The sequence below is a fragment of the Desulfomonile tiedjei genome (assembly GCA_016212925.1).
Classification (GTDB): domain Bacteria; phylum Desulfobacterota; class Desulfomonilia; order Desulfomonilales; family Desulfomonilaceae; genus JACRDF01.
The window spans coordinates 57,672-115,342 of sequence record JACRDF010000041.1 but is presented as its reverse complement, the minus strand read 5'-3'; the positions used below and the strand labels follow the sequence as shown (position 1 = coordinate 115,342).

Annotated in this window: 51 protein-coding genes (2 of these 51 cut by a window edge); 22 read left to right on the top strand and 29 right to left on the bottom strand. The window is 54.7% G+C overall.

Annotation, left to right across the window (positions count from 1 at the left end; genetic code table 11):
* Window positions 1-1,550, top strand: the 3' portion of a protein-coding gene (locus HY913_17415; GenBank protein MBI4965058.1) for a sigma 54-interacting transcriptional regulator. The gene continues 112 nt to the left of window position 1, outside the view; the window shows 1,550 of its 1,662 coding nt (coding positions 113-1,662); its start codon lies beyond the left edge, outside the window; its stop codon occupies window positions 1,548-1,550.
* 392 nt (window positions 1,551-1,942) lie between these two features.
* On the opposite strand, the gene HY913_17410 is transcribed toward HY913_17415, so the two are convergent.
* The 27 genes from HY913_17410 to fdhF form a co-directional block, all read right to left on the bottom strand.
* Window positions 1,943-2,647 carry an ABC transporter ATP-binding protein gene (locus HY913_17410; protein ID MBI4965057.1) on the bottom strand — a complete coding sequence of 235 codons (705 nt, stop codon included), beginning with the start codon at window positions 2,645-2,647 and terminating at the stop codon, window positions 1,943-1,945.
* Window positions 2,644-3,435 (bottom strand): ABC transporter ATP-binding protein, encoded by a 792-nt coding sequence (locus HY913_17405; protein MBI4965056.1) that lies wholly within the window; start codon window positions 3,433-3,435, stop codon window positions 2,644-2,646. The genes HY913_17410 and HY913_17405 overlap by 4 nt, the downstream gene beginning before the upstream one ends.
* On the bottom strand, window positions 3,423-4,373 hold the full coding sequence (locus HY913_17400) for a branched-chain amino acid ABC transporter permease (GenBank protein MBI4965055.1): 951 nt from the start codon (window positions 4,371-4,373) through the stop codon (window positions 3,423-3,425). The genes HY913_17405 and HY913_17400 overlap by 13 nt, the downstream gene beginning before the upstream one ends.
* 16 nt (window positions 4,374-4,389) lie before the next feature.
* Window positions 4,390-5,250 carry a branched-chain amino acid ABC transporter permease gene (locus tag HY913_17395; GenBank protein ID MBI4965054.1) on the bottom strand — a complete coding sequence of 287 codons (861 nt, stop codon included), beginning with the start codon at window positions 5,248-5,250 and terminating at the stop codon, window positions 4,390-4,392.
* A 253-nt stretch (window positions 5,251-5,503) separates the two neighbouring features.
* Window positions 5,504-7,105 (bottom strand): long-chain-fatty-acid--CoA ligase, encoded by a 1,602-nt coding sequence (locus HY913_17390; protein ID MBI4965053.1) that lies wholly within the window; start codon window positions 7,103-7,105, stop codon window positions 5,504-5,506.
* Window positions 7,106-7,239: 134 nt separating this feature from the next.
* Complete coding sequence (locus tag HY913_17385; protein ID MBI4965052.1) at window positions 7,240-8,397, bottom strand: ABC transporter substrate-binding protein; 1,158 nt, start codon at window positions 8,395-8,397, stop codon at window positions 7,240-7,242.
* Between the two features lie 92 nt (window positions 8,398-8,489).
* Complete coding sequence (locus HY913_17380; protein ID MBI4965051.1) at window positions 8,490-9,683, bottom strand: CoA transferase; 1,194 nt, start codon at window positions 9,681-9,683, stop codon at window positions 8,490-8,492.
* A 49-nt stretch (window positions 9,684-9,732) separates the two neighbouring features.
* Window positions 9,733-11,070 (bottom strand): MmgE/PrpD family protein, encoded by a 1,338-nt coding sequence (locus tag HY913_17375; protein MBI4965050.1) that lies wholly within the window; start codon window positions 11,068-11,070, stop codon window positions 9,733-9,735.
* Between the two features lie 42 nt (window positions 11,071-11,112).
* A complete protein-coding gene (locus HY913_17370) occupies window positions 11,113-12,090 on the bottom strand; it encodes a nitronate monooxygenase (protein MBI4965049.1) in 978 nt (325 codons plus the stop codon).
* A gap of 18 nt (window positions 12,091-12,108) precedes the next feature.
* The gene (locus HY913_17365; protein MBI4965048.1) at window positions 12,109-12,273 is read right to left on the bottom strand and encodes a hypothetical protein; all 165 of its coding nucleotides are present in this window, start codon (window positions 12,271-12,273) and stop codon (window positions 12,109-12,111) included.
* 139 nt (window positions 12,274-12,412) lie between these two features.
* Window positions 12,413-13,207, bottom strand: coding sequence for an enoyl-CoA hydratase/isomerase family protein (locus tag HY913_17360; GenBank protein ID MBI4965047.1), 795 nt, complete (start codon window positions 13,205-13,207; stop codon window positions 12,413-12,415).
* Complete coding sequence (locus tag HY913_17355; protein MBI4965046.1) at window positions 13,204-14,976, bottom strand: acyl--CoA ligase; 1,773 nt, start codon at window positions 14,974-14,976, stop codon at window positions 13,204-13,206. The genes HY913_17360 and HY913_17355 overlap by 4 nt, the downstream gene beginning before the upstream one ends.
* A gap of 94 nt (window positions 14,977-15,070) precedes the next feature.
* Window positions 15,071-16,210, bottom strand: a complete 1,140-nt coding sequence (locus HY913_17350; protein MBI4965045.1) for an acyl-CoA dehydrogenase family protein — start codon at window positions 16,208-16,210, stop codon at window positions 15,071-15,073.
* A gap of 49 nt (window positions 16,211-16,259) precedes the next feature.
* A complete protein-coding gene (locus tag HY913_17345; protein ID MBI4965044.1) occupies window positions 16,260-18,041 on the bottom strand; it encodes an acyl--CoA ligase in 1,782 nt (593 codons plus the stop codon).
* Between the two features lie 43 nt (window positions 18,042-18,084).
* On the bottom strand, window positions 18,085-19,290 hold the full coding sequence (locus HY913_17340; GenBank protein ID MBI4965043.1) for an acetyl-CoA acetyltransferase: 1,206 nt from the start codon (window positions 19,288-19,290) through the stop codon (window positions 18,085-18,087).
* Window positions 19,291-20,748 (bottom strand): 3-hydroxy-3-methylglutaryl CoA synthase, encoded by a 1,458-nt coding sequence (locus HY913_17335; GenBank protein ID MBI4965042.1) that lies wholly within the window; start codon window positions 20,746-20,748, stop codon window positions 19,291-19,293.
* 88 nt (window positions 20,749-20,836) lie between these two features.
* Complete coding sequence (locus tag HY913_17330; protein ID MBI4965041.1) at window positions 20,837-21,673, bottom strand: SDR family oxidoreductase; 837 nt, start codon at window positions 21,671-21,673, stop codon at window positions 20,837-20,839.
* 41 nt (window positions 21,674-21,714) lie between these two features.
* Window positions 21,715-22,131 carry a dehydratase gene (locus HY913_17325; protein MBI4965040.1) on the bottom strand — a complete coding sequence of 139 codons (417 nt, stop codon included), beginning with the start codon at window positions 22,129-22,131 and terminating at the stop codon, window positions 21,715-21,717.
* A 13-nt stretch (window positions 22,132-22,144) separates the two neighbouring features.
* Window positions 22,145-22,591, bottom strand: coding sequence for a MaoC family dehydratase N-terminal domain-containing protein (locus HY913_17320; protein ID MBI4965039.1), 447 nt, complete (start codon window positions 22,589-22,591; stop codon window positions 22,145-22,147).
* A gap of 34 nt (window positions 22,592-22,625) precedes the next feature.
* A complete protein-coding gene (locus tag HY913_17315) occupies window positions 22,626-23,807 on the bottom strand; it encodes a CoA transferase (protein MBI4965038.1) in 1,182 nt (393 codons plus the stop codon).
* Between the two features lie 73 nt (window positions 23,808-23,880).
* Window positions 23,881-25,146, bottom strand: a complete 1,266-nt coding sequence (locus HY913_17310) for a CoA transferase (GenBank protein MBI4965037.1) — start codon at window positions 25,144-25,146, stop codon at window positions 23,881-23,883.
* Window positions 25,147-25,284: 138 nt separating this feature from the next.
* Window positions 25,285-26,142, bottom strand: coding sequence for a 3-hydroxyacyl-CoA dehydrogenase (locus HY913_17305; GenBank protein MBI4965036.1), 858 nt, complete (start codon window positions 26,140-26,142; stop codon window positions 25,285-25,287).
* Between the two features lie 67 nt (window positions 26,143-26,209).
* A complete protein-coding gene (locus HY913_17300; protein ID MBI4965035.1) occupies window positions 26,210-27,361 on the bottom strand; it encodes an acyl-CoA dehydrogenase family protein in 1,152 nt (383 codons plus the stop codon).
* 219 nt (window positions 27,362-27,580) lie between these two features.
* A complete protein-coding gene (locus tag HY913_17295; GenBank protein MBI4965034.1) occupies window positions 27,581-28,231 on the bottom strand; it encodes a succinate dehydrogenase/fumarate reductase iron-sulfur subunit in 651 nt (216 codons plus the stop codon).
* A gap of 1 nt (window position 28,232) precedes the next feature.
* On the bottom strand, window positions 28,233-29,918 hold the full coding sequence (locus HY913_17290) for an FAD-dependent oxidoreductase (GenBank protein MBI4965033.1): 1,686 nt from the start codon (window positions 29,916-29,918) through the stop codon (window positions 28,233-28,235).
* A 144-nt stretch (window positions 29,919-30,062) separates the two neighbouring features.
* Complete coding sequence (locus HY913_17285) at window positions 30,063-30,971, bottom strand: CoA ester lyase (protein MBI4965032.1); 909 nt, start codon at window positions 30,969-30,971, stop codon at window positions 30,063-30,065.
* 464 nt (window positions 30,972-31,435) lie between these two features.
* Window positions 31,436-33,499, bottom strand: coding sequence for a formate dehydrogenase subunit alpha (fdhF, locus tag HY913_17280; protein ID MBI4965031.1), 2,064 nt, complete (start codon window positions 33,497-33,499; stop codon window positions 31,436-31,438).
* A gap of 704 nt (window positions 33,500-34,203) precedes the next feature.
* Here fdhF and HY913_17275 point away from each other — a divergent pair.
* The 20 genes from HY913_17275 (at window position 34,204) to HY913_17180 (ending at window position 53,265) form a co-directional block, all read left to right on the top strand.
* Window positions 34,204-34,881, top strand: a complete 678-nt coding sequence (locus HY913_17275; GenBank protein MBI4965030.1) for a response regulator transcription factor — start codon at window positions 34,204-34,206, stop codon at window positions 34,879-34,881.
* A 762-nt stretch (window positions 34,882-35,643) separates the two neighbouring features.
* A complete protein-coding gene (locus HY913_17270) occupies window positions 35,644-37,788 on the top strand; it encodes a hypothetical protein (GenBank protein MBI4965029.1) in 2,145 nt (714 codons plus the stop codon).
* A gap of 122 nt (window positions 37,789-37,910) precedes the next feature.
* A complete protein-coding gene (locus tag HY913_17265; protein ID MBI4965028.1) occupies window positions 37,911-38,816 on the top strand; it encodes a hypothetical protein in 906 nt (301 codons plus the stop codon).
* Window positions 38,817-38,905: 89 nt separating this feature from the next.
* The gene (locus HY913_17260) at window positions 38,906-39,262 is read left to right on the top strand and encodes a hypothetical protein (protein MBI4965027.1); all 357 of its coding nucleotides are present in this window, start codon (window positions 38,906-38,908) and stop codon (window positions 39,260-39,262) included.
* Window positions 39,263-39,467: 205 nt separating this feature from the next.
* Entirely contained in the window at window positions 39,468-40,157 is a 690-nt protein-coding gene (locus tag HY913_17255; GenBank protein ID MBI4965026.1) for a hypothetical protein, read from the top strand.
* Between the two features lie 516 nt (window positions 40,158-40,673).
* A complete protein-coding gene (locus HY913_17250) occupies window positions 40,674-40,853 on the top strand; it encodes a hypothetical protein (protein ID MBI4965025.1) in 180 nt (59 codons plus the stop codon).
* Between the two features lie 16 nt (window positions 40,854-40,869).
* On the top strand, window positions 40,870-41,610 hold the full coding sequence (locus tag HY913_17245; GenBank protein ID MBI4965024.1) for a hypothetical protein: 741 nt from the start codon (window positions 40,870-40,872) through the stop codon (window positions 41,608-41,610).
* Window positions 41,611-41,917: 307 nt separating this feature from the next.
* Window positions 41,918-42,094 carry a hypothetical protein gene (locus tag HY913_17240; protein ID MBI4965023.1) on the top strand — a complete coding sequence of 59 codons (177 nt, stop codon included), beginning with the start codon at window positions 41,918-41,920 and terminating at the stop codon, window positions 42,092-42,094.
* A gap of 718 nt (window positions 42,095-42,812) precedes the next feature.
* On the top strand, window positions 42,813-44,453 hold the full coding sequence (locus HY913_17235; protein ID MBI4965022.1) for a sulfatase-like hydrolase/transferase: 1,641 nt from the start codon (window positions 42,813-42,815) through the stop codon (window positions 44,451-44,453).
* Window positions 44,454-44,875: 422 nt separating this feature from the next.
* Window positions 44,876-45,112, top strand: a complete 237-nt coding sequence (locus HY913_17230; GenBank protein ID MBI4965021.1) for a hypothetical protein — start codon at window positions 44,876-44,878, stop codon at window positions 45,110-45,112.
* A 4-nt stretch (window positions 45,113-45,116) separates the two neighbouring features.
* Window positions 45,117-45,344, top strand: a complete 228-nt coding sequence (locus tag HY913_17225; GenBank protein MBI4965020.1) for a hypothetical protein — start codon at window positions 45,117-45,119, stop codon at window positions 45,342-45,344.
* Window positions 45,345-45,516: 172 nt separating this feature from the next.
* Window positions 45,517-46,035: a DMP19 family protein gene (locus HY913_17220; protein ID MBI4965019.1), complete on the top strand. Its 519-nt coding sequence runs from the start codon at window positions 45,517-45,519 to the stop codon at window positions 46,033-46,035.
* Window positions 46,036-46,222: 187 nt separating this feature from the next.
* Entirely contained in the window at window positions 46,223-47,026 is an 804-nt protein-coding gene (locus tag HY913_17215) for a TIGR02391 family protein (protein MBI4965018.1), read from the top strand.
* Between the two features lie 114 nt (window positions 47,027-47,140).
* Window positions 47,141-47,560, top strand: a complete 420-nt coding sequence (locus HY913_17210; protein ID MBI4965017.1) for a hypothetical protein — start codon at window positions 47,141-47,143, stop codon at window positions 47,558-47,560.
* Window positions 47,561-47,620: 60 nt separating this feature from the next.
* Window positions 47,621-48,646, top strand: a complete 1,026-nt coding sequence (locus HY913_17205; protein MBI4965016.1) for a 4Fe-4S binding protein — start codon at window positions 47,621-47,623, stop codon at window positions 48,644-48,646.
* Window positions 48,633-48,986, top strand: coding sequence for a hypothetical protein (locus HY913_17200; protein MBI4965015.1), 354 nt, complete (start codon window positions 48,633-48,635; stop codon window positions 48,984-48,986). Before HY913_17205 ends, HY913_17200 begins: the two co-directional genes overlap by 14 nt.
* Window positions 48,983-50,140: a hypothetical protein gene (locus HY913_17195; protein ID MBI4965014.1), complete on the top strand. Its 1,158-nt coding sequence runs from the start codon at window positions 48,983-48,985 to the stop codon at window positions 50,138-50,140. The genes HY913_17200 and HY913_17195 overlap by 4 nt, the downstream gene beginning before the upstream one ends.
* Before the next feature lie 212 nt (window positions 50,141-50,352).
* A complete protein-coding gene (locus tag HY913_17190) occupies window positions 50,353-51,051 on the top strand; it encodes an enoyl-CoA hydratase/isomerase family protein (GenBank protein ID MBI4965013.1) in 699 nt (232 codons plus the stop codon).
* 57 nt (window positions 51,052-51,108) lie between these two features.
* A complete protein-coding gene (locus tag HY913_17185) occupies window positions 51,109-52,071 on the top strand; it encodes an alpha/beta hydrolase (GenBank protein ID MBI4965012.1) in 963 nt (320 codons plus the stop codon).
* Between the two features lie 222 nt (window positions 52,072-52,293).
* Complete coding sequence (locus HY913_17180; GenBank protein MBI4965011.1) at window positions 52,294-53,265, top strand: pyridoxal-phosphate dependent enzyme; 972 nt, start codon at window positions 52,294-52,296, stop codon at window positions 53,263-53,265.
* Window positions 53,266-53,551: 286 nt separating this feature from the next.
* Here the strand turns inward: HY913_17180 and HY913_17175 are convergent, their stop codons facing one another.
* Window positions 53,552-54,610, bottom strand: coding sequence for a tartrate dehydrogenase (locus tag HY913_17175; GenBank protein ID MBI4965010.1), 1,059 nt, complete (start codon window positions 54,608-54,610; stop codon window positions 53,552-53,554).
* A gap of 595 nt (window positions 54,611-55,205) precedes the next feature.
* Complete coding sequence (locus tag HY913_17170; protein MBI4965009.1) at window positions 55,206-56,723, bottom strand: YIP1 family protein; 1,518 nt, start codon at window positions 56,721-56,723, stop codon at window positions 55,206-55,208.
* 565 nt (window positions 56,724-57,288) lie between these two features.
* Between HY913_17170 and HY913_17165 the strand changes: the two genes are divergently transcribed.
* Window positions 57,289-57,671, top strand: partial view of a pentapeptide repeat-containing protein gene (locus HY913_17165; GenBank protein ID MBI4965008.1) — the start only. Its footprint extends 418 nt past the window's final position; only the first 383 of its 801 coding nucleotides appear in the window; the start codon lies at window positions 57,289-57,291; its stop codon lies beyond the right edge, outside the window.

The window sequence follows — 57,671 nt, the reverse complement described above, 5'->3', positions numbered from 1 at the left end:
GGGACGGGAATGATTCGAGCGAGTATCTTCTGAGCAGCTATGAAGGATTTGAGGAGGCGGTAAAGTTACGTCAGCCTCTCCTCGTTCCATCCAAGATGAACAGCGGGGTCTTTAATCTGTTTCTGCCTATTGGAGACTGCTTTCTCATCATAAACAACTCCGGCCATGTCGGGCTTGCAGACAAGCTGAAAATAATCTTTGAAGAAGCCATTCCCCTTATCGCACGGGTTGCGGGCGGGGAGGCTGTGCTCTTCGACCGAAAAGGCATTCGGTTCTTCAGCGTAGGCCCTGATGGCAGAGAGTCGGACAAGGGAGTGGGCCAATATACTTACATGGGCAAACGAGCCATGGAATTGGGGCGCCCGGTAATCGGCCCTTCACTTCTCGAGGATGGGGCGCTTGCCGTGCGCATTCCCATCACCGACAACTTTGGGATGGGTGTCAACAACGTAGTTTCCGTAAAGCAAAAGAAACAACTTGCCGCTATCAGCCAGCAGAATCAAAGGCGTTACACGTTTTCGAATATCATAGGAAAGAGCGATAGCCTGCTCAATTGTCTGCAGCAGGCCAAACAAGTGGCTGAAAAAAGCTCCACCGTGCTGGTATCGGGAGAAACGGGCACCGGCAAAGAACTCCTCGTCCAGTCCATCCATAGCGCCAGTCAGCGGTCCGGCGGACCGTTCGTTGCCTTGAACTGCGGCGCCATTCCCTCAGGCTTAGTGGAAAGCCAACTTTTCGGCTATGAGGCCGGGTCCTTCACCGGGGCTCGCAAAGGGGGCCAACGGGGACTTTTCGAGCAGGCAAACGGCGGAACGCTTTTTTTGGACGAAATAAGCGAAATGAACCTGGAACTTCAGTCAAGGCTGCTGAGAGTGCTTCAGGAGAGGGAACTCGTACGAATCGGTGGCACAAAAGTCATTTCCATAAATGTCAGGGTCATTGCTTCAACCAATAAAGACCTTTGGGGGATGGTGGCAAGCGGCGGATTTCGCCAAGACCTCTACTATCGGCTAAGTGTGATAGAATTACGAATTCCCCCCTTGCGGGATAGGATTGAAGACCTTCCCCTGCTGATCAGGCACTTCATAACCGAATTCAGAGCAAACTTCGGCACATTCGTTGAGGACATTTCGGAAGAAGCCCTTGAGTGCCTGCAATGCCATCCGTGGCCCGGCAATGTACGAGAGCTTCGCAACTGCATCGAACGGATCATGAACCTTAGCACAAACAAGGTGATCGGGATCGAGGACATTCCGGTGATCATACGTAAGCAAGGGGAACAGGAGGCCCTCGAACATAGAGAGGTTCAGCCAAGGCCAATTTCTGCAGAACCGCTGGATGCCGGGCAATCCTTCGATAACAGTCGTTCCTGGCCACTCCCCCAAGGTTCTCTTCTCAAGGGAACCACAGGAGCAGCAGAGCGCTCGGTCATCCTGGAAGCGCTGGAAAAGTCGTTCTACAATCGCCGGAAGGCCGCCCGAATGCTTGGAATCAGCAGCACGACGCTCTGGCGCAAGATGAAGAAATTGGCAATTTCTACAGGTGAATGATCGACAGGCGCATAGTGCCGAGATCCTTTTCCAATTCATAACCCGATCGGCCGTGAAGTTCTGCCGGCCAGTAAACAGCATATTTCCGAGCACAAAAGTAGATTGCCCTAAAACCTTATACGGATTGCCAAAAGTAATGTCCGTTTGCCCACGATATGATCAGTCTGGTTTTCAGACCGCATCGACGGGGCCTACTCTGTCAGAGGCTTATAAAGCCCGTCGTTCCCGCGAAAGCGGGAACCCAGGAAATCCCGCGAGACGCGGGACTGGATTCCTGCTTCCGCAGGAATGACGAAACGGAGTGCCTGCAAATCGGACAAAAATTATGGCAACGTCTATAAAAGCCCTGAGTACGTTTACCATATGATCTTTCGATCATCTCCCTTTCTTCGTCACAGGCCCAGGTAGGCCTTCTTTACCTGTTCGTCCTCCATCAGTTCCCGGCCGGGTCCCTCCTGTATTATGCGGCCGATTTCCAGCACGTATCCCCGCTCTGCCAGTTCCAGGGCCATTCGAGCATTCTGCTCCACCAGAAGGATGGTCCCGCCTTGCTCGCTTATTTCTTGGACGATAGCGGCGATCTCTCCAACCATGAGGGGACTTAAGCCCAGGGTCGGCTCATCAAAAAGGTACAAGGCCGGATTGCTCATCATGGCCCGCCCGATGGCCAACATTTGCCGCTCGCCTCCGCTTAACTGTCCTCCCAGTTGGGCACTTCTACTCTTCAATATGGGAAAGAGATGAAAGACCTTCTCGAACCTTTCTTTAGTGCTTTTGTTGTTGGTTTGCGCCACGGTCCCCAGTTCCAGGTTTTCCAAAACAGTCATCTTCCCGAAGATGCCTCCCCTTTCCGGGACATGGGCAATCCCCCGTCGGGCAATCTCCTCGGGCCTCAGACTCTTCAGCGACCTTCCTTCAAAGATGATCTCTCCGGCGGACCAGGGAATCAATCCTGAGATCGCCTTCAGTACGGTCGTTTTTCCCGCCCCGTTGGCTCCGATCAGGGCCACGATTTCGCCGGGCCGGACAGAAAGCGAGACTCCGTGGAGGGCTTGAGACTTTCCATAAAAAACATCGATGTTTTTCAACTGAATCATTTTTGTGCACACCCTAGATACGCCTCGATTACCTTGGGGTCCTCGGCTACCTCTTGCGGCATTCCTTCAATCAGTTTCACGCCGTAACTCATAACCAAAAGGCGATTACAAATCTGCATCATGACCTTCATATTGTGGTCGATGATGAAAACAGTGACGCCTTGCCCGCGGACCTTGGCGATCAACTCGATCATCTCCATGACCTCGGCGGCGTTCATTCCGGCCACCGGCTCATCCAACAAAATCAGCTTGGGGTTGGTGGCCAAAGCCGTGGCCAGCATCAAACGCTTTTGCTGGGCCCAGGTCAGGCTTGAGGCCAGTTGGCCCTGTAAATCCTCCAAATGCACGAAGGTCAACAAGTCGTTTACCCTTTTCCAACTCTGTTCCTCTTCCCTCCGACAAGAAGGGGTCTTCAGTAAAGCACCGCCAACAGAAGTCGATGTCCGACTGTGCAATCCTGTCATCACATGCTCGCCCACCGGGATTTGGGGGAAGATCGTGGCTGCCTGGAAAACACGCACAATCCCTTTCGAAGTGATCTGATGGGGCTTCAATCCGGAGATGTCGCCTCCGTCGAATTGAATCCTCCCACCATTCAAGGGAACCGTGCCGGTGACGGCATTGAAGACTGTGGTCTTTCCCGCCCCATTAGGGCCGATTAAACCGAATATTTCCCCGGCATAAATCTGAAAATCCAGATCGAGCACAGCCCGCAGGCGGCCGAACGATACGGTTATTTTCTCCCCCGTCAGGAAGGGAGTCTGATCGTCAACTCTCACGGAATCCATTGGGCTATCCTCGGATGAAGGGCCTGCAGTTTACCGGCAATTCCCATGGGCATTAAAAGAATGACCACCAGCAGAATGAATCCATAAAACAACGGCCGATAGACCTGGGCCGCTTCCAAGAACTCAGGCAAAAACCAAAGCAGAAGAGGTCCCACCACCTCTCCGGCTATGGTCCGCGCTCCGCCTACCACAGTCATCACCAGAAGTTGGAAAGACATATGGCCTCCGGCGATTTCCGGCTCGATCGATCCCATGTAGCAAGCATAAAGCCCTCCGGCCACACCCGCCATGGTGCTGGCTATCACAAAGGACAGAAGCTTATATTTGAGCGTATTCACCCCTAAAGCTTCGGCAAGGTCCTCATTTTCACGTATGGATTGAAACGCCCGGCCGACCCGAGACCGGGTCAATCGGCGTGTGAAGAAAATGGCCAGAAACACCACGAAAAAAACCAGATAATAATAGGACCGTTTCGATGAAAGATCGACGGTCCAGCCAGGGAGATGAATCACCGGTGGAAGCGGTATGCCTGATAAACTGACCCCTCCGGTCAGGCTATCCCAATTATGGAGGACGATAGTAACCATGAGCCCCAGGGCCAGTGTTCCCAAAGCAAAGTAGGGACCTCTGATCCGGAGCATGGGCCAGCCCATAACCGCTGAGACGCAACAGGTAAAGACAGTCCCTAAGAGAAGAGCCGGCACGAAGGAAATGCCCAATTTTACCTGCAGAATACCGCAGGCATAGGCCCCGATGCCAAAGAAAGCCCCATGGCCCAGAGAAACCAGACCGGTATATCCATAAAGCAGATCCAGGCTGGTCACCAGGATAATATAAATCCCCACCAGCGTGAGCATATACATCCAGTAATTCGATTCGACAAGAAAGGGGATTGAAAAAACCACAATCCCGAATAAAAGTCCGGTCAGGTATCGCATAGGTTCTCCCTTTTGGTTAACGACGGTACAGGCCCTGGGGCATCAAGAGCAGTACCCCCAAGAAGATCCCGAAGGAGAAGATATCCTTATACATAGAGCTGATGTAGGCAGCCCCCAGATTCTCTCCCAGTCCTAAAACAAGCCCGCCCACAATAGCCCCTGTCACACTGCCCAATCCCCCTAATGCGACCACGATGAAAGATTTGATGATCGGCGTCAGGCCCATGCTTGGACCCACCAGAGCGGTCGGCGCCACCAGAACCCCGCCTATGCCTGTCAGGCCGTAGCCGATGATAAAAGTCAGGACGGACATGCGGTCCGGATTTACCCCTAAAAGGCGGGCCACGTCCTTGTTTTCCGAAAAGGCCCGAATCTGTTTGCCGGTTATGGTCCGAAAGACCAGCAGGTAAGTCCCCAGGGCAAAGAGAAGACAGATCCCGAAAAGAATCAGCCTCTGAAGAGTCAAGGAAACCGGCCCCAGTCCAATGACGATATCATTGTAGGGGGAAACAATACTCCTCCATTCCGAACCAAACCAGACATTCCAGCTCCCTTCCAGAATGGCGTAAAGCCCCAGGGCGCCGATGAAGCCGGCGGCATGGGGGGCATCGTGCAGAGGCCGGAAGACCACCCGTTCAGTGACAATCCCCATAAGACCCGACAGTATGACAACAGGAAACAGGCTGACTAGATAATACCCCGGTCCTAACCACTGGGTGACATAAAAGGCTATGAAAGCCCCCAAAGCATAGATTGCCCCCAGGGCGAAATTGGGGACAGAGAGGATCCCGTAGATCAGGGTCATAGCTAGGGCCAATAGCCCATAGGCACTGCCGGCGATCAAACCATTGACAATGTGCTGCAGAAATTCAGCCATCGAAAACACGCCCTCCTAACCGAACGTACTTTCCCGGAATTCAATGATGCAACAAAAGAAACTCCTGACCTCCGGCATTCGTCTTCCCCTATGGTACCCGCTAGCTTTAAGATTAATGGTAACCGTTCACCGGGACGGTCTTAAGGCCTTAGAATCACGATGGGGGAGGCTTGGAGGGGGAGATGGTCTCCCCCTCCATCCCCACCGGGCGCAGAGCCGCCTCAAGCCCGGTGAACGATTACGATTAATGAATTCATGACCCCACTCCCGTTTGCTTCTGAGCACGCAACTCCCGCTTCAATATCTTTCCCATGGCGCTACGGGGCAGGGCCGGAACGAATTCCACAAACTTCGGCCGCTTAAAACGGGCCATATTCTCCAAGCAAAATTCGATGATTTCTTCTGCCGTTGCCTTCTGACCCTCTTCAAGGACCGCAAAGGCTTTGACCGTTTCTCCCCATTTTGGATCAGGAACCCCGATGACCGCGGCTTCCTTGATTTTCGGGTGAGCGAGGAGCACGGCCTCAACCTCTGCGGAATAGATGTTTTCACCCCCGCTGATGATCATGTCCTTCTTACGATCAACGACATAGATGAAACCTTCCTCATCCCGGCGCACAAGATCGCCGCTGTGAAACCAACCACCCTCGAAGGCCTTTTTCGTTTCTTCAGGATTCTTGAAATACCCTTTGAACATCCCGGGTCCACGATAGACGATCTCGCCCACTTCATTCACAGCCACATCCCTCATCTCATCATCCACCACCCGGACCTCAACATTCGAGATGGGGAGCCCCACCGATCCCTCCTTGCGTAGGGCATCCTGGTGCTTCATGAACACAGCCGTGGCCGCCATTTCGGTCTGCCCAAAGGCTTCCCGCAAGGCGGCATTGGGGAAAGCCTCAAGAATTCGCTCTTTGAGGGAGTTAGGCGTAACATCAGCTCCATAGGCAGCCGATCTTAATGAACTGACATCGTAATTTTTGAAGTCCGGATGATCTATCACCATGAGCCACATGGCCGGGACAAGGAACAGCTCAGTGGCCCTTTCCGATTCGATGGTCCTCAATAACGCCACAGGGTCGAAATCCATTACGACAATTGGAGTCAAGTTGAGCATTGCCTTAGTGATACTCATTAGACCCGCGACGTGAAAGAAGGGGGTCACGGAAATGACTTTAGGTCCTATGCAAGGCAGATCCGCCCTTCGCGGAAGGGAAAAGAGGTTCTCCTGGCTGTTAGCCATAGCATTGACGATCAAATTCTTATGGGTCAGTACAGCCCCTTTGGGTTTGCCCGTAGTTCCCGCGGTGTAAATGATGAAGGCATCAAAGTCGTCCTCGAGTCGGATCTCAGGAGGGATCGAAGAGCCTGAAGTTATGAGGTCTTCATAATTCTTGAAATGGGGATCTCCCCCCTTTTCAATCACGACATAATCTCTAATCAAGGGAAGTTCCCGCCTAATCTTTTCAATCGTCCCAAGGTAGTTTTCCTCCAGAAACAGGATCTTAACCTCGGCATTGTTCAAGATATAGGCTATCTCTTTAGGGGAAAGCCGGAAGTTGATAGGAACATTAACAGCCCCTATTTTGGCCGCGGCAAAATAGATCTCCGGCATCTCCAGCCGGTTTTGCATCAGCAGGCCTACAGCATCCCCCTTTGTTAACCCTTGCAAAAGAAGGGCATTGGCCAAACGGTTAACTCTTTCATCCAGTTCCCAGTATCTGATTCTTTTGTCTCGGAAGACAATGGCCTCAATATCCGGCCCTTTTCGGGCATTACGGGCCAACATTTCTCCCAGCAACAACTGTCGGGCTTGGTGCACTTCGAACCCCAAATCTCCGGAAATTGCCATTTATATACCCTTCCGATCTTAATAAGACCCTTCAGGAAGTCACCGTTTTTCTTTAAAATATCTGTATTTGCCCTTTGAATCCTTTTGATGCTTGGCGGACATCTGGGAACCATGATGGTCCAACACGTTCAAAATCAATTTACAGGCACTGCTTTCCCTTTGTGATACTTCCCAATCTTAATGGAAACCACTCCATCTCCATTATCCTCAAAGCCTGTTAAATTGGTGGTGTTATATTTGTCTTCAATTGGCACCACTGATGGAGCAGCCTGACGGATCTTTAAGGCATCGGTGGTTGTACCGGCCTTTTGCATGGCCTTGACTATAGTGTGGACCATGGCGTAGCAGGTATTGCCGTAGGGGCCTAATGAATCCTTGTAGCCCATGGTCGAATAAAGAGCCCTGTAACGAGCCACACCTGGAGGAGGGGGAGTTTGATTAAGCGATGTAATTTGCCTATAATATCCTTCAATCAAATCCGGTCCCGTCAATTCTTCGCCCTTGGTCTGAAATCCCGGTGAAAGGGCAAAAGGCGTCTTGATCCCAAGCTCATGGGCTTGTTTGATGACCCCGGCAGAGGCCTCATCATGGGCCGTAAGCATGATCACATCCGGATTGGCCGCCTTGATCTTGGTCAGTTGTCCCCGGAAATCTGTCTGGGTCCGCTCGTCCAGCCATTCATTCGCCACCATCTTTACCCCGAGCTTATCAAAGGCCGCCTGGGAAGCCTTGGCCATACTCTTCCCGTAATCGCTCGCATCGGAGATCAGGGCACAGGTCTTGACTTTCAATAGCTTAGAAGTCTCCCGGACCAAATCTTCGCAATCTTTCTCAGAGGTTGTGTGATGACGCAAGATCAACTTGTTTCCCTTCGTGGTGGCTTCAGGGATTTTGAAAAAACCGATTAGGAGGATCCCCATCTTTTCGTTTCTTTCCAGCATACCCATGAGAGGAGCGCTCAGGTTTTGTATAATAACCGGAACATCATATTTGTCCTTTAGGCGTTGCATCCCGGCCACGGCCTTGGCAGCCACCCCTTGATCGTCATAAGTATGGATTTTCACCTTATACTTCTTCCCGGCTACCTCCACTCCTCCTTCGTCATTGATTTCTTTGGCCGCGACCATGGCCCCGTGCATGGTATCGTTCCCGACGTAAGCCGCCCCTCCGGTCAATGGCCCGGTATAGCCGATATTGATCGTATCCTCGCCTACGGCCTTACCTTGAAACAGGAAGAACACTACCGCACACCAGAAGATAACTGTCGTTCCTCTCATGATTCCTTTTCCCATCGTTTCCTCCATTTTGGATGATTGGGATTCATTCCCAGTTTGCGGCTTACATTTCTTAGGCTCTACCTCTTCGAACTTACCGATCTTGTTGTTTATATGGCCTTTTCCTGTTTGAACCGTGACAAATCCTCCGGTTTGTAGCCGAGAAGCCCGCAGTAAATGGATTCATTGTCTTCCCCCAGAAAAGAGGCCCGTTTAGCCACTTTTCCAGGAGTCCTTGAAAGCTTTATATCTACTCCCGGTACAGGCACTTTTCCTGTTCCAGGGTACTCAATCTCCACCAGCATCTCTCTGGAGGCCACCTGGGGCACCTCCAGGGACCGAGGTACGTCATTGACCGGTCCGCAAGCAACCCCGGCCTGTTCAAGCATTTCCCGAGCCTGGGCCACGGTCTTATTTCTAATCCACTCATCCAGAACGGCATCAACGGCAGGATGATTCCGGTAGCGGCTCATATTGTCCTTAAAACGGGGATCAAGGACCAGGTCCTCCCGGTCCATGACCCGGCACATGCGGCGCCACATGCTGTTACCGATAATGTTGATCAACAGATAACCGTCGTTGGCCCGGAAACTGCCACAGTAAGCATAAAAGCCGCCGTTGCCTATCTGCTTTCGAAGCTCCCCCAACAACTTATACTCGGCGGCACATCCGGAAGCAGCAGTTATGGAGAAGGCCACATCGAAGAGGGCGACATCTACAAGCTGGCCCCGGCCGCTTGATTGCCTCTCGAAGAGGGCCAGCATGGTTCCCAAGGCAGCACGGGCGGCCGTATTATGATCAATAAAAGGCAGAGAGGGTCTAAGAGGCGGAGTGCCCGGATATCCGGAAAAACTCATATACCCGGACATGGCCTGGGCAATGGAGTCAAAACAAAGCCGCTCGGCGTAGGGACCGGTCTGGCCGAAGCCGGATACAGCCGTCACAATCAAGGCGGGATTAATACTGCTCAGATGCTCGTACGTCAAGATCCCCGCCTCTTCCGATCCCTTGGGATAATTGTGGACCACCACATCCAGTTTTTGGGCCAGTTCCTCCAACAACGCTTTTCCCCTTTGGGATCTCAAATTCAGTGTAATATCCTTCTTATTGCGTTGTATGGTATATCCGAAAACCAGAGGTTGACCGTCAGATGAAAAGGGGCCCACTTCGCGGTCCACTTTTCCATTGGGTGGTTCCGCCCGAATCACCTCCGCCCCATGATCGGCTAGGATCATGCAGCAGTAGGGGGCAGCGACGTAACTTCCCAGATCGAGAATCTTGATGCCTTCCAGCGCTCCTCCCATAATCCTTAAATCCTTCCCTTTGATGTTTCGGCCCTGGTCCCCCGTGCTGCTAGAACAGAAGGGCCACGTCTTCTACCGTCTCCAGTTCCATCACCGCTTTGACCAGGCTGCCGGCCTTCTCGTCCCCCCACGAATCCGAAGCGAGCCAGCGAAACTTCTCGGTCAGCAGCTCGTCGCTCGCCGGATTTTCGGGGTCCCCAAGAGGAAAGTCCTTCCGGCCCCGAAGCACATCGCCCGACCTCGTGGTTATCTCCATGACAGCGGCCCATTTGCCCGGATAGGCAGAAGTGAGTTCATCGTCGGCAACCAGTTTCACCCGTCGTGACAGTGCGAGGATCTCGGGGTCCCTCAGGTTGTCATCATTGAAGTCTGCCAGACCGCAGCTTTTCTTTGACAGGGCGAGCGCAACGCAGAACGGCAGATTGAATTTTGCGGCGTAGACCGTTTGGGGCTCCGGGGTGTCCGTAATGTCGAGGGCAGTCCTATAAGTTCGCACCTCGATGCCGGTGATGTCCGAGGGCTCCATTTTGTGACTGGAGGCAAGTTCCAGCGCGATATCGACTGCGGGGTGCGTGTGGCGACACGATGAATGAATTTTGAACGAATTATCCTCGATCTTGTACGGGGCCTTACCCAGGGAATCGGTAATCCTGTCGAGGTTGAATTCGGGGGCCATAGCCCTGCAAAAACCTTTCTCACCTTCCAGGATGGAGGTTGCGCCCGTGAATCCACCCGCGGCGAGCAGGGCCGACAGCAGCCCGTTTTGCGCGGCTTTTCCCGGATGCAGATGCTTGGACATAGCGCCGTCGGCCAGGAATTCCCATAGCCCGGCAGCCTGAGTGCCGGCACTACCTAAGGCCCAGATCAACTGCTCTCGATTCAATCCGAGGAGCTTGCCCGCGGCCGCGCAGGCGCCGAAGGTCCCGCATGTGCCCGTATTGTGCCAGAAGTAATAATGGGACGGGGTGACGGCCTCCCCTATCCTGATCGCCACCTCGTAGCCCGCCACGAGCGCCTCGATAAGCTTCCGGCCGCTCGCGCTGGTCATTTCAGCCGCTGCGAGGGCCGCCGGGATAACAGCAGCTCCGCAGTGAATGATGGAGCTGCGGTGCACATCGTCGAGTTCCATAATGTGCGATGCTATGCCGTTGCACAAAGCGGCATTAAGGGCTGAGGTCTTTTCTCCGGAGGGTAAAATGGTGGCTTGAGGTCTACCCCCTTGGTCAATTAGTACCGAAAGGGCTATTCTAGCCGGCTCCTCCTGACTCCCTCTCGCTACAGAGCCCAGCCAGTCGAGCAGCGCGAAGCGAGCCATGCGGACGGTTTGCGGCCCCAGGCCCGAAAAACTCATCGAACGGATGAAGTCGGCCAGTTTCAAACTTAGCATTGAAAGAGTCCTTTCATGCACGAGTCCCAGGTGGTTCGTTAATCAGCCGCCGGCAGGGGTTTCGATCCCCCATTGCCGACGGATGGACTCAGCTTCTTCCATGACGCTCTGGAAGAAATCACGCACGGGCATGATCTTTTTCACCAGTCCCGCTATCTGTCCGCAAGCCCAGATCGCTCCATCAAGTTCTCCGGTCTCGTAGGCTTCGCGCCCGAGTTCACCTTTCATCTTGGGGAGCAATTTCTCCAAGGGCTCGCACCGCACCTCCATTTCAAGCACTTCGCTGGCCACCTTGTTCGTAAACACGCGAACCGGGGCCTTTACAGACATCAGGAGCAGGCATGTCGATGTCACTTCCGCCTCCAACAAGGCTCGCTTGAAATTCGGATGTATCGGGCATTCTTCCGTTGCCATGAGCGCAGTTCCCATGACGATCCCTTCGGCCCCCAGGGAAAGCGCAGCCATAAGCCCTCGCCCGTCACAAAAACCGCCGCCCCCGACCACCGGAATAGTCACAGCTTGGACTGTTCGCGGCAAGAGCACCATGGTGGTTACGCCTTCCGCACTGGGGTGTCCGCCACACTCCGTGCCGACGATCGTGACCAAATCCACTCCCAGGGCTTCGGCCTTCACCGCGTCGTGCTCTCGTGCGCATTTGTGCATGTATATTCGTCCGTTATTTTTGAGACGCTCAACGCACTTCGCAGGATTGTGACCGGAGGTTTCGACTATCTCGACTCCTTCCTCTTCGACTGCGTCCATCATCTCCTCCGCCGACAGAGGCCGCATCGAAGGAAACAAGTTGATATTGACGGCAAAGGGTTTGCCCGTGAGGTCCCGTGTCTTGCGGATTTCTTCCTTCAACTCTTGCTTTGATGAAAAGGTCGCCGAAGTGATGATGCCCAACCCGCCGGCATTGCTTATGGCGGCCACAAACGGGGCCCGGCTGATCCATTGCATCGCGCCCCCGATGATGGGAAGTTGAATTCCCAGGAGTTTTGTCACCCTAGTCACCAACATGGTTTTCTCCTTCAATGTTTACTGGTAACCATTCAGTCTTGCCGGGGTAGAAGGGATTCTGAGCCCTGAAGGGGCGTACCAACGGTAGCCACGGGTGTAACCCGTGGACTGGAAGTGCTGCCCCAGCCCTGAATTACCGACCCTGGAGGGGTCGACCAATCCCGAAGTCCAACTCACATTCATGGTCGACCCCTCCAGGGTCGGTGATCTAAATGATTGTGTGGACCATTTTCCACGGGCTTACGCCCGTGGCTACTTCTGGGCTGCCCCTTCGGGGCATGGGGGACGCTCCCGCACGTACGTGAATGATTACGTTTACCGATCATTTTTGCTTGAATTCCGGTTTTCTCTTTTCCAGGAATGCCTTCGAACCCTCTACGAAATCTTCGGTGCCAAAGCATATGTCTTGCCCAAGGGCTTCGAACTCCAGGATCGTTTCCAGGTCTGAACTCATGCTCAAATTGAGGAGGCGCTTCGTCAGTGCAAGCGCCTTGCCAGCTCCCCGAGCGAGTTCGCCGGCCAGTTCTTCCGCCCTTGGAATCAACTGCTCCGGAGGCACAACCTCGTTGACCAAACCTATGGCAAGCGCTTCTGAAGCGTCAACCCACCTGCCAGTGAACATCAGCTCTTTCGCACGATTTAACCCGACCAGTCGGGGGAGGAAATAGAGAATCCCGCCGTCCGGGATCAATCCAATTTTGCCGAAGGAGACCGAAAATCTTGATTCCTCCGTTGTGATAATGAGATCGCAGGCCATGGCCAGACTGCACCCGGCGCCGGCTGCAACCCCGTTAACTGCCGCAATTACAGGAATCTCCAGGTTAATCAGAGTGTTCAGCCAAATATGGAAATCCTTGAGCCTTTTTCTGCCCGCCAGCTCCGGCATGGGGTACTTCATCGTCCTGATGTCCCCTCCTGCGCAAAATGACTTGCCCGCGCCGGTGAGTATGAGCGCACGGATTTCAGGATCTTCTCGCACCAATCCCAGGACCTCGCGAAGATCCTCCCGCATCTCCATGCCCAGAGCATTTCTTGATTCCGGTCGATTAAAGATTATTTTTGCTACCCTGTCGGACTTCTCAAACAGGAGATACTTATATTCTCTGGTATACGTCATTTTTCCTGCCTCTCCAGCATCTTGGCCAACTCCCTGCGCGCCATCTTTCCGCTTGGCAGGGTGGGAATCTTGTCGATAAACTTAACTCCCCTCAATTTCTTGTAGGGAGCTACCCTCGAGTTCACGTAGTCCATTATCTCTTCACCGGTTGCCTGGCTGCCCGTTTTTGGCGTTATAAAAGCGACGGGGATCTCTCCGCCTATTTCGTCCTTTTTGCCGACCACGGCGCATTCCAACACTGCCGAATGCTGATACAGGATCTCTTCGAGCATTCTCGGAGCAATGTTGTAGCCTTTGTAGATAATCAGCTCCTTCAACCTGCCGGTAATGTAGAAGAACCCGTTCTCATCCATTACAGCGAGATCTCCGGTGTACAGCCAGCCATCCCTGTAGGATTTGCCGGTTTCCTCGGGCTTATTCAAATAGCCCAGAGTCACGGCAGGCCCGTTGTGGATCAGCTCTCCTTCCTCCCCAATAGGCATTTCTTGCTTTCCCGTTTCTATATCCACAACTTTCATATCGATGAAAGGCAAGGGAGTTCCGATTGACCCGTATTTTTTCTTGACCGACCGATTACCGAAATGTTTTGTCGAGCTGATGGTCGCTTCAGTTAAACTGTAGCCTTCCGTGATAACGCCGCTGATGAGACTGGAAAACCTTTCAGCAAGAGCAACGGGAACTGGAGAGCCGCCTGTTGTCCATGCCCTGATAGGGTAGAGCGCGCCTTGATCGGTTTCGGGCCGGGCAAGCAACATTGCCATCATTTGAGGCGCGCCGCCGGCAAACGAAATTTTCCACTTTCTTACCATTTCCAGCATCTTTTCGAGGTTGAAGGCCGGCATGGGATGAATCGTCAGGGCGGCGAGCATGGGGTAGTGCAATTGTCCCAGATAAGCGAGCATATGTGTCCACGGAGGAATCGCAAGCACCGAATCGACTCCGTAACGTATGGGATACTCCCAATCCTTCGTCAAATCCCTTTCGTGATTCTTGCATTTGATGTAGCCATCTTCATCGAACTGCGGAAAGGCTCCGGTATAAGCTGACTGATACATGATGACTGATGATACGACGTTATAATGGGAGATCATCACGCCTTTCGGGTGACCGGTTGTCCCCGACGTGTACATGATGGCGGCAAGGTCGGTTTTAGGATCGATTTCCGGTCTCGTAAAAGGTTCATCGGAAAAGACATCGGAAAAGGCTGTGAATTCAGAATGGTGTTGACGGTCGTTACCGCACAGCAGAGCCGGTTTCAGTTCCCTGTCTCTCTCAAAAATGATGACATTTTGCAGGGGCGTTTTTTTCCCGGCAGTCACTTGCTGTAGAACCGGGACCATGTCATCGGAACTGATTATTAGTTTAACGCCCGCGTCTTGAAGCTGATATTCGAGTTCCTCCCTTATCAGCATGGGATTGCATGCGACATAGACGGCTCCGGATAATTCGATGCCCGAAACTGCAATGACGAACTCCAGGTAGTTCCTGGCGAATATGGCAATCCTGTCGCCTTTCTTCACTTTGAAGTTCTTTTGAAGACCCGATGCAAACTTCTCGGAAAGGAAAAGCAGCTCTCGGTAATTTAATACGAGATTCTCGGGTTCGTAGACTATGGCGGTCGAATTCGGGCAGTATTTCGCAGACGATTCGAGCATCCTGTAGACCGGTAGCTCGGGAAATTTGAACGAATCAATCTGTTGCCTGATCTCTTCCGGATAATGTTTATACCAGGCTCTGGTTTTAAGCTCTTTCAATGGTGTTACGGCCATTATTATCTTTCCGCTTTGCTTGATTGTTCGTCAGCCACGCCGAGTCCTTCGGAGGAATCCGGTGTCGGGCTTTCCGGAAACTCACTTCAGCTTGTTACAGGCCCAGCATCTTCCCCACGACCGTCTTCATCACTTCCGTGGAACCCGCGTAGATAGTATGAACTCTCACATCCCTGGCAAACCTGCAGATGGGATATTCTTCCATGTAACCGTAACCGCCATGGAGTTGGAGGCACTGGTAGGCAACTCGGTTTACCATCTCCGGAATCCACGCCTTAGCCATTGACACCTTCTTCGTGATGTCTATGCCGTCCATATGCTCCCGTATGAGAGTATCGACAAACGTCCTTCCTAGCTCGATCTCTGTTGCCATCTCCGCGATCTTGAAAGTGTTGTGTTGAAATGAGCTGACAGGCTTACCGAAGATCGTTCGCTCCTTGCAATATTTTATCGTCAGATCGAGCATGGCCTCTGCCATGATCTGTGAGCCGATAACCGCAAAAAGCCTCTCTCTTTGGAGCTTCTGCATCATGTAATAGAAGCCTTTTCCTTCTTCACCCAGCAGGTGTGAAACCGGCACACGGCAATCATCGAAGAACAGTTCCGCGGTATCATTGCTATGGATGCCCATTTTGTTCAGTTTTCTTCCCTTGAAGAAACCGGGAGTTCCCTCTTCTACACATATCAGGCTGATTCCCTTGAATCCGGCACTCGGATCGGTTTTTGCCGCGACGACAACCAAATTCGAATTCAAGCCATTGGAGATAAAGGTTTTCTGTCCGTTTATGATGTAGTCGTTTCCGTCCTTTATGGCCTTGGTTCGAATGGCTGCAAGGTCGGAGCCGGCATTTGGCTCCGTCATTGCAATGGCCGTGATAATCTCACCCGTTACACAGCCCGGCAGCCACTTCTGCTTTTGCTCCTCACTGCCGAAACTATCAATATAGGGGACAACGATGTTGGTGTGCAGAGAGGCCATAAATCCTACAAAATCCCTGCGGTTCATTTCTTCGGCCATGATCACGGAATACTCCAAGCCGGCGTCTGAACCACCGTACTTCTCGTCAACCCAGGGGCAGAGAAAACCGTTTGCGCCCATCTTGAGCCAGGCAGACTTCGGCACAATCCTTTCCTGCTCCCATTGGTCGTAATAAGGGGCCACTTCTGCATCCAGGAACTTCTGAAATTGACTTCGAAAGATCGTATGTTCTTCGCTAAACAGGCCTCTTTCCATCTTTCCACACCTTTTCAAATTGTTGCTGTCGCCGGATCGGCACTCTCCGCTATACCGCCTTTTCCTGCCCTAACAGCATCTTGGCCAGTTCCCTGCGGGCCGTCTTTCCGCTGGACAGGGTGGGGATCTTGTCGATGAACTCAACCCCTCTCAGTTTCTTGTACGGGGCTACTCTGGAGTTCACGAAGGCCATTATCTCTTCAGCGGAGGCCTGGCTTCCCACTTTCAGTGCTATAAAAGCGACCGGGATCTCTCCGCCTATTTCGTCCTTCTTGCCGACCACGGCACATTCCAACACCGCCGGATGCTGATACAGGATGTCTTCGAGCATTCTCGGAGCAATATTGTAGCCTTTATAGATGATCAGCTCCTTCAGCCTGCCTGTAATGCGGAAGAACCCGTCCTCATCCATTACAGCAAGATCTCCCGTATACAGCCAGCCGTCCCTGAAGGATTTGCCGGTTTCCTCGGGCTTGTTCAGATAACCCAGAGTGACGGCAGGCCCGTTGTGGATCAACTCTCCTTCCTCGCCGACCGGCATTTCGTGCTCTCCCGTTGCTATATCAACGACTTTCATATCTACGAAAGGCAGGGGGGTCCCGATCGATCCATATCTCTTCTTGGCCGACCGATTACTGAAGTGTTTTGCCGACGTGCCCGCTGCTTCCGTAGAACCATATCCCTCCGTGATAATGCCGCTGCTGATGAGACTGGAAAATTTTTCAGCGAGAGCCGTGGAAACGGGAGCGCCGCCTGCGCCCCATGCCCTGATTGGATACAGAGCGCCTTGATCGGCATCGGACCGGGAAAGCAGCATCGACATCATTTGAGGCGCCCCTCCGGCATAGGAGATTTTCCACTTTCTTACCAATTCCAGCATCTTTTCCGCATTGAAGGCCGGCAGGGGATAAAGCGTCAGGGCGCCGATCATGGAGGCCTGCAATTGACACAGATAGCCCATCACATGTGTCCACGGTGGAATCGCAAGTATCGAATCGACTCCGTAACGAATGGGATACTTCCAATCCTTCGTCAGATCTCTTCCTTGATTTTTGCTCTTGAGGTAGCCGTCTTCATCGAGTTCCGGGAATACTCCGGTAAAGGCAGTTTGGTACATAATGGCTGACGATATGACGTTGTAATGAGAGATCATCACGCCTTTCGGGTGACCGGTTGTCCCGGACGTATACATGATTGCGGCCAGGTCGGCTTTCGGGTCGATTTCCGGTCTCGTAAAAGGCGCATCGGAAAAGAGATCAGAGAAGGCTGTAAATTCGTGATCGTGTTGTCCGCCGTCACCGAGCAAGAGATTTGGTTTGAGTTCTTTGTCCCTCTCAAAGATGATGACATTTTGCAGGGGCGTTCTTTTTCCGGTCATCACTTTCTTGAGAACCGGGACCATGTCATCGGAACTGATTATTAGTCTTGCGCCGGCGTCTTGAAGCTGATATTCGAGTTCCTCTTGTATCAGCATGGGATTGCATGCGACATAGACGGCTCCGGATAATTCAATGCCCGAAACTGCAATGACGAACTCCGGGTAGTTCCTGGCGAATATGGCAATCCTGTCGCCTTTCTTCACATTGAAGTTATTTTGAAGACCCGATGCAAACTTCTCGGAAAGGAAAAGCAGCTCTCGGTAACTCAGTACGAGGTTTTCAGGCTCGTAGACGATCGCGGTCGAATTCGGGAAGTATTTCGCAGATGATTCGAGCATTCTGCAGACCGGCAGCTCGGGAAACTTGAACGAATCGATCTGCTGTTTTACTTCCTCCGGATAATGCTTATACCAGGGCCGCCTCTTGATCTCGTCCAGTGGTGTAACGCCCATACCATCCTCTCGACTTATTTGAATGTTCGTCGCCACTAAATCGCTAATCCCTGCCGATGATTGAAATGGCCGCCACGTTCTTCCACGGATAGCCGCCCAGGTTGTGCGTCAATCCGAGTCGCGGATTTCTTACCTTTCTCTCTTCGGGAACACGGTCCAGGAGCTGCTCGTACACCGCGTAGATCATCCTCAGCCCGGATGCGCCTATGGGATGCCCGAAGCATTTCAACCCGCCGTCAATCTGGCAGGGCACCTCGCCTTTGAGGTCGTAAAACCCGCTCATGATGTCCTCATAGGCCCCTCCTTTCGGAGAGATATGCAGATCTTCCATGGTGACCATCTCGGTGATGGAAAAGCAGTCGTGCACCTCTGTCATGCTTAGCTCCTGCCGGGGATCTTCGATCCCCGCCTCGGAGTAAGCCCTGCTTGCCGCGATCCTGGTCGTTGCGAAATGGGCCCCGTCCCATTCCGTGTACATCTCCTCCTCGCCCGAGCTGCAGACGATCTGGAGTGCTTTCACTTTCACCATGCTCTGATTGGGTTTCAGGCTCCGCGCGATCTCCGGCGTTGTCACGATCGCCGCTGCTGAACCGTCGCTGACGCCGCAGCAGTCAAACAACCCCAGAGGATAGGCGATCATAGGGGACTTCTTGATCTGTTCTTCCGTCACAACGTTGCGCAAGTGAGCGCGGGGGTTCAAAGCCCCGTTTGCGTGGCTCTTCATGGATACGTGCGCTATGGCGTCCTTGATTTTATCCATGGGCACACCCCATTTGGCGCTGTAGGCCGTCGCCAGTTGCGCGAACATCCCAGGCGCGGTCATGTTGGCCTGTTCCATGAATGCCTTCACTCCTCGACCCGCACCGCCGGGAAGACCGCCGTAGCCCGTATCCTTGAGCTTCTCGACTCCCAGGGCCAAAACGATGTCATAGGCTCCCGCGGCCACGGAATAAACCGCGGCACGAAACGCCTCCGTCGCGGTCGCGCAGTAATTGTCTACCCGTGTGACCGGCAGAAACGGCAGCTTCAATGTTATGGCCAAGGAGAGCGCCGCCTTTCCCACATTGACCTCATCGAAATGGGTGCCAAGGTACGCAGCCTGGATTTCCTTCTTTTCGATGCCGGCATCGGCCAGGCATTCCACGAATGCCTCCACCATCAAATCCTCGGCGCTGCAATCCCACCGCTCGCCAAAACGAGTGCACCCCATGCCGATAATCGCCACTTTGTCTCTGATCCCTGTAGCCATTTACTCGACCTCCTTGACCGGCACGGCCTTCCAAAAGTAGCCGGATATTCCACGTCTCTTGTCGAAGTATTTTCGTCGGAAGCTCAAGCCCACCGGCATCCCGGTGCCGAGATCTTCCAGAATGCAATCCGTAAAATCGAAGTAATATTTTCCCCCTCCGTCGAAGGCTACAGCGCCATAAATGGCCGGGGGGTTGTAAGAGGCCGCAAGCATGTCACCCGTGTAGCTCATGATGCGCCCTTTCTTGTCGGAAAACAGGTAATCCTCATATTCGTCGACCGCGCCGCAGGCCGGGTTCGTGCAGACCCGCTGGGCGGGAAACTGAGGGGTCGAGCACTTGGTGCACCTGTTCCCCCACAGTCCAAGGACCTCTCTTCGGCTCCGCCACAGGGCGCTCCAACGGGTCCAGAGATCTTCCTCGCTCCTCATTCCAAGGTCCGCGGGCAGGATATCCCTCCAGACCAGGTATTTTTCATAGGAATCGAGATCCGCGCGTTTGGCGAGGCAACCCGAAATGCCGCAGCAGTCTTTCTTCATGTCGATCTGCTCGGTTACCTCGAAAAAGAGGGCGTCACAGCCGCTGCCAAAGCTGACCACCAAAAGCTTGTCGCCCGGCTTGGCCCGTTCGAGCGCCGCAGAAAGCATGACAAGACTCTGAGCCGCCCCGCTCTGGCCGATCTCCGCCTGAAAGTTGCTCTGCACGTTATCCGGCGCGATGCCCAGGATCTTGTTGAGCTTCGAGCGTGCCGCCGCGTAGTGGCAGTCATAGATCACGGTGGTAAAATCCGATATCTTGAGCCCGTATTTGCTCAACAGACCGTTCACCGCCAAGGGAACAAACTTCTCGTAGCCCAGGTCCCGGATCCAGCGGTCCTCCCATTTGCGGTCAAACTTGGCAAACTCACCCCGGTAGTGGTCGCCGAAATCATAGGTGATCGAGTAACTGCCCTTGTATTCCGCGATCACGTCCTCCCCGCCCAGAACAAAGGCCGCGGCTGCATCCCCAAAGATCATTTCCTCTGCTGAGGCCGGTCGGCCCAACCGGCAATCGGCCGCGGAGACCATGATGTTTCGGGCTCCTCCGGACTGAACGCCCTCCAGTGCCGCCAGCAGCGCCGTTGTCCCGGCTTTCAGTCCTCCACTGAAATCAGCCGACCGGACTTCGTCTCTCAACCCCAGGGCCGCGGTCAGAATGCCCGCGTTAAGGCGCTCCTTGTACGGCATGGTGGTCGAGGCAAAATAGAGGCCTTCGACCTTCGAGCGATCCATCCCCCGGAGGCAGTCCAGACCCGCGGCAACCCCAATCGTGATACTGTCTTCATCGAAATTTGCGACCGCCTTCTCGCCCCGAGCGTTTGCCCCCGTCGAAGGGTCCATCCATCCCATAGCTCCATATATCTTCCGGCGATCGAGCCGATAGCGAGGTACGTAGCCACCGTGTTTTACGATTCCAACCATGCTTCAGGTCCTCCAGCTTTCAACTTGTTTGCGCATCACAGAGGCTCGGAATCCGTTCAAATCCGGGCCCGGCTTCCGTCACAGACGATCAAAAACCGCCATAACCGCCGCCGCAGATCAGGGTCTGGCCCGACACGTAATCGGATAGCGGGGATGCAAAGAACAGGATGACTCTCGCGGCCTCGTCCGCCGTCCCCGCACGTCCAAGGGGAATGACCGTCTTCCATCTTTCGCGGCCTTCTTCCGGGACCCCGATGGGGATCTTCTGTCCATCCCGCTCAATGAACGCTTCCTCTCCTTTCTTCTTTGCTTGTACCAGTCTGGTTTCTATCGCTCCATAGGCGACGCAGTTGACATTGACGTTGTACCTGCCCCATTCCTTTGCAAGGGTCTTGGTCATCCCAACGACCCCCATCTTCGCCGCGGAATAGTTCAGTTGGCCTGGGTTGCCCTGCGTTCCGGATACGGAGGAGATATTGATGATCTTTCGCATGACCGTCTTCCCGGCCTCGGCTTCGTTCTTGGCCCTGTCCCGAATGATGGGCGCGGCCGCCCGGATGATCTTGAAGGGCGCTGTCAGATGGATCTTCAACATGGCTTCCCACTGCTGATCGGTCATTTTCTGAACCAGCGCATCCCAGGTGAACCCGGCCGCATTGACAATGACGTCAAGGCCATCGAAGGTATCGACTGCCGACTGCACGATCTTTTCCGGCACCCCCTCGGCGGTAATGTCCCCGACGACCGCCACAGCTTCGCCATTCATTTCCTTGATCGCAGCCACAGTCTCTTGGGCGGGATCCTGATCCAGATCACAGACAATGACCTTTCCGCCTTCCCGGGCGAACCAAAGCGCTGTCTCCTTCGCTATGCCTCGACCCGCCCCTGTGACAATGCACACCTTTCCATCAACCATTTTCTCCACGTAAACCCTCCGCACAAATACCAGTAAGATTCGAACATGTATTATCTGCCGGGCAACTCCGCCTCGAACGAGCCGACGACGAGAAGCGCCCCGTTTTGGTTTTTCGCTTCCAGATCACAAACGATCCGGTTTCCTGTCTTCTCCTTGACTACCCCGGTGACCGTCACCACATCTCCGAGCCGGGTCATTCCGGCAAACCGGACGCCGAATTTCCTTATGTATTTCTTAGGCACCCAATTGGTCATGGCCTGACCGACAAAACCCGCGATCAGCATGCCTTGGGCAATCACGCCTCCAATGCCGACGGCCTTCCCAAACTCCGGATCGAAGTGTAGGGGATTGAAATCGCCGGAGGCCCCGGCGTACTTCACTAGTTGGACCTGATCGATCGGCGCTTTCACGAGGACCGGCATGATATCGTCCACATGGATCTCATCCGAGTAGATCGCTTGCGGCATCTTTTGAGCTACCTCATTTTCTTTCGATCGCTATGGTTATCGACTTCAGCACAAGTTCGTTTCGCTGGTTCGTATACACGCACTCCCGCGTAACGATATCCATATCACCGGACTTTCCGGATTTGGTTTTGATATCGATTATTTTGGACCTGCCGGTAAGCACGTCTCCAGGATAAATCTCGCCGTAGTACTCGTAGCTTTCCTCCCCATGAAGGACCCTGGAAAAATCAATCTTCAAAGCCTTGACGGCTTCCATCCCTATGCCGGTCCAGAGCGTCGGAACGGTTGGAAACGTCGGTGGAGCAACAACATCCGCATAACCTTCTTCCATCGCCGCGTCTTTGTCCGAGTAAATCGGATTGGGATCGCCGATCGCCTTGACAAGCTCACGGATCTTGCCTCTCTCCACTTCCCAAGTGAAAGCGGGTAATTCCTTGCCGATTGCCGACTTGTCCGCCATTGCTAATACTCCTCGAAAATACTTGGGGACTGACTTAACTGAAGGCTCCTGCAGCCTCCATGCTCTTGTACTCATCCTCGGTATAACCCAGCCCGAGGACGACCATCTTCGTGTGGGAGCCTCCCGGCGCCCCCGCGAAGGAGTACTCCTGTTTGCTTCGTGAGAACTTGATAGGATTTGCAACTTGCCTGATGCTTCCGCCATCTGCGAATTTGATGTCTATGACCATTTCGCGGGCTTTCGCATGGCCGCCGTTCAAGGCTTCCGAAAGATGCACGACAGGCTCGACACAGGCATCGACATCTCGAAAGGTTTCCACCCATTCGTCTCTAGTCCTTGATTTAAAGACAACTCGTATTTCTTCCTTCACTCGATCCACATCCACAGGATGGATACCTCCGGCAGTCAGGTCCGTACGACCGATCTTTTCACAGAACGCCTTGAAGAACTGCGGCTCTAAGGCCCCGAGACTCATGTATTCGCCATCCCTGGTCTCGTAGAAATCATAGAGTACCCCGCCGTTCAGCCGTTCTCCCTCACGGACGGGCTCACTGGCGCCCCCCAGAAAAGAGGCGCCATAGAGTGCGTTGAACGCCATCATGCCGTCCGTCATGGAGATGTCTATGTGCTGACCTTCACCTGTCTCCCGTCGCTTGATCACTGCAGCAAGAATGCCGATGACCGCGTTCAATGAACCGGCGGCAAGGTCGGCGATTTGCATTCCCATCATTGCAGGTCCGCTCTCCTGCTTCCCTGAATACGACGCTATGCCCGAGCGAGCGAGCATGTTGATGTCATGGCCGGCCCTATGGCACAGGGGGCCGGTTTGCCCAAAGTTCGTGAGCGAACAATAGATCACGGCCGGGTTCAGCTTGCTCAGGCTTTGATAGTCCAAGCCCAGTCTGGCCATCACCCCCGGCCGGAATTGCTCGATCACGATGTCGTATTCCTCAATCAGACGACGAACGATTTCCGCTGCTTGGGGATGTTTCAGGTTAAGACTCAGCGAGAGCTTTCCCCGTCCAAGGTACGCGGAGACCGCAGAGATGGATTTTCCCGGCACAATGGGATGTCTTGTTTCCAGGGTGTCGGGCCGCGAAGCCGAGGTGACCCGCAACACCGACGCTCCCAGGTCGGACAGGTACAGCGTGGCGAACGGGCCCGGGAGAAGAGCCGTAAGATCAAGAATTTTTAAGGTATCAAGAGGCCCGGCCATTTCTACCCATCTCCCAAGTAATGATTGGATGTTTCACCAGAGATCCGTTTCTGCGTGTGCACAATGATTACAGCTAAATGGCGCCACAGGCCGCTATCGCCTGGAGCTTCTCCTCGGAGTAGCTCAGCAGCTCGCGGTAAATCACATCGTTGGCCGATCCCAAAGGCAACCCCGGAAACCTGATGCGCCCGGGGGAACCGAGCAATCGGAACGGCACATTGGGCATTTCCAGCATTCGGCCGGTCAGCGGATCTTCCATTTCCAGTATGCTGCCTCGTTCACGATAATGGAGATCGTCACCCACATCCTGCATGCTGGCAATGGGACCGATGGTGATCCCCATTTGCTCGCATTTCGCCAGGACGTCCTCGAGGTCCAGACTGCCCACCCACTCAGAGATTACTTTATTGATTATTCGGCGGTTTTCGTCCTTGATGCGTTCGGAGTTACTCCGGAAGCGCGGATCCTCGTTCATCTCGGGGTGGCCCACGCACTCCATGAGGCGCTCAAACGGCTTTTGGGCGGCGCCGGACATAGCAACCCATTTGCCGTCCCGCGTGAGATAGTTGTTGCGCGGAACGACGTAGCTGAGTTCGCTGCCCTTGGGCTGCGGACACTCCCCGGTGAGAAAACAGCTTAAGAAATCCGGGCCCAACATGCCAAAAAGTGGCTCGAATAGGGAAATATCTATGACCTGGCCCCCACATTTCCCACGAGTTTGACTGCGGAGGCATATCATAACGGCAAGAGCAAGATGCACGCCCGCGATCAAATCGGCCAGCGCCATAGGGGCATTGGTGGGAGGCCCGTCCGGCTGGGCATTCAGAAAGGTGAACCCGCTGAAACCCTCGGCCAGGGTCCCAAAACCCGGCCGATTGGAGTAAGGGCCGGTCAGCCCGTATCCCGATATCTTACCTATGATCAGCCCGGGGTTCTCTTTAAGTAGTGTTTCTTTCCCGAGGCCGAGTCTTTCCATTGCCCCCGACCGCATGTTTTCGATGAGAACGTCAGCCGATCGGACCAGGTCGAGCAGGATCTGGCGTCCCTCGTCAACCCGCAGATTCAGGGTAATGGGCAATTTGTTGCGGCCGACCACAGACCAGAAAGCCGAAATGCCTGACTCCTCGGCCACTCCCCATCCCCGAATGGGGTCCGGAGCGGCCGGATTCTCGACTTTGATGACCTCGGCCCCGTAGTCGCCCAATAATGTCGCGGCAAACGGCGCGGCCATAATGGTGGACATGTCAATAACGCGTAGCCCCTCGAGGGGCAGGCCCGTGAAGTTCTCTTCGTTCCGCTGCGCGGAAATAAATGCGGAAAGTTCCTCCGTCGATCTCATAAACATCCTTCTTCCGGCTGAATTGTAAAACGCGGTTGAACCCTAAAGGTCATCCAGCGTGCGCATTCGTTTATGCTGTCATGTGTACGACGCATCGCCACGATCAAGTTCTGATGTCCCATTCTCTTTCCATCACATTCACTTGTCCTTGTAATCATAGACCCCTTTGCCCACTTTGCGGCCCAACCGACCGGCCTTCACATATTTAACCAAGAGAGGAGCGGGGCGATATTTTTCACCCAAACTCTGATGCAGATATTCCAAGACCTTCAAACGGGTATCCAGGCCAACCACGTCGATCAGCTCAAAAGGCCCCATAGGGTGATTCAGCCCAAGCTTGAGGGCTTTGTCGATATCTTCCGGGCTGGCTACTCCCGCTTCGAGCATGTAGAAAGCTTCATTACCTATCATGGCGTTGATCCGCGATGTCACGAAGCCAGGGTACTCATTGACCAATACGGTTTCTTTGCCCATCCTTTTGCACGCGGCTTCCGAGGCCGTGAACGTTTCCTCGTTTGTCTCCAAACCCTTGACAATCTCCACCAGCTTCATCAGATGAACCGGGTTAAAGAAATGGAGCCCGATTACCTTTTCAGGCCGCTTAGTTATGGCGGCGATCTCGGTGATGCTTTTCGCGGACGTGTTTGTTGCCAGTATGGTGTGGGGAGGGCTGGCTTCGTCCAGGGTACGGAAAACCTTGTGCTTGAGATCCAGGTCCTCCGGCACCGCTTCTATGATTAAATCGGCCTTTTGCGCACACGCCTCCATGTTGTCATCCAGTGTGATGCGAGCAAGGGCCGACTCCTTAGCCTCTTCGGCGACCTTTCCCAGCTTCACGCCTTTGGCCAGGTTCTGCTCGATTACCCCTTTCCCTTTCCTCAGGAGGTCCATGTTCGTGTCGTTTAGACTCACGTCAAACCCGCCCAACGCACAAACATGCGCAATCCCCTGCCCCATGATTCCGGCCCCGATTACAGCGACATTCCGGATGTTCATCACTCACTCCATTTAACGGCAAACGGTTAGTATCTTCAGTTATTTACCTGAACGACCAGCCTGCGATTCAAAGCGGGTAATCCCGTAGCAGTTGAGCCGCGATGATGTTCTTTTGAATTTCCGACGTCCCCTCATAGATCCTGGTGATTCTGGCGTCCCTGTAGTACCTCTCGATCGGCAGTTCCGCCATGTATCCCATTCCCCCAAAGACCTGCACCGCCTTATCTGCCACGCGGCAATAGGCCTCAGAGGCGAAGTATTTCACCATAGCGGCTTCCTTGATCACCTTCATTCCTTGATCCACCATCCAGGCAACCCTGTAAGTAAAGCTCCGAGTGCTTTCCACATCGACCGCCATGTCGGCCAGCAAGTGCCCGACCGCTTGAAAGTTGGCGATGGGTTGGTCAAACTGAATGCGTTCCTGCGAGTATCGGACAGACAGTTCCAGAAGCTTTTGCATCGATCCGAGGTTGCGAGCCGCCAAACCCGCCCGGCCATTGGCAAGGATCTTGAGTGCGTTGACATACCCCTGCCCTTCCTCGCCGAGAACGTTTTCTACCGGTACCACGCAATCCTCAAAAATGATCTCCGAGGTGGAGGACCCGTGTAACCCCATCTTTTTCTCTATTTTCCCTACGCTTAGTCCAGGAGCCTCCCGGTCGACGATGAACGAGGTGATTCCCTTCGCTCCCCGAGATTTGTCCGTCACGGCCATCACCGTGTAGACTCCTGCAATGGGACCGTTGGTGATGAAATGTTTGGTCCCGTTCAGAACGTAATGATCCCCTTTCCTTTCGGCACGGGTCCTTATGGCGGCGGCATCCGATCCCGCGTTGGGCTCCGTAAGCGCGAATGCCCCGATCGTTTCCCCCGAGGCAATTCGCGGGAGGTACTTTTTCTTCTGTTCCTCAGTCCCCATTTCGACAATGCCTACCGAGCCGATCCCATTGTGAGCACCGATCAAGGTCGTGAAACCGTTGCATGTGCGACCGAGCTGCTCGAAAACGAGACACTTACCCACCATGTCGATTCCCACCCCGCCATATTCCGAAGGTATGCTCAAACCGAACAAACCCAGCGCCTTGCACTGGTCAAGGATTTCGTCGGGCACCCGGTCTTCTTCCTCAATACGCTGGGCCAAGGGATCGACTTTGCGGTCCACGAACTTCTTCACTGTGTCCACCAGCATTTGCGTTTCTTCGTTAATGCTGAAATCCATAAAAATTGACTCCAATTGTTTGATTTACGCTACCGGATATCTTTGAAGAAGTTCAGTTCCGGCGCATAGTTGCCAGACAGCCTCGCCCACGGTGAACTCACACACCTCTTCAAAACTTGGGGCCTTCCTGTGGCGCCTCATTCCCGCAACCCGTTCTGCGGATTAGGCGGCAGACGTGAGATGTATCAGCTTGAGATCGGAGCTTCCGGATACCGAGCTTCAAGCAATGACCTCTTCCCAGATCTTTATCCCTTTGGGACATCGGTCCGGTAAACCCATAATGAATAGCTTCAGGACCTCCCGGGGTACCCGGAGCAACTGCATGCGGTGTTTTCCCAAAGCGTCGCGGGAGTCCAGGGCCAGACGCATTGTCTTTACCCACGCGGCTGCATCGTTCTTTCCCGTCACGTCCATGGGGGCTTCACAAATCCCGCAAAGGATGCAGGTGGCAGGCCCCTCCAGCTTTCGGACAACCTCCGGGTCCATATGGCCCTCATAGCCTTCCTGCACGATGAGCCAGGGAACCGTGGCCTTGAGGGATTCGAAAAAAGGCTCCAGATTCACGACGAGGTCCTTGAGTTGTGTGAAATGAGGGAGCGGTTCCAGCACGATTCGGCTGCCATCCTCCGTGGCCTTCCGGATCAGCGTCTGGCAGGCCAGACGGGGTGTTCCGTTGATCCGGCAAGCGCATGAGCCGCAAATGGAGCTACGGCACGATCGTCGAAAGGAGAGGCTCGGGTCCTGCTGCCAGGCCAGAAGCAAAGCGTCCAGCACCGTATTGGTTTCTTCCACATTCACTTTGAAGGTTTGAGAATGGGGAGTGGCATCCTTGTTGGGATCGAATCGACTTATCTCAAGGGTGACTTCCATGTCAGTACCCTCTTTCCTGCGGTTGGTAACGGGTGATGGATACGGGGCCTTCGCTGAACTCCGGCCCCGTAGCGGTCAGATGCACAAAGGTGTGGTGCAGCCAACTCTTGTCGTCACGCTTCGGGTAGTCCAGCCTGAAGTGTGCGCCTCGGCTCTCGGTACGCGCGAGTGCGCCTCGGGCGATGATTTCGGCCAAATCCAGAAGATAACCCACCTCGAGGTAGTCCATTAGACCATAGTCGAAGGGCCGGGCTTGGCCCGTGGGCCAGAGACTGCCGTATCGTTCCTTGAGCTTCCCGAGGCTTCTTACCGCATCTTCAAGTTCGCTTCCGACCCGGAAAACCCCTACCTGATTGGTCATGACACTTGTCATTTCCTGCCGGATGGCGAAGGCGTTGTCGTCCTGCGACGCCTTCCGTCCCTTGCCCGCTATCAGACCGTTCCAGCGGCCCAGTGCATCATCGAGCACGCGGTTGGAAAGGACATGCCAAGGCTCTTCCCGCACCATTTCCAGCGCCTTGCGTCCGGCCCGCCTGCCGAACACCACGGTCTCCAAGAGCGAATTGCCGCCAAGCCTGTTTGCGCCGTGCACGCTGACATTCGCCGCTTCGCCCGCGGCCATGAGGCCCGGGACCGTCGTCCGGCACCAAACGTCCGTGCGTATTCCACCCATGCTATAGTGTTGAGCCGGTTCGATTGGCATCGGCGCGCTCACAGGGTCCACACCCGCGTAACGGATGGCCAGGTCTCTGACCTGAGGCAGCCGCTCCGCAACGTGCGCTTCACCCAGATGAGTCAGGTCAAGGTGCACATAGTGGTTTTCAAAACCGCGGCCTTCCTTGATCTCTTTGAAAATAGCCCGCGAGACCACGTCCCGCGGAGCAAGCTCGAGTTTCTCGGGAGCGTAATGGTTCATGAACCTATCGCCGCTGGTGTTGCGAAGATAGCCGCCTTCTCCCCGCGCAGCCTCGGAGATCAGGATATTTGTTCCGTAAAGCGTGGTCGGGTGAAACTGGACGAACTCCATGTCCGACAGAATGGCCCCAGCTCTGTAAGCCATTGCCATACCGTCACCAGTATTGGCATGGGCGTTGGTCGTCTTCCGGAAAGCACGGCCATAGCCTCCTGTGGCTATAATCACCTGCTTGGCTCGGAGCACCTCAAGCCTGGCATGCTGCATATCGTAGACTACCGCCCCCACGACTCGGCCCTCTTCCGCAAGCAACTCCAAAACGTGCCACTCCGGGTATATCTTGACCCCGAGCTTAAGGATTTGCTCGTAGAGGGTGTGCAGTACAACATGTCCGGAGAAGTCGGCGGCAAAACAGGTACGGGGAAAGCCTGCTCCACCCAGGGAACGCTGAGCCACTTTGCCGCTGTCGGTTCGCGTCCAGGGGACGCCCATTCGATCAAGCTCAAAAATCACTTCCGGCCCGTCCGAGCAGAGCACTTCGATGGCATCCTGGTCCCCCAGGTAGTCGCTCCCTTTTACCGTATCAAACACGTGATCATCGATGCTGTCTTCTTCGTTGATGGCGGAATTGAAGCCGCCCTGCGCCGCCCCGCTGTGCGAACGCGTGGGATAGATTTTGCTTACAACGGCGGTGTCCGCTTTGCCTGAAACCGTATAAGCGGCCATCAGTCCGGCAAGGCCTCCTCCAACAATTAAAACCTCATGCATCAACAAACCTATGCTCCTCATGACCCGGCGTTTCCGCCGGTCAATGTCGATTTATTATTTGCCGAATGGGGCACAGCAATCGTGCGGGTTTTTTCAAACAGGCCCTTTTCCAAAGGAAGGCCCTCCGCTCAAACGCCGCACAAGACTTCATCATTTACCCGTCTGTGGTTTGCATTGCGCAGGTTCTGCCAATAATCCCAAACAATTCGCCACGTCGAGGGTTCGCCTCGCCCATTCAGCCACAGGATAATCAATGAACTTGCCGTCCAATTGAACGGCTGCAATTCCTTGGGACTCCGCCTCATCAAAGGCGTGCACCACCTTCAGAGCGTAATCTACCTCGCTTTGGGCCGGGGAAAAGACCTCGTTTATCGTCGCGATCTGAGCCGGATGGATCGCGAGTTTGCCCAAAAAACCAAGTTCGCGGGCAACCCTACAATCCTCCATCAGCCCGGCATCGTCTTTCAGATTCACGTACACGGTGTCTATAGGGCCCTCGATGCCGGCCGCACGACTGGCTATCGCAAGCTGGGACCTGGCGAAAAAGAGTTCGGTGCCTTTTCCCGAAGGCCGAAGGCCCATATCGAGAGTGAAATCCACGGCGCCAAATGCAAGCCGCCTTGTTCTTGAGCTAGCGGACGCTACTTCGCAGGCCTTCGCGACCCCGCGGGCGGTTTCGACCAGAGCAAGAAGCTCGATGTTGCGGGGCGGTAGCCCATACTCACTTTCAAGTTGGCCGATCAGCCAATCCACCCGTTTCACCTCTTCGGGGCACTCGGCTTTGGGAAGCATTATTCCCGCAGGCCGCCCACCCACCACGGCCATCAGGTCCCCCACGATCCATGGGGTGTTCACACCATTCACGCGCACATAGGTGCCATCGCGGCGCATGCGGCTTAACACGTCCACAACAAGACTTCTGGCCTTCATTTTCTCGGACACGGCCACAGCGTCTTCAAGATCCAGGATCACTGCATCAGCATTGCTCGAAAAGGCTTTTTCCACCCTGCGGGGATTCGTTGCCGGGACAAAAAGAAAGCTTCGCAAAGGCCCTTTCATTTCTTTTTCCGCCTCACTTTGAATCATTGCAACAGTAGGGTCTCAATTCCATTTCGGTTTTTGGAGTGGGGGTGCAACGAGTATGCCAACAGGTATTTTCTTCCCCCATGAGACTGGAGAGCCTCTGCGGGAACGGATGCAGGAGGTGGGCTTTCATCGGGCATACAACTGGGACAGCAAAGTGCTGCAATGTGATATTTCAATTATGAAATGCCTGGCTGCAAATCATTTCACAAATGAGATACTCCACCGGCACCGCACTTCTTGGGTAGTGCGTGACTGGCAGGAGAGAGAGGACCCACAGGGCGGGTCATATGGATTTCAGGAAGAAAACCTGTGATACCAGGTCGCGTTCAAACAGTGAAAAGTCTGTTAGGTCCAGCGCAAACCTGGGCAAGGTGTAGACCGTGGCCGGGAGCGTTCGTTGGATTCGGCAGAGAACCCTGCCACTCGGCCGATAAAGATCACTCGGCCTCAGTGGCGTGGCTGTTTCCTTCAACCCTTTCGATCCTCACAGCGCACACCTTGTAGTCAGGGGTCTTGGAAACGGGGTCCAACGAAGTTCCCAGCAGTTCGTTAGGATTGGCTTTGGCAAAGTGGAAATCCATGAAAATGGCGCCTTGCGGGACGATGTCGCCGGGTCGTACCGGTGTAACTACCTCGCCTCTGCGTGAAACCACCTTGGCCAGGTCCCCGTCGTTCAAGCCAAGCCGCTCTGCATCGAGACGGTGGATCTGAGCATGAGGCTCGGGAAACTCTTTGTGGAGTGTTGCGCACCTGCCTGTCATGGTTCGGGTGTGGTAATGGGCGTACCTGCGTCCGGTTGTCAGGAGATACGGGTATTCAGCGTCGGGGAGTTCCTCCGGGGGGCGGTAATCGATCACGTGAAACAGTCCTCGACCCCGAGTAAACTTTCCCTTGTGCAGAAACAGGGTCCCTGGATGGTCAGGAGATGGGCACGGCCACTGGATACCGCCTGCTTCGAGGCGCTGATGGCTGAGTCCTGCGAACATGGGAGAGAGGCCGGCCATTTCTTCAAAGATTTCCGAGGGGCATTCATAGTTCATGGACAGGCCCAGCCGCGTTCCCAACTCGGCGATGATTTTCCAATCGGGAATGGTCCCTGAAGGTTTTTCCACTGCCTTCCGGACCCGCTGAACTTTTCTCTCGGTGTTGGTGAACGTGCCGTCTTTCTCGGCCCAGCAGGCTCCGGGAAACACGACGTGGGCCAATTGAGCCGTCTCGGTGAGGAAGATGTCCTGCACTATGAGGAATTCCGCGGATTTGAGCGCATGAACCACATGGTGGGTATTAGGATCGCTCAAGACCGAATTCTCTCCCAGGATATAAAGGCACTTCAGCGACCCATCCATGAGCTTGTCCATCATGTCGGGAATCGTGTAACCGACTTTATTGGAGAGCTTCGCCTGCCATGCCTGTTCAAACTTCCCCCTAACCGAATCGTCTGTCACGACCTGGTACCCGGGGTACACATTGGGCAGTCCACCCATGTCGCATGCACCCTGGACGTTGTTTTGGCCTCGCATGGGATTCACGCCTGTGGAGGGTCTCCCGATCTGGCCGGTTAACATGGACAGGTTAGCCAGGGATTTGACGTTATCCACCCCATGCGAGTGTTCCGTTATGCCGAGGGTGTAGCAAATAGAGGAGCGCTCGGCGGTGGCATACATTTCGGCCACGCGCACGATGTCTTCGGGAGGGACTCCGCAGATCTTAGAGGCCTCCTCCGGCGAGAATTGGTTCAAGTGCTCTGAAAGTTCGGCAAAGCCTTCCGTCCTCTCGTCAACGAACGCACGGTCATGCCAGTTGTTGGCCAGGATGGCGTGCATCATCCCGTTAATGAAGGCCACGTCCGTGCCGAAGTTGATCCGAACGTGCATGTCCGCATGCAAGGACAACTGAATCCGGCGCGGGTCCACGACAATCAGTTTCGCGCCTTTGAGCTTAGCTCGAAACATCCAGTGGGATATCAACGGATGGGCCTCGGTAGTGTTGGAGCCCACCACCAACAGGCAGTTCGTGTCCGCGATCTCAGGGATCGAGTTCGTCATGGCCCCACTTCCGAATGCAGCGGCAAGACCTGCCACTGTGGGAGCGTGTCAGAGACGGGCGCAGTGATCGATGTTGTTGGTCCCGAATCCGGCCCTGCAAAGTTTCTGCAACAGGTAGTTGTCTTCATTGGTACAGCGGGCCGAGGCAAAGAAGCCCACGCTGTCGCCACCATGTTGGGCTCTGATCTCCTTCAGGCGAGAGACCGTGAAGTCAAGAGCCTCTTCCCAGGAAGCCTCTTCCAGTCTCCCATTCCTTCGAATCAACGGAGTGGTCAGCCGTTCAGGACTGTGGACGAATTCGTGGGCATTCCATCCTTTGATGCAGAGCTTACCCTGGTTCATGGGAGCGGTTTTTAGGGGCATGGTTCCGATCAAGCGGCCGTTCAAGACTTCGAGAAGCATCTGGCAACCGCAACCGCAATACGGACAGGTGGTTGTGACAAACCGATAATCCATGGTCGTTACAAAACTCCGTGTCGATCTATAGAGTTTGAGGGACTTCCCTTGGAGAATACCTCGGTGAATCAGGAGCAAACCGTGTCGTCCTCCAGGGTTAGGTTTAGAGTAGCATGTTGCTGCGGCTTATGTCAAATTTGACATAAACCTCCACGCAAGATTTTTTCCCAGCGCCTACGCGGTTTTCCGGCCCGAACACGGAGATTGGTCTTATTCCGGTAGCGCCGGCGTCTCGCCGGTAACAATGCCTTCTCGGCGCGAACGTACGAGCCTGCACCGGTAAATTGTGAGGTCGGACGGGAGTGAACTAGGATTTCGAGCGGCTTTTTTCTTGACAGCCCGTGCGTCCACAAGCTATGTTCAGTATAGGGAACTGTATCAGCATCCGTTAAGACAGGAAACAACATTACTTAGTTAAATTAAACGAAAACTCCCGTGTTGGGCGGTACCGAGACCGGCCCCGCTCATAAAATTGAACCCTGTTTCGTCTCCCTAGAGACAATGGACAGCCCTTCTTGTCCAACGTGTCCGTGAGTCTCCAACAGCTCCAGAGTAGACAGGCCGGGGGGGCCTGAAGTGAATAGGGGTCTCTCTATAGCTGCGCAGTTGCGCCATACGGGATGGGGGTTAGCTGCGAACAAATCAAGCCGAGCGCAACCTGCCGATATCACGGCCGGGCGGCGAGCCACCGCAGGGGGGTAAGAGTGGCTGGAAAGAAGGGAATCCTGATCGTCGATGAGCATCCTCTTTTCAGGGAGGGGGTCAAGAGCATTCTCGCACGAAATAGCACCTTCGAGGTCCTCGGCGAAGCCGGACAGGCGCTCGCGGCTTTGCGGCTTGCAGTGGAACTCAAGTCCGATCTCGTGTTGATAGGCATCTCGGTGCCGGACCATAGCGGAATCGAGCTGACGAAGGCTTTGAAAAGGTATGTTCCCCACACCGCCCTGTTGATCCTAAGCGTCAATTCCGCAACCAATTACGTCGCGGACTCTTTTGCAGCGGGTGCGGCCGGATACGTGTTGAAAGACTGCCTTCCCGAGACCCTTTTACATGCTCTTGATGTTGTGTCACAGGGGGGTTACTTTCTGGACGGCCCCGTCTCCGGCGACACTGTGAATCGTCTCAAAGCTCATGCCGGAAGTCACGCACAAACGGATCTTTCACGCTATGAATCGTTGACCCGTCGACAAAAGCAGGTGCTGCAACTCCTGGTCCGCGGTCTTTCCCATAAGGCCATTGCCCAGAAGCTGTGTATTAGTCCGAGAACCGTCGAAGGTCACCGCAACGAGATCATGAGGAACCTCGATCTTTTGAACACGGTTGAGTTGACTCGGTACGCCTTAGGAGCCGGCCTGCTCGAGCCCGATGGCGATGACGTGTGACGGCTTCCGTTCCGTCCCCGCGGCCTGGCTTCAATGCCAACCTCACCCCCTTGCGACAAAATCACGTACTTTCCCCTGCCAAATCAGGGATTTTCCCGTATCGACAGAATATCCAAACGACCTGTAAACTGATATAGACCAAAGAACTAAAACAACGTAGTTCGGGGGGAACAAGGGCCGCGGTGACTCGCACATCCGCGAGGGTCTTGACGTCACCGTCGGTTTCGGCGACGCGCGACGTGGGGGGGGGCAGCAGAATGCAACAACGGATGCCATGCCTGCTATTACTCGGTCGCACCAGTGAACCACTGCTCGGTCAACTATCTAAGTGTGGTGTCCCCGGAACACCGGCGCGGAACGCGCGAATCACCTCGGGGAAGCCAAAAAATCGGATGGATATCGCAGGGGAGTTGGGAACCACCGGCTCCCCTGTTTTTTTTATTTGCCGGGGCATCCGGGGGCCCCATCGGATGGTGACCCTTGCTATCAGGTGTTTTAGCTTCGCTGACTGTCATCCGGTTAAGAATGGTTTCCTCCTAATTACGAGATAAGGAGGTGACTACAATTTCATGGCAGGCTCCGCCGGCTTCGATGAGCGTGACAAAACGGCAAGGAACCGCAAGCAGGTCCCTTTTCACAAAGGACGCCGACGCGGCGAACTTCTTGGAGTTTGAGAGGCCATCCGGGTGACCGGCCAAGACCCTGAAAGCCGCCAATGTGGAGGGCCCACGGAATAATTCCAATTAGCGAGGGGGGGAGACCATGAGACAGTTCAAATCGCTGCAACCGTTTGGATTGCTCAAGGGATTCGACGCGGAAATCCACGGTGACGAACCTATTGTCCGTGTCGAAGAGTCCAAAAACACCATTGTGGTTTCGTACCAGTTTCCAGGTTTGTTCTTCACCGATCAGAGCCGTGAGTTAGGCGGCGAGAAACTTCCGTTCACCGGGATCGACATTTCCAAGACCGGGTCCGTTGCAGAGAGCGGCAAGCCGTTGCTCCCTTCATTCGGGAGATATGTGCAAATCCCGTTCAATTGTGACTACCGGATCGACGTCGAGACGGGCGATGCTACTCATTTCGACAATGTTCTGGTCTCTCCCGCTCAGATGCAAGAGACCGACGACCCGAACCGAGAACGCATCTTCGAATTCGAGAAGGATGTCTATGCTGCCGACCAATGGTACCCGGCAGATGTGGTGAAGGTGACCGGCCCGTACGAGATGGACGAATACACAGCGCTCCTGGTGCATGTGCGACCGGTGCAGTACAACGCGGCGCAGAAGCGACTGAGAGGCTTCGGCAACGTCACCGTCACCATAACGCTCACGCCGAAAAAGAAGCTGAAAGAGAAGCCGGCCTCCGCCGACCCGGAACGGACCAAGGAAGCGTTCGGCAATCTGTTCCTCAATCCGAGGAGGGGCATTGCATCACGTCTGGACATTGTGCCCGGGAGGGACCGTGCCCTTGCCGACAAAACCGAGCCGGATTTTCTCATCGTCTACCATGATTCGCTGCAACAGGCTGCCCAGAAGTTGGCCGACTGGAAGACCATGCTTGGACTCCAAACGGAGACCGTTTCCGTAAACGCTGCCGGCGCTTCGGTCAAGGCATTGAAGGCTCACATACGGGCCCGAAGGGAGGCCGCGGGGTCTCGTCTCCGGTATGTCCTCCTGCTGGGCGACGTCGACATGATCCCGTCGGAAAAGGTTACCGGCACAGCCTTTGAAACTCCCGGTTACGAGCCCGACAACGTCACCGACTACTACTATTCTACGCCCAGGGACCCTCGAACCCAGGAAGACCTCGTGTTTCCTTGGCTTTCCATAGGCCGCATCCCGGTGAACACGCAAAAGGAAGCCGACGCGGTGATCGAGAAGATCATCGCATACGAAGGGGACCCTCCCGGCGATCCCGAATACTACAAGCGGATGAGTTTCGCAGCCTATTTCCAGGACTGGGACCAAAACGGTACGGATGACCGAAACTACATGAAGACCATCGAGTCTATTCGAGATCATTTGATGACTCTCGGGTTCCAGGTCCAGAGAGTGTATGTGTCGGACAATCCCCATCCTCAATTCTTCCGGGATGGCACCCCGGTGCCGGAGCAAGTCAAAACTGCGATCATGGGCATGGACGTCGCCACACACGCGCTGATTTTGGCCATGGACGAAGGGCAGCTTGTCATGGCGCACAGGGACCATGGTTCTGATGAAGGCTGGGTTCATCCTTCCTTCACGAACGCCGACCTGGATGCTGTTTCAGGCAAGCTCCCCACGCCATTCTTCAGCGTGAATTGTCTCACGGGTCATTTCGATCTGGCGAATCAGCGGAAGTGCTTTGCAGAGAAGTTGGTCGCCATGGAAGCAGGAGCGCCATCGCTCATAGCAGCGACGAGGGTCTCGCAGACATGGCTCAATGATGCGCTTATGAAGGGGGTTTTCGATGGCCTCTGGGCCGGTGTCCTCGCCACATTTCCCGAGACAATTGCGAGTTACCCCGTGTCCGGTCATCGGCTCGGAGACATCCTCAATTATGGGAAGTCCTATTTGCCTATATCCAAAAGCGGCTCCGATTGGTACATCCGGGACCACTTTGAGATCTATCATGTGGTGGGTGACCCAACGTTGTCCATTTGGACGAAGCAACCCAGGATGACCACGGTGGAAGCGAAGATTGCGGCCCAAACCCTTTATGTGACCCTATCCGACTGTCCCAAGGGTGCGGTGGTTACTTTGTGGCTCAAGGGCCAGATGCTCAAACGCATAGAGCCCTCATCGACCCAATTCACGGTATCCTTGAGACTCCTAATTCCTCCGGAGGAACCGTCCGGGAGTGGGCCGCTGTTCGTATGCTTCTTTGCGCCCGGACACCGTTTTGTGAAACACCGCGTCGTGGGGTAGCCGGGGCTCCGGAAGCCGACTCGGTACGACAAAGAGATCTCTAAGGAAAACCGACCACAACCCTGGTGTGAGGTTTCCCGATAAGGGGAAGCCCACACTGACTTCAACGAGGAGGTGCAACAATGTTCCAGGTAACCGTAGAAATTTTCTCCGGCCGCCCGAATCCTTCGTGGCTGGTCAGCGGTCCCCAGGCCCAGGAAATCCTCAAAAACCTCACCAGGTCCCGTGAGGCCATGGCCGACGCTGATTCAGGAACTCAGAAGCTCGGGTATCGAGGGATTTCCATTGAACTCCTTGCCGACCAGGGAGAGAAAGAGTTTGATCTCCCTGGGACCTTCCTGATTGGAGGAGGCTCGTCCGCGGACGAGTCAAAAGGGCTGGAAATAGCCACGCGTCTGATCGAGACCGCACCGGCACCCGAGGCCGACGCGGCTACGCCCTTGGACGCTGACTTGAAGAAGCTCATTCTCTCGGAGATCGCCGCTTTCCCGGATGCGCTGGCCGCGATCGAGCCGGATCCCGGGTACTCCTCGGCGGCTGATGGGGTGGATCTGGATGTGCCGGCCGATGCTACGAGTTGCGGGATTGAGTTGGGCGCCTTCAATCCGGGATTCTGGAACAACGATCCGAACGTGTGCCGGAACAACAACTGTTACAACTACGGCACTAATCGGAAGACCAATACGTTTGCCCAGCCCGGAAGAGCCTCGGGCCGGTACCCATACCCGATGGCCTGCCCGGACGTTAGCCAGGCAGCCATCTCGGATGGTGCTCATGTCCGGTTCCACTGCTGCCCCGACACCGAAAAGCCGCGCTGGTTCGTAGCACTGGTTGTTTGGCCGGGAGGCGATTACCATTGGTATCGGAAGCACCGTGAAGGATTCTGGGGGCATAAGCCCGGCGGGACCCCTGCCAAGAACACCGACAACAGAGGAATCGTCATCGGTGATCCCCGCACCTGTGATCGGGGACCGTACACGCATTTCTGCGGCTTCTTCTACGTGTGCAAAAACGTGAGAGTCAGGTAGGATAGTACCGGAGAACTTACTCGGGACGAGAGGCGGCGTGAGAAACCACAACACGTGAACCTCTCGCCCCTTCTCCGGAGGTCATGGGAATGCAGGTGGAACTCGACATCTTCAGCGGTAGGCGGAACCCTTCCTGGGACCTCCACCCGGGCCAAGCCGATGAGTTCCTGAGACTGCTGCGACACCTACCTGCGACTGAGACCGTCGAGCCAATTCCAGACGGTCTAGGCTATCGCGGAATGATTGTGAGGCCCTCACGAGACGAAAAACGTGATCTCGACGAGATCGTCGTCTGCCGCGGTCGCGTGACAATCCGGCGAGGCGACGAGATCCACCAATTGATCGACGAAGATCATGCACTGGAGCGATGGCTGATCGGCACGGGCCGAGACACGTTGGGTGAGGATTTCTTCCGGGAAGTCTTGGACCTGATCCACGGAATCTAATGCCGGCGCTAAGAGGGGGAAGAAAGGGGCAACCCTGCTTTTGGCTCATTTGGACGTGCCTAGTCCAGCCCGGTCGCGAACAAGGTTCCGATGTCCGGCGATGAGTCCAGAACCGACTCCACTCCAACTATAGAACCGTGGGTACAACAGGGGAGCACACCGCTTCTCAACTTATTGACTGGATTCTTCCGAAAGGAGAAAGAAGATGGCCGCAGTTGTCACCTACAAAGTTGTTGAGGACCTTGATGGGAAACTTGGAAAAACAGCCAAAATCGCCTGCAATTTTTGGAATCGGTTCATAACGCCGAAATCGAATACCATAATCAGATTGGAGACATTCACGAGCCAGGGAAGGACGATTGCCGAGGCATATATGCCATGGGAATCCGGGGGTAGTTGGTATGGCAGGATAAGGTTCAATACAAAATATCTGGGGCAATTCACCGATTTTGAGATTGCCGGAACAATTATTCATGAGATTGGGCACACATTGGGTTTCGGCTGGGACCAATGGATGAATCTTTTTGATCATGATTCAGCAAGGTTTTACGCGGATCCCATCAGAACCGTCGAAGAATTAAAGGATATGCTGGTTGAGAAGGACGGTGGGCCGGGGACAGCCTATGCTCATTGGGATGAAGAAACCTTTGATAAGGAGCTTATGACGGGTTACAAGGATAAGGCTGAGCACGTATTGCCGGCGACTATCAAGATTATGGCGCTCCTTGGACACAGCGTCAACGAGAGTGTGAATCAGAAGACGGACCTAGACCTGCTAATGCAGGAGGTCGAAGGCGTGGCCTTTACTCGGAGTGATGAGATTAAGAAACTCAACCTGGAAGATTTCAGGCAGACTCCTCTCATGGAGGAGGTCTTTGCAGGAGGTGGACGCTGATTGTCAGACTGTTGGTTTGAAATCGGGATTCGGAATTCCGGGGACATAATGGCAATTTATTGTTGACGTGAAGGGTTCCCCTTACAGTGCGGCAGGGGTTTCGAGCAAACCGGTCATTCCGCGTATCAGGCAGTAAGCAACCCGCGGCAGCAGACCTTCTTCTTGGCTGCGATGGTTTCATCACCCGCGTTCAGAAAACGATGGGGCGGGTTGTGCGAAGGAAGAGAGTCCAGACAGGAAGGGTGGCAACAATTATGCGGATTGCCAAAAGTAATGTCCGTTTGGCCACGATATGATCAGCCTGGTTTTCAGACCGCATCGACGGGGCCTACTCTGTCAGAGGGTTATAAAGCCCGTCGTTCCCGCGAAAGCGGGAACCCAGGAAATCCCGCGTGCCGCGGGACTGGATTCCTGCTTCCGCAGGAATGACGAAACGGAGTGCCTGCAAATCGGACAAGAATTATGGCAACTGCTATAGGCGTTGCGTACTCAAAACCTGGAAGGAGACCTACGGTCATGGCTCAAGAATTCCAGTGCAAACAAACCGGATGCTCCGAGAAGGTAAGCTACGAACCTGATGAGGTCATAGCGTTACGGCTGCGGGAGTCAAAGCGCACCTCCATTCTGAAAGGCTCGAAAACCGTCTATCTGAAGTGCCCGAAAGGTCACACTCATCCTTACAATGTTGGTTCATAGGCGGAGGGGGTCCATCATGAACGGTGGCAATGAGCGGATCGAGCCAAAAATTGATGACCGTTACTGGTTTACATACTCGGAGAAGCTAATAGGCAAGGCTCAGGAAAGTAGGGACCAGGCTGCCGAGAAAATCCAGAAACTGGTCATATGGCTTTGGGGCATTTATACTGCCGGCGCTGCCGTGGGCTTTGCGTTGTCGGGCAAGGCCCTTTCACTCTGGCCAACAATACTGATTGCCGCGGCAAGCGCCTTCCTGATCGCTGTTTACTGGGGCACAATTTGGGTCCAGGTACCAGTTGTCGCTAAGTTCGATCCGCGCGCGCCCGCAGATATTAGAGAGGCATATAATGCCTGTGTCGTGGCTAAAGCTTGGCGATTGAAGGTCACTCTCTTTTTGTCGGTCTTGGCAGCTTTCATGGTTTCGCTGGCCCTCATTGTCGCGTCTGTGAGCGAAGGACAAAAGCCTGCGGTGCACGAATTCGCAGCCACGATTCACCCGGATGGGGACAAGCGTACGCTGTCTATTACCGGAGCGGTTGGCAAGACCAAAAAGGTGAAAGTACTTGTGCAGCCGGTGGTGTCCGGTAAAGAGTCCGGCAAAAGTAGCGAATTTGTACTAACGCCGACGGCCGGAGGGCTGCTGCAAACCAGCCTCCCCTTGGACCCTGGTATTACCGAGGCTGACGTGACGCTTGAATGGCAAGACCCATCCAAGATGAAAGTCCAACTTTCCAAGCGGGCGCTACAAGTGAACTAGACGATCAAGAGAAACGGAATTCTTCTTTTCTTAAGAAGAAAAAAGGGACATTCCACTTCTTGTCCACTGAAGGCAGTCCGTTACCGCACCGAGCACTGGCAGAGGGAGGCGGGGGCCTGCACAGCCTCCCACATCACATTCCGGCCTCGCAGCCGTCGAGAAACAGGGTCTCAAAAGTAGAATGTGCCCACGTGTTTTCCAGGCTACCCGAATACAGTAGCGCACCCATCGGTCAGATGGTTGCCACCGACCCACATCATCACATCGCTCCGAGTGGCAATCCGCGGCAGCAACCATCGACCCACCAGTGCCGGTGTTGCATCTCTATGCCCAGCCCGAAGATCCGAGATACTTCGCGGCACAGGAGGACTTCAGCGCCGCACATCCGTGGTTCCACGTAACCAAATTGGAAGCACGCAGTCATTTCCCCATGTTCGAGATGCCTGATGAAATGGCAACAGCCATCGAGAGGTTCGTTGCCTGAATTCCGCTCGGTTTGGCCGCGATTGGAAGGACGGTCCAAAGAAGAAAGCCGGGGCAAATTTGAAGGAGGGGCGTAATTGCGTTCAGTGTAGCAGGAACTCCGCTCATTCCTATTTTCCCACCAACATCTCCGTCTCATACGGATTCGCTTTCAAACGGTGAAGATTGTTTGATCCAAAATCAGCACGGACCTGAGGTCACTCAGGTCCGTGCGGGATCTACCTGATCCTTCAGTGTTTGAACGCGACCTGGTATCACGGATGTCGCACTTCATCATGTCAAGGGCTGGAATCGAGTCATTATCGCTTATGGTCATGTCAGGGCTCTGCAAGGACCTTTGTCTCCATGACGAGAATCGCGTCGGCTATGGACGGATGCCGCTGCCCGCCGAATGGGTATGCGGACAAATGTAGTTGACCAGAGGCCGAGCCGTGAGATACGGTCAGTTAGATAAAGAAACAGGCTCTTTCATAAATTTGAGGACGGGTCTTGTACTCTGTCCCCGCGTATGGGTGGGACCAAGTGGGGGACCTCTACAGGATCAAAGGAAGCAAGCCTTAAGGCTCAGAGTTCTCGAAAAAAGCAACTTGCCTCACGAATGAGGAGGCTTTACTAGCGGACATCCTGTTTGGTGGAAGGAGAGTGGCACAGTGTTACGACTATTGAAATGGGTTCTGGGGAAGAAGGAGAGAGTAGCGGGTCTCGCTCTCGTGGCCGCGATGATCGTGGGATTTCCGGCATCGAGCCCGGTCCGGGCCGAGGACATCACGCGGGGCTCAGTGACGGGCCAGACCGCGGCCAAGGGATACGACCACCCCGGACAGTACCTCCATGTTCTGCCGGTCACGATTGCGGAAAACATGGAGCCTGTCATTGTCCATGCCGAACAGGAAAAAGAAGCCAGGCAGAAGCTAGCCACCCTGGAGAAGAGTTTCGGCAAGAAGCCTAACATCCTTATCTTTATTATGGATGACGTGGGGTGGATGGACCCCGGCTTTAACGGGGGAGGCGAAGCGGTAGGCAATCCGACTCCGAACATGGATCGGTTGGCTCAGGCCGGCTTGATTCTCACCTCGACCTATTCGACACCGAGCTGCACGCCCACGCGAGCCACGATCCACTTGGGCCAGAATCCCCTGCATCATGGCCTGCTTCGCCCGCCGATGTACGGCGAGCCCGGTGGGTTGGACGGCGCGGTCACGGTGGCTACAGTCCTCCAGAAGCTGGGCTACGTCACTCAGGGCGTGGGTAAGTGGCACATGGGCGAAAACGAGGGCTCGTTACCTCAAAACGTTGGGTACGACGACTTCTACGGCTTCCTGGGCGTTTCCGACATGTACACCGAATGGCGCGACATCTACTTCAACCCGGAGATCGCGCTGAGTCCTTCTCGCTTCGCCATGATGCAGAAGCTCCCGTTCAACCACAACAACGTCCACTGCGTGAAAGGGAAGAAGGACGTTGAGAATGTGTACGAGATCAACCTCTCGACCATTGGGAACCTCGACCAGGACTGGGCGGACTATAGTGAAAAGTTCATCCGGAAGATGGTCAAGAGCGATCGACCCTGGTTCCTGTATCACGCGACGCGGGGCGCCCACTTCGACAACTACCCGAACGAAAAGTATGCGGGAAAGTCGCCGGCGAGGACAGTCTTTAGCGACGCCATGGTGGAGTCCGATGACATCCTGGGCCGACTGGTCCGGGCACTGGAGGAGACCGGCCAGTTGGACAACACCCTGATCGTGTTCACCTCGGACAACGGACCGGAGGGAGAAGTCCCGCCCCATGGCCGCTCGCCTTTCCGCGGACACAAGGGATCGAGCTGGGAAGGGGGCGTCCGAGTGCCGACGTTCGCCTTCTGGAAAGGTGTAATCTCGCAGCGGAAGTCCGACGGGCTATTGGATCTGGCGGACCTTTTCAATACCTGCATTTCGATTGCCGGCGCTCCCGGCGCGGAGGTCACCAAGTACTTACCAAAGGACCGGTACGTCGACGGCATCGACCAGACGTCGTTTCTGATCGCGGACAATGGCCTGTCCAATCGACGGAGCCGCATTTATACCCTCAACCAACACTTCTCCGCGGTCCGAATTGATGAGTTCAAGCTCATTGGCGTGCTGGAATTGGAGAAGGCTATTTTTCCAAGAGGCTACCAGGGCGGTTTTAGCGGCGCGATCGTCGCGGAGACCGGAGGGCCAACAATGGTCAACCTCTATACGGATCCTCAGGAGGATGTGACTGTGGGTATTCGCCACATCCCGGCCACAGTTGTGCTCGGCGCAGAGTATAACCGGTATTCTGAAGTCCTGAAGCGATTCCCGCCTCGCGTGAAAGTGGGGTTTACCAGCCCAAACTGATCACGAGAGTATCTTGGGGTGTTAAGCTCGAACTAATATTGGGTTTACTGAAGGAAGACTGGTAACACGGGTTCAAAAACAAGCAAAAACCCGGTTGGGGATAAAAGCCACTGCCGGAATACAGCGACCGGTACCCTACTGTTTTCTTGCAATGAAACCTTCGATATCGTGGCAAAACTCAGAGCGGCAATCGGAGGCAGCAGGCCTCCTTTTGTTTGACAGCAACGAACTCATCGGCCCTCTTGGGAAGAGGCTCGGCCTGGTATTCCGGTCAAAAATGCTCGTGTCAGATGAGGTGACCAACGGGAACGACGCCTTTGGCTTGTTCGCGGCATTCCCTTGCTTCAATGCTCACATGATCTTCGCCTCTCCATCAAGTATGGTATACTCGGAATTCTGAAGTTCATCGGAAGTCCGCGGACATGGAATCATTTGAGATCATTGGCGACATTTCCGAAATCGAAATCATCGCTGTCGGTAGTGCCATCCGAGAGATCGTACGATTACGGAAGCAATACGGTGAGAGCCGCTGGCGAAAACTCAAAGGAATTGCTATGATTCGCCTTGCTAATGGGCGAACACGGCGAGCCGAAATACACTGGTATGAAGCTCATGGCATAGGCAAGAAGGAATTCAAACGCAAGCGTTATTTGGACTAGACTCATGAAAACACGTTTTGCCGTGTGCGTTGACAACTCTGAGTACCCCGCTTCCTTGGAGGTCCACAAGATTTATCGCGTGATCCCGGATCAAGAGGCCGAGCGTGACGGAGATTTGCGCATCATTGATGAAAGCGGGGAAGATTACCTGTATCCTGCCAAGTATTTTGTGGCGATAGCCATGCCGCAAGAAACCGAACGGGCCCTCATGGATTCGTTTGATAGGACTTAGCGGTCTGCTTGATGAAGACTGCCAAGAGCCTGACATGCGATGGGATTGAAGCGAGGCAGGTCGGATCTTGAATTACATGGCTGGACAGGGCCTTTTAATGAGCGACCCTTCCTTCCGGGCCGAGAGCCGATGTTTCAGGGCCTGAATCCATCCACGTAGGGAGTTTCCGTCGATGGATACCGCCGCAACAAAGAAGAAAAAGCCCAAAGGGGATAACCGGATCGACAGACCCGTTAGCGATGAGGACTGGCCATGGGAGATCGCCTCAGACTTGGACGATTACATTGAGTTCCATGAAGGGGAGGTAGTTTTACGGGAAACGATGGCCCCGGCCACGCCTGGCCAGCGGGCCATTTATTCTTGCGTATGGTACGAATACGAGGTCTGTAATGGTGGGCATGAGCAATTCTTTTGGAACAGCACGGGTATCCTGTGCGATGAAGCGTTAGCCGGGTTCATTAGACTGGGGGCAACGGAATATGCTGCTGTGCTGAAAGCTGCTACTTCCCTATTCCCTAATGGAACTCCGTCCAAGGACAGAAAGACGCGTAAGGAACAACTGGAGAAAATCCCCAAAGAAGACCTGAACCGGCTGGACAATTCACTTTATGAACTCAAGGAGCAACAGGGCTTTGACGAGACTCTCATTCGGTATGTTAGGACACATCCTGAGGAGTTCTTCATTCAGTGAAGTGTGCGAAAACAAGAGCCATTTTGCTTTTGAGGCGTTGCTTCTGGCGTGTTGCTGAGTCGATTTGCACCACGATCTCATGTTGGCGACGGATCGTCCGGAATTCCCGGCTCAACTTACCTAATTCTCGACCCGAAGCGCAAAGTGGGCATGGTGTCCGGGGAATTCGAACCATGGAGGTCTTCTCATGAGCGCGTTCCCTATGTTCAACGGGAACCACATGGAAGCGCTTGCCCAAGTTCTGGGGGAAGAAGTCACGGGAAGCACGTTGACCAACATATTCCGTGCTTGTGGCATAGAGGACACCTCAGGGCAAAGCACAAAGTGGCGGCGCATTTATCACTCTCTCTTGGAAAGACAAAGTCAGGATCAATGCGGGAACAATATTGCAGCTTTCATTAAGGCGGTCATGTCTCCCGGCCGCTTCATTAATGCTAATGATCGTTTCGAGACCAGCCGGAGTAAATTGAATGCAATTCTTCTGTTCGATGGGCTGGAGTTGAATAAGGAAGGCGAGTTCCGGAAGGTTAAGGCAGCCCGAACAATCAGGGAAGCGGAAGAGCGGGCGCAGGTACTGAGGAAGAAACTATCAGAACGGAAGGTTCATGAAGAGGTGATGAAGTACTGCAGTGCTGAACTATTGCAAGACAACTACTTTCACGCAGTCTTTGAGGCGGCCAAGAGCCTCTCACAGCGGATCAGAGACCGAACGGGGTTGCAGTCTGACGGCGCGGCGTTACTGGATGAAACCTTCTCTCTGAAAAAACCATTGCTTGCTTTCAATTACCTTCAAACGGAAACAGAACGGTCAGAACACACAGGCTTTGCTCTGTTGCTCAAAGGATGTTTCTGCGCCATCAGGAATCCACTCGCGCACGAGCCAAAAATACTCTGGAAGGGTGAAGATGATGCTGCGGACTATTTGACTCTTATCTCGCTGCTTCATCGAAAACTCGATGAGGCTTTTGTTGTTCCGTACCCAACGAAATGAGATCGAAACCGGGCAATGTGGCATTACCATAGCCGTTGGAACTTGCTCAATATGGGCCTCCTCGGAAAGCAATCACATAACCACCAGTTCGATGCGCGAGAAAGGAAAGAGGCAATGAGCAGGACCGTGCAGGCAATCGTCATTGCTCTGTTTAGTACACTTGTTTTTACTGTGGCCGCGGCGGCACAACAGATCAGTGTTAAGAAACTTCCAGCATCCGTGGTCAAGACAGTTCCGCAATGCGGAGACACGAGCGTTGACCCGGATTCAAACGAGATTTCTATAGCTTTCAGCAAAGATATGTTGAACCAGAGTTGGTCTTTCGTCCAGTTGTCAGGAGAATCATTTCCCAAGCTGATCGGAAGTCCCAAGTACTTGAACGACAAGCGCACCTGCGTGGTAAAGGTTGCACTGGAAGCCGAGAAGACTTACGCGATATGGCTCAATTCCGAAGCCTTCCGGAATTTCAGAGATTTGGACAATCAGCCTGCTGTCCCGTACCTTCTCGTGTTCAGGACGGGGAAGAGAAAATAGGCCATTCAGAGTGCAACCATTCGGGACCGGCCTGGTGCATGATATTTCTTGGAGACAACCATGGAAAGCAGACGTTCATTCCTCATGAAATGGATCATGTGTCTAATCGCCTTTGCCACTACATACAATGTTCAAGCCGGCGACAGGGAATCGCAGCTCAAAGGCGGCCGAAAGATAAATAAAGCCCTTGTGCTTTGGTACAGCCAAACAGGCCACACGAAAATACATGGCAGGCTCATAGCTCATGTTTGGGAGAAGCTCGGGTTGAATGTTGTTGCTTCCGAAGTGAGAGAATTTGATAAAAGATCTATAAACGACTTTGATCTCATTTTGATAGGTACTCCGGTCTTTTACTATGACATTCCGGGCTATGTAAGTGATTGGATAAAGTCCTTGCCTTCCCTGGACGGAATTCCGGTTGCTTCTTTTGTTACTTACGGCGGTCCCGAAGGCGATCAGCATAATGCTGCCTGCACAACACTTGAGCTGCTTGCCGAGAAGGGTGGAGTCCCTGTGGGCATGCGAACCTTTATGAATATGGGGACTATGCCTACCGTGTGGTCGGATGAACATGTTCCGGAGAATCTTTGGAACAACAGACACCTCCCGAATGAACAAACATATTCCGATGTACGAAGTTATGCCTCCTTCCTGGTTGAGCAAGTGAAGCAGGGCAATCATATTAGAGTCCACAAACAACTAACCCTCAGAAGAATGGTGACCTTTCTTGGCCCTATCTGGTGGACCAAACTCACCGTCAGCAAGCACACTATTGACAAGGACAAATGTACCAAATGTGGAACATGCCAGTCAAAATGCCCTGTGCGTGCTATTGATCCTGTGTCGGGACATGTGGACAAAGAGCGTTGTGTTCTTTGTTTCGGGTGCCTCAACAATTGCCCGGCCCAGGCAATCGTCATGGAATATGGAGGTAGAAAGCTCTTTGGCTTCTGGGAGTTGCTTAGACGAAAAGGCATCACCATCAAGGAACCGGAAGAACTGCGGCATGCTAACGCGAAAAGCAGCGGTCGAGAAAACGGGATCCTCAGACCTGGAAAGAAATGTAGCCCTCATGGCCAAGGATAAAAGCAAGCTGAACCAGAAGTACCAGGTATGGATAGAGGCTCGCCAGCGCCACAAGCTGTCTGATGCTCAAGTTCAAATGGCACGCGAACTGGGGATGAATCCCGAAAAACTCGGCAAGCTGGACAACCACAACCAAGAGCCGTGGAAGATGCCGCTTAAGCGCTATATAGAGCACCTCTACTTCAAACGTTTAGGCAGAGAGCGACCGGACGTCGTAATGTCCATCGAGGAGCTTGTCCGTTGCAGGGAACAGAAGAAGGCTGAGAAGCGCGAGACAAAGCTGCGGCATCAGCAGATGGAAACGGCCAACCAAACACAATCCGAGGTAAACGACCCATGAGCGAGTACCAGTACTACGAATTTCGGGCCGTGGATCGTCCGTTGGCGCAGTGGGAGATGGACGAGCTGAGAGCCTGCTCCTCCCGCGCCCGGATTTCGCCTCACAGTTTTGTCAACTTCTACAACTGGGGTAACTTCAAAGGCGATCCGGACGAATGGATGGAAAAGTACTTCGACGCGTTTCTCTATCTCGCCAACTGGGGTACCCGGTGGCTCATGCTCCGCGTGCCCAAGCGATTGCTCGACCCCGGTACCGCACGGGAATACTGCACCGATGACGCCCTCTCCTGCCGCACCAAGGGCGACCACCTCATCCTGTCGTTTCTCTCCGAGGAAGAAGCAGACGAATGGGACGAAGAAGAGCATTTCCTGGCATCCCTGTTGCCACTCCGGTCGGACCTGATGCAAGGCGACTATCGCTGCCTCTACCTAGGATGGCTGCTTGCGGTTCAGGTAGGCGAAGTGGACGATGATGATCTGGAACCGCCCCTGCCCCCGGGTCTCGGCGCGCTAAATGCACAGCTTCGAAGTCTGGTGGATTTCTTGAACATCGACCTTGACCTGATCGCCGCGGCCGAGGAGAAAAGCAAAACGGTGCCTGCTAGAGGCCTGTCCAAGGAAGACACCTCCCGATGGTTGGCCAAGTTGCCGTCGAGCGACAAGGACGACGTGCTCATGAGGTTACTAGGCGGCGAGGATCCGCACGTCGGCGCCGAACTCAGGAACCGCATGCTACGCGAAATTCGTGGCGAAGGGGAGTTGGGCAGCCGTTCTACCACGAGCGCGAGGCGAACCGCAGGCCAACTTCTCGCTCGATGCGAGGTGATCGAGGAACAACGACGGAAGCGGCAAGATGAGCGGCAGGCACGGGAAAGGGCTCAGCGGGAGCGAACCGAGGCCGAAGAACGCAGGAAGCGGCTGGAATCTCTCGCAGGCAAAGAGAACGCTGTGTGGGAGCAAGTCGACAAACTAATCGGCACCAGGCAACCCGCACGGTACGACGAAGCTGTCGCACTTCTCAAGGATCTGCACGACTTGGCCCATATGAAAGGGACCAGCGCTGAATTTGGGCACCGCATGAACGCTCTTTACCGAGAACACGCAAAGAAAGTCACCCTCCTGGACAGATTCCGGGAAGCGGACCTTTCAAGCTAAGAGGGGCACGCCCAGTCAGTCGGAAAGCGGTGAAAGGCCGGGGTGGTCGAGTCTAGGGAATTGACATTACAAACGATTATTATCTGCTCCCCTTAGGACGCCTAGACAAGCCATCGGGCAGACAGGAGTTCTTCCGCTTGACACCGAGGCCTGCATCCGCCACTTTGCATGAACACAAATTCCTTCATGAGCAATAAGAGGAGATGCGATTCATGAGCATAGTCGATCTCAAGAAAGAGGGCGATGTCTTCATTCTTACCATGCAAAGCGGAGAAAATCGGTTTAACCGAACCTTTATCGACGCCATGAACGAGGCCCTGGACACAGTGGAAAAATCGGAAGGCCCGGCAGCGCTCGTGACCACCGGTGGCGAAGACAAGTTCTACTCTAATGGACTGGACTTGGCATGGCTCAGCGGCGACGGTCAGACAGAGGCCCCCGAATTCATCAAGCGCGTCCTGAAATTCCTTGGACGAGTTATGGCATTTCCGGTGCCCACTGTGGCCGCGATTAACGGGCACGTTTTCGCAGCCGGAGCCATGCTGGCCCTGGCCCATGATTTCCGGGTCATGCGGGCCGACCGGGGGTTTTTCTGCCTGCCCGAAGTGGATATCAACATTCCGTTTGTCCCCGGCATGACGGCCCTGATCAAAAGCCGGCTCACACCGAATACGTTTCGCTACTCGCTCCTGACCGGCGCCCGGATAGGCGGAGTCGCAGCGAAAGAAATGGGGATTGTCGATGAGGCCGTACCGGCCGATGATGTGCTGCCACGTGCAATAGCCGCGATTGCGCCCTTGGCCAACAAAGACCGACACACCTACGCAGCGATCAAAAGAGGGATGTACGCTGATACGCTGGCTATCTTGGAAGAGGGCGTTTTACCCGAACAGAGCACGATAGCCTTGTAAGATGGCGACTTTTGGGACAATCCCGAGCAGAATGGCTGGCGAACATATCGAGGTGCCATGGGCCAAACGGTTGATTCAACTGTTTGCCGTCTTGGCAGGAGTGAAGAGAGGGTGTACGAGGATAAACCAACAGAAGAGTTCGCATTCGGGCCGGTGCCCACTTGTTTGAATACCCCGCAGGGGCCCATCGAGTACGTTGCCGCCGGAGAAGGACCCACCGTGCTGGCAATCCATGGTGCTATGGGTGGGTACGATCAAGGACAAATCCTCGTGCGCACGCTCGGTGAACCCGGGTACCGATATGTGGCTGTGTCCCGCCCCGGCTACCTCGGCACCCCGATCACTGCCGGGCGCACCCCGGAGGAACAGGCCGACCTTTATGCGAGACTACTCGATGGGCTCGGAATCCGACAAACGGCAATCATGGCGATCTCCGGAGGCGGCCCCAGCGCGATTCATTTCGCATTGCGCCACAGCGATCGTTGCTGGGGCCTTGTCCTGATCTCGACGTGTGGCGGCAAGTTGGACGTTCGCATACCGCTCTCGTTTCAGCTTATGAAGCTGCTGGCGCGCTGGCCCGCGTTCTGCGCCATGATGCAGAGAAGGACTAAAAAGGACCTGGAACGGGCCCTCCGCCGCTCGATCGTTGACCCCAACATTCGGGCACGCACGGCCCAAGATCCGCATGTGAGGCCATTGCTGGAGGAACTGTTGGTTGGCGGATTCGACCGGATGGCTCTTCGGCTTCCCGGGACGGAAAACGACATCGCAATAACGCGGACGACCACGTACCCATTGGAGCAAATCGCAGTCCCTGTCCTGGTCGTTCATGGCACGGACGATCGCATGGTGCCGTTTGCTCGGCATGGCAAGTCGCTTGCGGAACTCATACCTGGGGCCCAACTGCTCCCTGTGGAGGGCGGCGAGCATGTGTCCATATTCACGCACCGCGAAGAAGTCAGGGCACGAGTCACGCGATTCCTCCGTGATCTGGCACCCGGAGCCGTTGAAGAAAAGTAGCCGTGCGTGCGCGGACTACTGAGTTCCAGGAGCACAATATTTGGTTCTTGACGAGAAAAGCCCTCAAGTGGGAGGCGGGGAAATGTAACGGGTTCCACGGGCGATTGCCGACGGAGTCTACGCCACGTCGCACAAAGCGGCCGGCGCAGACGCCGTGACTTCCGGCTTGAGGGCCTTAGGTATAACCCGCCACCAGACACTGCATGAGCCGGGGAAACACACGTGGTTGCACCCACTATTAACGAAATTCGCCAGGCAGCGGAACGCATTCGGCCATACGCTCACCGCACGCCGGTGCTCACCTGCGCCAGTCTGGACCGGCAGGTGGGCGCCAAGGTCTTTCTTAAATGTGAAAACCTGCAAAAGGTCGGGGCATTCAAGTTTCGCGGGGCATGCAATGCCGTGTTCTCGCTCACTGATACCGAGGCCGCACGAGGAGTGGTGACTCATTCGTCAGGCAATCACGCGCAGGCGCTCGCGCTGGCCGCGCGGCTTCGCGGAATTCAGGCATACATTGTTATGCCTCATAACGCCCCGGCGGTGAAAACCGCAGCGGTGGAAGCCTACGGAGGCAAAATCACTTTCTGCGAACCAACCCTCGAAGCGCGGGAATCCATGCTGGAGAAGGTGCTTGCTGAAACCGGGGCGACAGTGGTTCACCCGTACAATAATTATCAGGTCATGGCAGGCCAGGGTACCGCGACGCTGGAGTTGTTGCAGGATTTCCCGGACTTGGAAGTGGTCGTAACTCCTGTGGGAGGCGGCGGGCTGTTGAGCGGCACCGCGATAGCGGCGATGGAACTTTCACCCGGTATCCGAGTCATCGCGGCCGAACCCGAACAAGCCGACGACGCTTTCCGTTCGCTGGCCGCGGGAAGAATCATACCATCGGCCAATCCTCAAACCATCGCGGACGGGCTTCGGGGTTCACTCGGAGACCTCACCTTCCCTATCATACAGAGGCGTGTCGAGCAGATCGTGACGGTAAGCGAACCGGGCATTGTCGCAGCCATGAAGTTCGTATGGGAACGAGCGAAAATCATAATCGAGCCTTCGGCCGCTGTGGCGGTAGGTGCCCTGTGGGAACGCAAAATAGACCTGACCGGTCTGCGAGTGGGCGTCATACTTTCGGGTGGGAATGTAGACCTGGATAAGCTTCCGTGGCAAAGTCATCATAGCGATTGCCCGAAATGATGTCCGTTCAACAGCGCATCATCGGACCCGGAAGGCCGACGGTCCGGGACTGCCTACTCCGTCATTCCGGCAAAAGCCGCAATCCGGACGTCGTCCCGACGAAAGTCGGGAACCAGGTTTATACTGATTCGCATTGGAAATGGCACTTCAAATCGGGGGTCATTCACGCGTAGGGGCATCCCGCGTCCCGCGGGACCGTGCCCCTACCGGCTGATTTTCGCGACGGCTTTACCCTGATCTCAACACGTCCCCGTAGAGCCAAATTCTGTAGACCAAGCATCCCCGCCTAGAGCGCGGCCGCAATGGCCCGTGTAAGGTCCTCGGTCGTCGCTCTCCCGCCAAGATCCGGCGTTAGGGGCGCATTGGCCGAGCTTAGTACGGTCTCGATTGCGCGAAGGACCGCGGCCCCTGCCTCCCCTTCCCCGAGATGTTCGAGCATCATCGCTGTAGCCCAGATCTGGCCGATCGGATTCGCAATCCCCTGGCCGGCTATGTCCGGCGCGGACCCGTGTACCGGCTCGAACATCGAGGGGAACCTGCCCTCCGGATTGATGTTGGCCGACGGTGCGACAGCGATTGTCCCGGTGACGCCTGGACCAAGATCGGAGAGGATGTCCCCGAACAAGTTGCTTGCCACCACGACATCGAAGCGCTCCGGTGACATCACGAAGCGGGCGCAGAGGATGTCGATGTGATACTGGTCGGTACGAATGCCGGGATACTCGCCCGAGATCTCATGGAACCGCTCATCCCAGAAAGGCATCGAGTGGTATATGCCGTTCGACTTGGTTGCAGACGTGACGTGATCCCGGCCCAACCGCTTCGTGAGATCGAACGCGTAGCGTATAATGCGGTCCGTGCCGCGCCGCGTAAAAACGGAAGTTTGAAGGACCATCTCTGTCGGGCCCACGCCAAACCGGCCGCCAAGCTGAGAATACTCGCCCTCGGTGTTCTCTCGGACGACCCAGAAGTCGATGTCGCCCGGTTTGCGATCGCGAACCGCGGGCGTTATACCGGGCAAGAGGCGGACGGGACGAAGGTTCACATATTGATCGAACTCGCGACGGATAGGGATTAGTAATCCCCATAGTGAAATGTGATCGGGCACGCCTGGGAAGCCGACTGCGCCCAACAGGATCGCATGGTGGTCTCGGAGGCGTTCGATGCCATCCTCAGGCATCATGCGCCCCGTTGCTTTGTAGGTCTCGCAGCTCCAGTCGAAGCCGTGCAAAGCGAACTCAACCCCGAACTTGGCATTGACGGCATCGAGGACACGCAGCGCAGCGGGCACAACCTCTTTGCCGATACCGTCGCCGGGAATGACTGCAATCTCGTATTTATTCATGGTAAGGTCCACCCACTCGCGAAATTGTGCAAAGTAAGCTCGGAATCAGCGAAAAGACCTTGTTGATGGTCGGGGCCATTGATAATTCCTGCCAGGAGAAACGGGCATCCGCGCCATGAGAAACCCAAGGCAACTTGGCCGTCCTGCTCCATAGCCGGTCGCTGCGATGCCTTATACCAGGTCGCGTTCAAACAGTGAAAAGTCTGTTAGATCCAGTGAAGACCTGGGCAAGCTGTGGACCGTGGCGCCCCAGGGCCGCTCCTGATTGGCTGTTGGGTGCCACTGACCTGGGCACCAGGTCAGTGGTGATTTGGACCTATGGTACTTGCCAAAATCGATGTCCGCCGGCCCCCAACGACCCCCCTGCCATTTCTGCGTTGCTCACCCCGTCGTTCCCGCGAAGCCGGGAACCTTGTAGGCACCGGCCTCCGTGCCGGTGCACATTTTGGCCGGCAGGGACGCCGGCCCTACGATTCCTGCCTCCGCAGGAATGACGGAATGGAGTTGCCTCGAATCTGACAAAAATTTGGCAACTACCATAAATCATCTTCACCGTTTGAAAGCGAACTCGTATTATGTAGCGACCCACGCGGAGTTATTTACCGCACATGCCAAGAAGCTCTCGCCGGAGCTTCCCAGGATCGGCTGCTGCTCGAACCCTTTCTTGCCCTCCGGCCGGGGCCTTGGCCGCAGCTCGTTGTGCGAGGCTGGAGAGCCCGTATGCCAGAGCCTTGCCCCTAACCGGATTCAGGTTGGCCTGATCCGGGAGGCTTTTCAGCGCCCCATTCAGATTTCTGAAGGCTTCGTTTATCTGCGCCTGAGCAGCCTGATCGTCAAGCCCTTGAGCACCATCCACCTGACCTACGAACTCTTCGACAGCTGCACAAACCTCCGCGGGCAGCGGCCCCACGAATTGGCTCTGCTTCATGGCCTGCCTCTTAGCGGCCGCTGACCATACAGAGCCTGCCTTGAGCACCCCCACGAATGCCAGGAGCAAAATTATGCCACCCGAGATTAGAACTGCTCCCACGGCCTTGCCTGTGGTGGTCTTGTGGATCTCTCTCAGGCCGATAGCCGTCAAGACCAGCCCCCACAGGCTGGCCAACTGCCCCACGAACGGAATCGCATGAAACAAGTTCGTGACCGAGGCGTACCCGACAACCCGAAACGTTGCTTGGAATCCTTCGTCCGCACCTTTGAGAAGGTAAAGGAATCCGTGGAGCATGCCGCTCCAGACGAAAAAGGCAATGGGAATGAAAATCAACGAACCGACAAATACAAAAGCCATCCCGAAGATGAGAGCAAAGAACCCCAGCCCACCACCGAAGAACAATTTAGACCAAAGAAACGCGAGGACAACGCTCACCACAGCGGACATGGCCCCAAATAGGATTGGGTTGAAGTATCCGTCGCGTGGCGGAAGCCGGGAGAAGAACCTTGTGGGCGTAAGGAGAGATCTGGTCACGGTTTGTATGTAGGCGCTCATGGTGCCGTAGTTTTCTCTCTCTTCCCACGGGCAGTCTTTGTCTTCATCACGGCCGCGTTCGGGCGGCAACATATCGTGAGGTTGGGTGCCGGGGTCCGCGGCAGCTCTGGCAGCTCTCATGTCCAGCCACTGACCGCAGTGCGCACAACGCGGAGCATTCTGCGGAATCTCTTGTCGGCAGAACGGGCATGGCTTGGTCCCTTTGGGCTCCTGCTGCCGAACGTCCTCAGCGGCCAAATGTCCGCTCTCGATAAGGTCTTTCCTTGCTTGCGCCAGCTTACCCGGACTCAGGTCGTGGCGCCGCATGATCTCGGCATCGTGCAAGCCGCCCTTGATATCGGCGGCAATCGCAGCGAGCGGTTCCGGGAGTTTCGGCAGTGCTGAGGCTTTGCGTTCGGGTGCCGGAGCCGGCTCGCGTCGAGCCTCGGCCTGGGCTGGTATGGGTCCGGACTGAGTCGACCGGCCTTTCAAAAGAGACGCATCGAGAACTCCAACTTCCAGCAGCTTCTTGAACGCGGATTCGAGACCTTTGGAACTAAGGCCGTACTTTTCCATCAGGTCCGTATCACCCATGCCCGACTTGATGTCTTTCAAGAGTTCCTTGGCGCTGATTTTCTGTTTGCCCATATCTCATACCTCTAAGACCGGGCCGCAGGCCCCCGGGTGGCGGCTTTCCTGATGACAGCCGATAACCAGGGCCGGCCACGTGGTGACTATACCATGCTTTGGTGAGTTCCCACAGGCTCTTCGACGGGGGAATGATGAGCACCCTCCCCTCCGCTTCCCTGGAAATCCGCAAGATTTATCGCGTGATCCCGGATCAAGATGCCGAGCGTGAAAGAGATTTAAGCATCATTCATGAACGTGGGGAAGAATATCCACATCCTGGCAAGCATACGTGCCCATAAGCATGTCGCAGGAAACCGAACTTGCTTTCATGAATTCATTTGACAGAACATAAGATAAAGGAGGATAAAGAGTTCCAAAAGCGAGTACCAGTGAAACCGGGGGGAATCATTCGTGCCATGCGGACAACACCGTATTGTGAATGCCGATCCGCAAGACACGCCGTGATAAAACGGTCAGCGCAACGCAATCCGGCCGCGTTTCGTGCGGTTGGGAAAGCAACATTCCTTATTTTGTGAGGATCAACCTGATTATTGTTGGCCCTAAACAAACGAAAACACCACCAATGGAACTGCGAGAAAACAAGAAAGAGAAAATCGAGGACAAAGAGTTTTGCGCTGATTTGAGTAAAGCTGACTTGTCCCGTAAGGAATTCGTCCGAGTGTATGCCGTGGACAAGGTTTTCACCGATGTCGTCTTTAGGCAATGCGTCCTTACATCGTGTTACTTCAGGAATTGCGGGTTCATTAATTGCGATTTTACGGGGGCCAGTATCAAGGACTGCAATTTTAGAGGAGCACAGTTCGAAAAGTGCAATTTTAGGTACACAATCTGGGAGAAGACCTTGCTTGATGAGCGCTTCCTGGATACCTGTCTGCCAAGTGAAGAAAACCTTGCTCGCGATCTAGTGAGATCGTTGCGAACGAACTTCGCGCAGATAGGGAACTA

What these genes read in the sequence shown, in the direction of transcription:
- HY913_17255 (MBI4965026.1), top strand. Translation starts at nt 39,468, where the DNA reads ATGGCCGCAGTTGTCACCTACAAAGTTGTTGAGGACCTTGATGGGAAA.
- HY913_17250 (MBI4965025.1), top strand. Translation starts at nt 40,674, where the DNA reads ATGGCTCAAGAATTCCAGTGCAAACAAACCGGATGCTCCGAGAAGGTA.
- HY913_17170 (MBI4965009.1), bottom strand. Translation starts at nt 56,723, where the DNA reads ATGGGCAAACAGAAAATCAGCGCCAAGGAACTCTTGAAAGACATCAAG.
- HY913_17225 (MBI4965020.1), top strand. Translation starts at nt 45,117, where the DNA reads ATGAAAACACGTTTTGCCGTGTGCGTTGACAACTCTGAGTACCCCGCT.
- HY913_17375 (MBI4965050.1), bottom strand. Translation starts at nt 11,070, where the DNA reads ATGCTAAGTTTGAAACTGGCCGACTTCATCCGTTCGATGAGTTTTTCG.
- HY913_17400 (MBI4965055.1), bottom strand. Translation starts at nt 4,373, where the DNA reads ATGCGATACCTGACCGGACTTTTATTCGGGATTGTGGTTTTTTCAATC.
- HY913_17185 (MBI4965012.1), top strand. Translation starts at nt 51,109, where the DNA reads ATGGGCCAAACGGTTGATTCAACTGTTTGCCGTCTTGGCAGGAGTGAA.
- HY913_17205 (MBI4965016.1), top strand. Translation starts at nt 47,621, where the DNA reads ATGGAAAGCAGACGTTCATTCCTCATGAAATGGATCATGTGTCTAATC.
- HY913_17195 (MBI4965014.1), top strand. Translation starts at nt 48,983, where the DNA reads ATGAGCGAGTACCAGTACTACGAATTTCGGGCCGTGGATCGTCCGTTG.
- HY913_17295 (MBI4965034.1), bottom strand. Translation starts at nt 28,231, where the DNA reads ATGGAAGTCACCCTTGAGATAAGTCGATTCGATCCCAACAAGGATGCC.
- HY913_17260 (MBI4965027.1), top strand. Translation starts at nt 38,906, where the DNA reads ATGCAGGTGGAACTCGACATCTTCAGCGGTAGGCGGAACCCTTCCTGG.
- HY913_17360 (MBI4965047.1), bottom strand. Translation starts at nt 13,207, where the DNA reads ATGACGTATACCAGAGAATATAAGTATCTCCTGTTTGAGAAGTCCGAC.
- HY913_17345 (MBI4965044.1), bottom strand. Translation starts at nt 18,041, where the DNA reads ATGGGCGTTACACCACTGGACGAGATCAAGAGGCGGCCCTGGTATAAG.
- HY913_17380 (MBI4965051.1), bottom strand. Translation starts at nt 9,683, where the DNA reads ATGGGAGGAGCGCTGGAAGGCATCAAGATTCTCGATCTGGGAAGTTAC.
- HY913_17340 (MBI4965043.1), bottom strand. Translation starts at nt 19,290, where the DNA reads ATGGCTACAGGGATCAGAGACAAAGTGGCGATTATCGGCATGGGGTGC.
- HY913_17270 (MBI4965029.1), top strand. Translation starts at nt 35,644, where the DNA reads ATGAGACAGTTCAAATCGCTGCAACCGTTTGGATTGCTCAAGGGATTC.
- HY913_17335 (MBI4965042.1), bottom strand. Translation starts at nt 20,748, where the DNA reads ATGGTTGGAATCGTAAAACACGGTGGCTACGTACCTCGCTATCGGCTC.
- HY913_17305 (MBI4965036.1), bottom strand. Translation starts at nt 26,142, where the DNA reads ATGAACATCCGGAATGTCGCTGTAATCGGGGCCGGAATCATGGGGCAG.
- HY913_17300 (MBI4965035.1), bottom strand. Translation starts at nt 27,361, where the DNA reads ATGGATTTCAGCATTAACGAAGAAACGCAAATGCTGGTGGACACAGTG.
- HY913_17310 (MBI4965037.1), bottom strand. Translation starts at nt 25,146, where the DNA reads ATGAGATCGACGGAGGAACTTTCCGCATTTATTTCCGCGCAGCGGAAC.
- HY913_17265 (MBI4965028.1), top strand. Translation starts at nt 37,911, where the DNA reads ATGTTCCAGGTAACCGTAGAAATTTTCTCCGGCCGCCCGAATCCTTCG.
- HY913_17385 (MBI4965052.1), bottom strand. Translation starts at nt 8,397, where the DNA reads ATGGGAAAAGGAATCATGAGAGGAACGACAGTTATCTTCTGGTGTGCG.
- HY913_17355 (MBI4965046.1), bottom strand. Translation starts at nt 14,976, where the DNA reads ATGGCCGTAACACCATTGAAAGAGCTTAAAACCAGAGCCTGGTATAAA.
- HY913_17210 (MBI4965017.1), top strand. Translation starts at nt 47,141, where the DNA reads ATGAGCAGGACCGTGCAGGCAATCGTCATTGCTCTGTTTAGTACACTT.
- HY913_17320 (MBI4965039.1), bottom strand. Translation starts at nt 22,591, where the DNA reads ATGGCGGACAAGTCGGCAATCGGCAAGGAATTACCCGCTTTCACTTGG.
- HY913_17315 (MBI4965038.1), bottom strand. Translation starts at nt 23,807, where the DNA reads ATGGCCGGGCCTCTTGATACCTTAAAAATTCTTGATCTTACGGCTCTT.
- HY913_17285 (MBI4965032.1), bottom strand. Translation starts at nt 30,971, where the DNA reads ATGAAAGGGCCTTTGCGAAGCTTTCTTTTTGTCCCGGCAACGAATCCC.
- HY913_17350 (MBI4965045.1), bottom strand. Translation starts at nt 16,210, where the DNA reads ATGGAAAGAGGCCTGTTTAGCGAAGAACATACGATCTTTCGAAGTCAA.
- HY913_17365 (MBI4965048.1), bottom strand. Translation starts at nt 12,273, where the DNA reads ATGAATGTGAGTTGGACTTCGGGATTGGTCGACCCCTCCAGGGTCGGT.
- HY913_17190 (MBI4965013.1), top strand. Translation starts at nt 50,353, where the DNA reads ATGAGCATAGTCGATCTCAAGAAAGAGGGCGATGTCTTCATTCTTACC.
- HY913_17235 (MBI4965022.1), top strand. Translation starts at nt 42,813, where the DNA reads ATGATCGTGGGATTTCCGGCATCGAGCCCGGTCCGGGCCGAGGACATC.
- HY913_17405 (MBI4965056.1), bottom strand. Translation starts at nt 3,435, where the DNA reads ATGGATTCCGTGAGAGTTGACGATCAGACTCCCTTCCTGACGGGGGAG.
- HY913_17390 (MBI4965053.1), bottom strand. Translation starts at nt 7,105, where the DNA reads ATGGCAATTTCCGGAGATTTGGGGTTCGAAGTGCACCAAGCCCGACAG.
- HY913_17245 (MBI4965024.1), top strand. Translation starts at nt 40,870, where the DNA reads ATGAACGGTGGCAATGAGCGGATCGAGCCAAAAATTGATGACCGTTAC.
- HY913_17175 (MBI4965010.1), bottom strand. Translation starts at nt 54,610, where the DNA reads ATGAATAAATACGAGATTGCAGTCATTCCCGGCGACGGTATCGGCAAA.
- HY913_17410 (MBI4965057.1), bottom strand. Translation starts at nt 2,647, where the DNA reads ATGATTCAGTTGAAAAACATCGATGTTTTTTATGGAAAGTCTCAAGCC.
- HY913_17220 (MBI4965019.1), top strand. Translation starts at nt 45,517, where the DNA reads ATGGATACCGCCGCAACAAAGAAGAAAAAGCCCAAAGGGGATAACCGG.
- HY913_17215 (MBI4965018.1), top strand. Translation starts at nt 46,223, where the DNA reads ATGAGCGCGTTCCCTATGTTCAACGGGAACCACATGGAAGCGCTTGCC.
- HY913_17230 (MBI4965021.1), top strand. Translation starts at nt 44,876, where the DNA reads ATGGAATCATTTGAGATCATTGGCGACATTTCCGAAATCGAAATCATC.
- HY913_17200 (MBI4965015.1), top strand. Translation starts at nt 48,633, where the DNA reads ATGGCCAAGGATAAAAGCAAGCTGAACCAGAAGTACCAGGTATGGATA.
- HY913_17325 (MBI4965040.1), bottom strand. Translation starts at nt 22,131, where the DNA reads ATGCCGCAAGCGATCTACTCGGATGAGATCCATGTGGACGATATCATG.
- HY913_17370 (MBI4965049.1), bottom strand. Translation starts at nt 12,090, where the DNA reads ATGTTGGTGACTAGGGTGACAAAACTCCTGGGAATTCAACTTCCCATC.
- HY913_17395 (MBI4965054.1), bottom strand. Translation starts at nt 5,250, where the DNA reads ATGGCTGAATTTCTGCAGCACATTGTCAATGGTTTGATCGCCGGCAGT.